51 protein-coding genes, 2 pseudogenes and 2 other annotated features (1 of these 55 cut by a window edge) are annotated in these 57671 nt (G+C 36.9%); of the genes and pseudogenes, 46 read left to right on the top strand and 7 right to left on the bottom strand.

What is annotated here, in order from left to right:
• The 3 genes and pseudogenes from BLV40_RS04780 to BLV40_RS04765 form a co-directional block, all read left to right on the top strand.
• A pseudogene (locus BLV40_RS04780) lies at positions 1-427 on the top strand (phage integrase SAM-like domain-containing protein); its annotated part reaches 185 nt to the left of the window's first position; the annotation flags it as partial.
• Between the two features lie 113 nt (positions 428-540).
• Positions 541-1077: pseudogene (locus tag BLV40_RS29730) on the top strand (hypothetical protein).
• A 33-nt stretch (positions 1078-1110) separates the two neighbouring features.
• Positions 1111-1311, top strand: a complete 201-nt coding sequence (locus BLV40_RS04765; protein WP_090687702.1) for an SPX domain-containing protein — start codon at positions 1111-1113, stop codon at positions 1309-1311.
• A 494-nt stretch (positions 1312-1805) separates the two neighbouring features.
• Here BLV40_RS04765 and BLV40_RS04760 read toward each other — a convergent pair whose 3' ends face one another.
• The 3 genes from BLV40_RS04760 to BLV40_RS04750 all read right to left on the bottom strand — a co-directional run bounded on the left by BLV40_RS04760 (position 1806) and on the right by BLV40_RS04750 (position 5316).
• A complete protein-coding gene (locus BLV40_RS04760; RefSeq protein WP_026593543.1) occupies positions 1806-3194 on the bottom strand; it encodes an MFS transporter in 1389 nt (462 codons plus the stop codon).
• A 634-nt stretch (positions 3195-3828) separates the two neighbouring features.
• Positions 3829-4569 (bottom strand): GntR family transcriptional regulator, encoded by a 741-nt coding sequence (locus BLV40_RS04755; protein ID WP_026593542.1) that lies wholly within the window; start codon positions 4567-4569, stop codon positions 3829-3831.
• A gap of 132 nt (positions 4570-4701) precedes the next feature.
• A complete protein-coding gene (locus BLV40_RS04750; protein ID WP_026593541.1) occupies positions 4702-5316 on the bottom strand; it encodes a PH domain-containing protein in 615 nt (204 codons plus the stop codon).
• A gap of 325 nt (positions 5317-5641) precedes the next feature.
• On the opposite strand from BLV40_RS04750, the gene BLV40_RS04740 reads away from it, so the two are divergent.
• The 15 genes from BLV40_RS04740 (at position 5642) to ysxE (ending at position 24594) form a co-directional block, all read left to right on the top strand.
• The gene (locus tag BLV40_RS04740) at positions 5642-5890 is read left to right on the top strand and encodes a hypothetical protein (protein WP_026593540.1); all 249 of its coding nucleotides are present in this window, start codon (positions 5642-5644) and stop codon (positions 5888-5890) included.
• Positions 5891-6084: 194 nt separating this feature from the next.
• Positions 6085-7083: a hypothetical protein gene (locus tag BLV40_RS04735; RefSeq protein WP_026593539.1), complete on the top strand. Its 999-nt coding sequence runs from the start codon at positions 6085-6087 to the stop codon at positions 7081-7083.
• A gap of 335 nt (positions 7084-7418) precedes the next feature.
• Positions 7419-8702 (top strand): trigger factor, encoded by a 1284-nt coding sequence (tig, locus tag BLV40_RS04730; RefSeq protein WP_026593538.1) that lies wholly within the window; start codon positions 7419-7421, stop codon positions 8700-8702.
• A 270-nt stretch (positions 8703-8972) separates the two neighbouring features.
• Entirely contained in the window at positions 8973-10232 is a 1260-nt protein-coding gene (gene clpX, locus BLV40_RS04725) for an ATP-dependent protease ATP-binding subunit ClpX (RefSeq protein WP_026593537.1), read from the top strand.
• A gap of 106 nt (positions 10233-10338) precedes the next feature.
• The gene (lonB, locus tag BLV40_RS04720) at positions 10339-12009 is read left to right on the top strand and encodes an ATP-dependent protease LonB (protein ID WP_026593536.1); all 1671 of its coding nucleotides are present in this window, start codon (positions 10339-10341) and stop codon (positions 12007-12009) included.
• A 227-nt stretch (positions 12010-12236) separates the two neighbouring features.
• Positions 12237-14567: an endopeptidase La gene (lon, locus tag BLV40_RS04715; RefSeq protein WP_026593535.1), complete on the top strand. Its 2331-nt coding sequence runs from the start codon at positions 12237-12239 to the stop codon at positions 14565-14567.
• Positions 14564-15160 (top strand): ribosome biogenesis GTP-binding protein YsxC, encoded by a 597-nt coding sequence (ysxC, locus tag BLV40_RS04710; RefSeq protein ID WP_026593534.1) that lies wholly within the window; start codon positions 14564-14566, stop codon positions 15158-15160. The genes lon and ysxC overlap by 4 nt, the downstream gene beginning before the upstream one ends.
• A 690-nt stretch (positions 15161-15850) precedes the next feature.
• Positions 15851-17188 carry a glutamyl-tRNA reductase gene (gene hemA / locus BLV40_RS04700; RefSeq protein WP_026593533.1) on the top strand — a complete coding sequence of 446 codons (1338 nt, stop codon included), beginning with the start codon at positions 15851-15853 and terminating at the stop codon, positions 17186-17188.
• Positions 17189-17204: 16 nt separating this feature from the next.
• Entirely contained in the window at positions 17205-18038 is an 834-nt protein-coding gene (locus tag BLV40_RS04695) for a cytochrome c biogenesis protein (RefSeq protein WP_090687697.1), read from the top strand.
• 15 nt (positions 18039-18053) lie between these two features.
• Positions 18054-18983, top strand: coding sequence for a hydroxymethylbilane synthase (hemC, locus tag BLV40_RS04690; protein WP_090687694.1), 930 nt, complete (start codon positions 18054-18056; stop codon positions 18981-18983).
• A 2-nt stretch (positions 18984-18985) separates the two neighbouring features.
• Positions 18986-19744, top strand: coding sequence for a uroporphyrinogen-III synthase (gene hemD / locus BLV40_RS04685; protein ID WP_090687691.1), 759 nt, complete (start codon positions 18986-18988; stop codon positions 19742-19744).
• Positions 19745-19774: 30 nt separating this feature from the next.
• Positions 19775-20764, top strand: a complete 990-nt coding sequence (hemB, locus tag BLV40_RS04680) for a porphobilinogen synthase (protein WP_026593529.1) — start codon at positions 19775-19777, stop codon at positions 20762-20764.
• Positions 20764-22053 carry a glutamate-1-semialdehyde 2,1-aminomutase gene (gene hemL, locus BLV40_RS04675; protein WP_026593528.1) on the top strand — a complete coding sequence of 430 codons (1290 nt, stop codon included), beginning with the start codon at positions 20764-20766 and terminating at the stop codon, positions 22051-22053. Before hemB ends, hemL begins: the two co-directional genes overlap by 1 nt.
• 168 nt (positions 22054-22221) lie before the next feature.
• Positions 22222-23244, top strand: a complete 1023-nt coding sequence (gene spoVID, locus BLV40_RS04670; protein ID WP_026593527.1) for a stage VI sporulation protein D — start codon at positions 22222-22224, stop codon at positions 23242-23244.
• A gap of 324 nt (positions 23245-23568) precedes the next feature.
• The gene (ysxE, locus tag BLV40_RS04665) at positions 23569-24594 is read left to right on the top strand and encodes a spore coat protein YsxE (protein ID WP_090687688.1); all 1026 of its coding nucleotides are present in this window, start codon (positions 23569-23571) and stop codon (positions 24592-24594) included.
• A gap of 26 nt (positions 24595-24620) precedes the next feature.
• Here ysxE and BLV40_RS04660 read toward each other — a convergent pair whose 3' ends face one another.
• Complete coding sequence (locus BLV40_RS04660; protein WP_081811105.1) at positions 24621-24815, bottom strand: hypothetical protein; 195 nt, start codon at positions 24813-24815, stop codon at positions 24621-24623.
• 278 nt (positions 24816-25093) lie between these two features.
• Positions 25094-25325 (top strand) — a binding site (T-box leader).
• Between the two features lie 38 nt (positions 25326-25363).
• Between BLV40_RS04660 and BLV40_RS04655 the strand changes: the two genes are divergently transcribed.
• The 24 genes from BLV40_RS04655 to pheA all read left to right on the top strand — a co-directional run bounded on the left by BLV40_RS04655 (position 25364) and on the right by pheA (position 50196).
• Positions 25364-28009 (top strand): valine--tRNA ligase, encoded by a 2646-nt coding sequence (locus BLV40_RS04655; RefSeq protein ID WP_090687686.1) that lies wholly within the window; start codon positions 25364-25366, stop codon positions 28007-28009.
• A 114-nt stretch (positions 28010-28123) separates the two neighbouring features.
• A complete protein-coding gene (locus BLV40_RS04650) occupies positions 28124-29425 on the top strand; it encodes a bifunctional folylpolyglutamate synthase/dihydrofolate synthase (protein ID WP_090687683.1) in 1302 nt (433 codons plus the stop codon).
• Between the two features lie 164 nt (positions 29426-29589).
• Positions 29590-30549 (top strand): stage II sporulation protein B, encoded by a 960-nt coding sequence (locus BLV40_RS04645; RefSeq protein ID WP_090687681.1) that lies wholly within the window; start codon positions 29590-29592, stop codon positions 30547-30549.
• 223 nt (positions 30550-30772) lie between these two features.
• On the top strand, positions 30773-31348 hold the full coding sequence (locus BLV40_RS04640) for a Maf family protein (RefSeq protein ID WP_026593522.1): 576 nt from the start codon (positions 30773-30775) through the stop codon (positions 31346-31348).
• 47 nt (positions 31349-31395) lie between these two features.
• Positions 31396-32073, top strand: coding sequence for a RadC family protein (gene radC / locus BLV40_RS04635; protein WP_090687678.1), 678 nt, complete (start codon positions 31396-31398; stop codon positions 32071-32073).
• Positions 32074-32231: 158 nt separating this feature from the next.
• Positions 32232-33248, top strand: coding sequence for a cell shape-determining protein MreB (gene mreB / locus BLV40_RS04630; RefSeq protein ID WP_026593520.1), 1017 nt, complete (start codon positions 32232-32234; stop codon positions 33246-33248).
• A gap of 41 nt (positions 33249-33289) precedes the next feature.
• The gene (gene mreC, locus BLV40_RS04625; protein WP_026593519.1) at positions 33290-34144 is read left to right on the top strand and encodes a rod shape-determining protein MreC; all 855 of its coding nucleotides are present in this window, start codon (positions 33290-33292) and stop codon (positions 34142-34144) included.
• Between the two features lie 12 nt (positions 34145-34156).
• Positions 34157-34699, top strand: a complete 543-nt coding sequence (gene mreD, locus BLV40_RS04620) for a rod shape-determining protein MreD (RefSeq protein ID WP_090687675.1) — start codon at positions 34157-34159, stop codon at positions 34697-34699.
• 35 nt (positions 34700-34734) lie between these two features.
• Positions 34735-35418, top strand: coding sequence for a septum site-determining protein MinC (minC, locus tag BLV40_RS04615; RefSeq protein ID WP_090687673.1), 684 nt, complete (start codon positions 34735-34737; stop codon positions 35416-35418).
• Positions 35419-35420: 2 nt separating this feature from the next.
• Positions 35421-36218: a septum site-determining protein MinD gene (gene minD, locus BLV40_RS04610; RefSeq protein ID WP_026593516.1), complete on the top strand. Its 798-nt coding sequence runs from the start codon at positions 35421-35423 to the stop codon at positions 36216-36218.
• 170 nt (positions 36219-36388) lie between these two features.
• The gene (locus BLV40_RS04605; protein ID WP_026593515.1) at positions 36389-37132 is read left to right on the top strand and encodes a M23 family metallopeptidase; all 744 of its coding nucleotides are present in this window, start codon (positions 36389-36391) and stop codon (positions 37130-37132) included.
• On the top strand, positions 37125-37985 hold the full coding sequence (locus tag BLV40_RS04600; RefSeq protein ID WP_090687670.1) for a M50 family metallopeptidase: 861 nt from the start codon (positions 37125-37127) through the stop codon (positions 37983-37985). Before BLV40_RS04605 ends, BLV40_RS04600 begins: the two co-directional genes overlap by 8 nt.
• Before the next feature lie 67 nt (positions 37986-38052).
• Complete coding sequence (locus BLV40_RS04595) at positions 38053-39441, top strand: Rne/Rng family ribonuclease (RefSeq protein ID WP_090687667.1); 1389 nt, start codon at positions 38053-38055, stop codon at positions 39439-39441.
• 77 nt (positions 39442-39518) lie between these two features.
• Positions 39519-39596: a sequence feature (ribosomal protein L21 leader region), on the top strand.
• A 14-nt stretch (positions 39597-39610) separates the two neighbouring features.
• Positions 39611-39919 (top strand): 50S ribosomal protein L21, encoded by a 309-nt coding sequence (gene rplU / locus BLV40_RS04590; RefSeq protein ID WP_000270908.1) that lies wholly within the window; start codon positions 39611-39613, stop codon positions 39917-39919.
• An 11-nt stretch (positions 39920-39930) separates the two neighbouring features.
• A complete protein-coding gene (locus tag BLV40_RS04585) occupies positions 39931-40275 on the top strand; it encodes a ribosomal-processing cysteine protease Prp (RefSeq protein WP_090687665.1) in 345 nt (114 codons plus the stop codon).
• A 3-nt stretch (positions 40276-40278) separates the two neighbouring features.
• Entirely contained in the window at positions 40279-40569 is a 291-nt protein-coding gene (gene rpmA, locus BLV40_RS04580) for a 50S ribosomal protein L27 (protein WP_017150650.1), read from the top strand.
• A 64-nt stretch (positions 40570-40633) separates the two neighbouring features.
• A complete protein-coding gene (locus BLV40_RS04575) occupies positions 40634-41182 on the top strand; it encodes a sporulation initiation phosphotransferase B (RefSeq protein WP_090687663.1) in 549 nt (182 codons plus the stop codon).
• Entirely contained in the window at positions 41182-42468 is a 1287-nt protein-coding gene (gene obgE / locus BLV40_RS04570) for a GTPase ObgE (protein WP_026593510.1), read from the top strand. Before BLV40_RS04575 ends, obgE begins: the two co-directional genes overlap by 1 nt.
• A gap of 280 nt (positions 42469-42748) precedes the next feature.
• Complete coding sequence (locus tag BLV40_RS04565) at positions 42749-43456, top strand: response regulator transcription factor (protein WP_026593509.1); 708 nt, start codon at positions 42749-42751, stop codon at positions 43454-43456.
• On the top strand, positions 43446-44528 hold the full coding sequence (locus tag BLV40_RS04560) for a HAMP domain-containing histidine kinase (RefSeq protein WP_139265464.1): 1083 nt from the start codon (positions 43446-43448) through the stop codon (positions 44526-44528). Before BLV40_RS04565 ends, BLV40_RS04560 begins: the two co-directional genes overlap by 11 nt.
• A 93-nt stretch (positions 44529-44621) precedes the next feature.
• The gene (locus BLV40_RS04555; protein ID WP_026593507.1) at positions 44622-45398 is read left to right on the top strand and encodes an ABC transporter ATP-binding protein; all 777 of its coding nucleotides are present in this window, start codon (positions 44622-44624) and stop codon (positions 45396-45398) included.
• Positions 45373-47286, top strand: a complete 1914-nt coding sequence (locus tag BLV40_RS04550) for an ABC transporter permease (protein WP_090687657.1) — start codon at positions 45373-45375, stop codon at positions 47284-47286. Before BLV40_RS04555 ends, BLV40_RS04550 begins: the two co-directional genes overlap by 26 nt.
• Before the next feature lie 49 nt (positions 47287-47335).
• A complete protein-coding gene (locus tag BLV40_RS04545; RefSeq protein WP_090687654.1) occupies positions 47336-49246 on the top strand; it encodes an ABC transporter permease in 1911 nt (636 codons plus the stop codon).
• Positions 49247-49344: 98 nt separating this feature from the next.
• Complete coding sequence (gene pheA / locus BLV40_RS04540) at positions 49345-50196, top strand: prephenate dehydratase (protein WP_090687652.1); 852 nt, start codon at positions 49345-49347, stop codon at positions 50194-50196.
• A 38-nt stretch (positions 50197-50234) separates the two neighbouring features.
• Here pheA and BLV40_RS04535 read toward each other — a convergent pair whose 3' ends face one another.
• From BLV40_RS04535 to BLV40_RS04525, 3 genes are all read right to left on the bottom strand, one after another.
• Positions 50235-50882 carry an MOSC domain-containing protein gene (locus BLV40_RS04535; RefSeq protein ID WP_026593503.1) on the bottom strand — a complete coding sequence of 216 codons (648 nt, stop codon included), beginning with the start codon at positions 50880-50882 and terminating at the stop codon, positions 50235-50237.
• A gap of 87 nt (positions 50883-50969) precedes the next feature.
• A complete protein-coding gene (locus tag BLV40_RS04530; RefSeq protein ID WP_026593502.1) occupies positions 50970-51512 on the bottom strand; it encodes a transcription repressor NadR in 543 nt (180 codons plus the stop codon).
• Complete coding sequence (locus BLV40_RS04525; protein ID WP_090687649.1) at positions 51512-52654, bottom strand: IscS subfamily cysteine desulfurase; 1143 nt, start codon at positions 52652-52654, stop codon at positions 51512-51514. Before BLV40_RS04525 ends, BLV40_RS04530 begins: the two co-directional genes overlap by 1 nt.
• A 174-nt stretch (positions 52655-52828) precedes the next feature.
• On the opposite strand from BLV40_RS04525, the gene nadB reads away from it, so the two are divergent.
• The 4 genes from nadB to safA all read left to right on the top strand — a co-directional run.
• Entirely contained in the window at positions 52829-54355 is a 1527-nt protein-coding gene (gene nadB, locus BLV40_RS04520; protein WP_090687646.1) for an L-aspartate oxidase, read from the top strand.
• A gap of 19 nt (positions 54356-54374) precedes the next feature.
• Complete coding sequence (gene nadC, locus BLV40_RS04515; RefSeq protein ID WP_026593499.1) at positions 54375-55208, top strand: carboxylating nicotinate-nucleotide diphosphorylase; 834 nt, start codon at positions 54375-54377, stop codon at positions 55206-55208.
• 29 nt (positions 55209-55237) lie between these two features.
• Entirely contained in the window at positions 55238-56344 is a 1107-nt protein-coding gene (gene nadA / locus BLV40_RS04510; protein ID WP_026593498.1) for a quinolinate synthase NadA, read from the top strand.
• Between the two features lie 203 nt (positions 56345-56547).
• The coding region (safA, locus tag BLV40_RS29070; protein ID WP_244525340.1) for a SafA/ExsA family spore coat assembly protein at positions 56548-57671 on the top strand (1124 nt) is incomplete at its 3' end.

Genomic DNA, 57671 nt, shown 5'->3' with positions numbered 1-57671 from the left:
GATAAATGACTACTATTTACACGTTAATCACTTTACGAAGATAACAGATACGCAATACTTAGAAGAATTAAACGTTAATCATATTTACGAGTGGTTATCGTCTATGAACGTTAGTAATCAAACGAAATTAACTCGTTTGAAGTGTCTAAAGGCATTTCTAGGACGTTGCCACGATAACGGGTGGATTGATATTAACTTTTGGCGCAATGTGAAGATAAAGGTGGATACGCCTGTTAAAGAAGGTGCTACAGACCGTGAAATTAATATCTTGTTATCGGTACTCGATTTAACACGATTTTTAGATTTACGAGATGCTACCGCTATCTTACTTATGTATCAGACAGGAATACGTGTCGGCACATTGGCGCAATTAGAACATAAACACGTTGATTTAGAAACGAAAGTATTAAGTGTTGACGGCGGTATGACTGCTTATGAAGCTCGAAGAGGATGTGACGAAGATATGGCGATTTTTGGCGTGGCTTAATAGCTTCGTACTTTTTATTCATCTATTTATGAAGATAGAGAGGGAGAACTAAAATGACAAAGAAAAAAATGAAGCAATGTACATACTGTAGAAAGATGAAATCAACTGCGGGCGGTTTCCACAAAGAGGCGAAATCATCCGACGGGCTGCAATCACGATGCAAGCCATGTAACGTAAAGGCACGCACAACTGGCGAATATACCGTGACGGAATTTATCGAGATAGACGGTAAGGAAATCGAAGTAAAGCAATGTAAATCCTGCGCAGAAAAGTTCCCGCTAGATAGCTATTATCGAAATGGGCGTGGGGGATTTAAGCCGATTTGCAAGTGATGCTATGAAGATAAATACGATAGAGCTAGAGCCGTAAAACAAACGTTAGATAAATCACATACAAACAAAATGCAGCGGCAAGGAATCGCATCGTTTAGCGTAACTGCCGTCGGCTCATTCACATTCGAAGAAAATAACGTTTCTAGTGCGATTAAGCAGCTATTATCGGAACTTATCCCCGACAGTGTGTTATAATTAATAGAAGCGGAAAACGAGAATCTCCAATTGACTGGACGTGTGATTGGTTGGACAGTTTAAGAAGGTTGTATAAAAAAGGGAGATGGCGCAAAGATGGCGAGATCAAATGAGAATGATTTAACGGAGAAATTGGCAGAAGGTAACCGAAAATATGGTGACGGCAACTTTACAGTACAGAATATCGGCGATGAAACTAACCCGAATTGGACTGTCGTAAAAAATGTGAGGAAGGGATCGGCAGGTATTCGCGAAGAGAAAGATATATTAAGACTGCGATCAAAATATATAAAATAGTGCGGAAAGGTACGCCGAGATTCGCATTTTAAGACGATTATTTTTTATTCCGTGGATAAGGGATTCATCTAAATGCGTCAGAAATTTCGCTAGGGAATTGATAGAACAAAAAGGCATTCAACATTGACATAGAACTACTATATAGCGTATAATATTAATTAACAAAAACGGTCAGTTGACCGCCCAAATGAACGTTCAGCAAACGATGAAAGAATCGTTTATATATCGTAGGTAATTGACGGGTCGGGAGTTCGAATCTCTCCTGGGACGTCTTTTAAAACCGTTAAGTTCATTATGGACTTAACGGTTTTGTGTTTTTAGGTAATAATAAAACGATTCTACCTTTGAAGAAATCAACTTCCTAAATATAATTTAGGGAGTTTTTTTGCGACTAAAAAAAGAAGTGTTTTGAGATTTTATTTAATAAAAAAGAACCCTAAAATTTTGGTCTTAGGGTTCTCACATGAAATAATTATTTTAAGGTTATTATAAATCTATTTTGTCGCTTTTCGGCCCACTAATACCCAGTACAGAGATAAACTGAAAAGGGTAATGAGTACGAGGATAAATAGGATATTACTAAACATGGAAGCATCCGAATTATTTATAATCCCTAGGAAATTTTTTCTCAATGCAGAATGGTCCATCATTGCGGCTGTATAGGCAATTCCGATTGACATAGCGACATTAAGTGTTAAATTATAAAATCCGATTGCTGTTCCTGTTTTTTCTTTTTCAATCGTACAAATGCAAGAATCAAGTAATGGTGCATACATGAATGCAAATGAACTAGAGAAAAGAACCATAGATATTACGAATACAATAACAGAAGTTTTTATAAAGAATCCGCCTAATAGCAAGCTGATCATAATGCTAACCATAGCGATTGTAATACATTGCTTGCTTCCCATAACCTTCGCAATTTTTCCAGAAAGAGCCCCGACTATCGTAGCTGCTATATAGCCAGGAATCAATAATAGTGAAATGGTATCTAGCTTCAAACCATACATCTTTTCAAGCAAGAATGGAAATAAGAAAATATATGCTAACTGTACAGAGTAAATGATAAAAGCAACGCCAAGCAATGAGATAAACTGTTTATTTTGAAAGAAGGATATACCGATAAAAGCCTTTGAGTTCTTGCTGATATAAGTAAGGAACAAGGCAATTGCAACAATAAACAAGAGAAGGTACATCCAATTGAAATCGGTAATATATAGTAGTAGGGATGCTGAAATCGTTCCTACTAGAAATAATCCTAATACATCTACATGACTGTTTGTCGCTTCCTCCTTAGGAAGATATTTTAAAATAAAAGGAAGAGTGAAAAGTGTTACTAAAGAAATTAAAAATAGAGTTGTCCAGTGGAAGTATGTTGAAACATAACCTCCAGTTAATGCCCCGATAAGCTGTGAAAGAGCAAAACTACTTGTACTTAATCCTAAAAATTTCTTTTGTTCATCTGCAGGTAAATGCTTTGTAACAAATATTACATATAACGTTTCAGCTGATGCTAAACCGGCAGTTTGGATAATACGTGAGATAACAACTAGTATAAACGAGTGTTGCAAAATATATCCCATAGCGGAACCAACGCAGATTAAAATGATCCCAACAGTAAAAAGTTTTCTAAAACTAACAGAATCCGCTAAAGCAGCGTAAACGACTGCCCCAATTCCAATCACAAGACCAGCTAATGTTGCCTGCCAGCTAACGGTTGTCGCTGAAATGTGAAAATCCTTTGCCATATCAACAGAAATAATCTTAAATGAATTGTCAATTACTAAACATAATAGAAATAACAGTAAGGTAAAAGGTACTGCTTTTTTAGCGCTAAATTCCTGCGTTTTTTTCGTGCTTACATCTGCACTTATTGTAGACATAGTTATATTCCTCTCTTCTTGTTATTTAGGGAATGGTCTTCCTGGGTCATGATTGTTTGGCCTTTAACTACCAATTAATTCTTTTGTAAAAAGATGGTTTCAGTAATTTCTAAACCATTTGTTTCATATGCGGGGGTTCCTTGTGCACAGTTGTACCCATTTTTGTTCGTTTCTTCTTATGATGCTTAAAAGGAAACGTTCTCATAAACAACCAAAAGCATCTTTCTTTTTGATTGTGTTTTCATGATGATGCATAATAATTTTTTGAACTATATAATATTGTCTGTTTATCTAAAAACTTGTATGCGTCTTAATAATGAAAAGGATACCTGTCCTTTTTACGAAGTTAATAAGGAAACGTTTTCATGAACAACCAAAAAATATTTCACTCAGTGATTACGCTTTCATGATTGTGCATGATAACTCTGTTGAATATACAATATTATCTAGTTGTCTAAAAACTTGTACGCATCTGAACAATGAAAAGGATATCATACCTTTTCTTTGTTCACAACCTATCTTTCTTTTGGAATTTGTCTTTTTTGTTACAAAAAAAGCGATGTATTTCGTATGAAATACATCGCTTCCAAATTAAATATAGAACTTTATAAGAGATGATGAATTATTCATTCGGTTATTTAGATGTTTTAATCCTAATTTGACTGAATTCTATTGGTATATAGTATTTATTATAAACCACAGGGTATTTATCGCTGATATATACACTTTCTAAAATTAAATCAAATTCCTCCCCGTGGAAAATTTGATATTTTAATGATGGGGTATTGGCGGAATTAGAACGTTTAATTTCAATGGTAGAGGAATTAGCAAGTTCATATACTTTCTCCTCCAACATTTCCAATACTTGCTTCTCGTTATGTAAGTCAAGGTTTAATTTTGAAACGGCTTCTATTGGCATCATGGTGAAAGCAAATGCTACTATCTTATCGTGATTTTTATACCATCGTTCCAATGCAACCACCGCGGTCATCTCTTGATTTAATACTTGCATTGCATAGTCCGTTACTAGGTCAATTCGGAAATTAAGTTCGATAGCATCTATTTTTTCTGCATAGCATTTATATAAGGGATTCCCCAACTTCTCCAAGCCATCGCTACTTTCATTATGATGAAATTTTGTAATGAAATTTCCTTTTCCATGGATATTTTTAACCAATCCATCTTCCTGTAAAAGTGCTAACGCGTGTCTTAATGTCATTCTGCTTACACCAAAGATTTTAGCCAATTCAGGTTCTGTTGGAAGTTGACTGTCTAAAGGAAATGTTCCATCCATAATTAATTTATATAATTGGTCATACACAGTGACGAATAGTGGTTTTTTTTGTTTATTGAGTTCGTGAAGTTTATTGTCCATGTTTTTATACCTCTATAGTTTTTCCAGTTTATGACTATAAAGTCCGTTTCGTCTCGTTTATGGTAGATTATTTTCATTTTCTATATTCAACGACCTTTTAGGACGGCTTCTTCGCTTTTATTTGTTTTCCAATTAGTTGTTAATAAATTTTTCAAACACAAACCCATAATCTTTCACGTTATATTGTTTTTTCGTGTCAACAAGCCAGTTGAAGGCAATTTGATTCATTTCTTTAAATTGCTCTGCTAAATTAAGTTGGGCGTTTGTAATACGGCTAAATGTGTTCGAAGCCATGTCTAAGCTTTTTTGAGCGTATTGTAATGTAATATCATTTTCATAGGAAATTTCCTCGATTTTGTGAAGTGCTTTATATAAGTCTTTAAGCTCTTCGATGTGCTTTTTATGAACATCAATTGAGTAATATTCATCTCCCATATGAAATTTAATTTCTACATCTAAATCAATGGTACCAGCAGTTTCTAACGTTACATTTCTAATTTGATATTTGCTATAGCTAAAGCGTCGTAGTGTGCGTTTTTTACTCGTTGCACTCGTGCCATCTAAGTGAATTAACCCTTTGTTTGTAAAACAATACTCATCTGATTTTGATTTAATGAGAAAATAAATCTTTTCACCATCTTCATGCATAACATAATCGTCGGCATCGACTTTATCGTAATCTTTCGGTGTAATCACAGAACCTACATCGCTTAATCCGAGAACATCAGCAGCTACTTTTTTGAACATAGGTATCATCCCCTTCAGTTTTTGAATTCTGAATTGCATGAAATTATTTTAACATGATTGAAAGAGGAGCGTTTAAGTTTTATTTTGTAATCTTACAATTCTGTAAGGTAAGTGTAAGGAAGTTCGATGGTAACAATTGGTCAGTTCTTTATAATAGAGGTAACAAAGATGAAACGAGGAGGAAGAAAACATGAAAGGATTAATTGTAACAGCTTTAACGGTAGCTTTTGGGTTTGTTGCATATGAGAAGTTAACAGATGTAATTGATGTTGTAAAACATTTAATGGCATAGAGAGAATGGTTATGAGAGGGAAAGGGTAGATGAATGGAATGGTTATTCGGAATTATAGGTATCTGTAGTGTTATACTATTGTTATTTGTTCCTAGCGGAATACTGAGTTCTACTACAAGTTTATTTTTTATGTGTGTACTTATCTGCATTATGCTTATTATTATGTTTCTTATGAAACAAAGTAAGCCGATCTTCTTTTTTAGTATGATTGTTGTTACAATTATTGTTCTCCAAATGATTACTCTTTTCTTATATCCTACAATTATAAAAGCTTTCCATTAATGCGAAAATCCTCTGCGTCATTTGCTGAGGTTTTTTTATATAATAAAGATTTTCTAGTGTAAATTTTTTATTTTAATCATAAAAGTTAAATATTTTTATATTTCAAACAAATATGTTTGGAAAGTTGTTTTCTTAACAGTCATTTGTTATATTTACTTTGAAGAGATTTAAAATCTAAAAAAAGAGGCGGACGTATGGATAAAAAAGAAAATACGGTCGTATTGTTTCCACAGTTGTCAGAGCGTTATATTGACCAAGGGTTTATGGCGCTGCGGGAGCGGAAGTTCGAGGATGCATTGCGCTGTTTTGAAATATTACGTCAGTATAATGGAGAAACAGAACAAACAGAATTAGCTTCGGTTATTTGTTTATTAGAATTAAAGCGAATGGAAGATTCAAAAGAGCGATGTGAGAAGTTGCTTGAAACAGGAACAGTTTTGTTTGGGGATATTCTTGAAACATACGTGACAATTTTAGTTCAAACAAATGATTATGTAGGTGTAATTGAAACTGTTGAAGAAGTTTTGCAGAAGAAAGAATTGACCGTAGAGCAAAGAGAGAAATTAGCACAGCTTGCCCAGTTTGCGGAAAGTATGCTAAACGGCGATGAAACAACACTGATAGAATCCGATTTTGATCTGGAAGAATTTTCGGAGAATCTATTTGTGGAAAGTTTTGGGCAGCAATTGCAGGTAATTAATGCTCTTTCAATTAAGAACCTCGAAAAAGCTTTGCCAGCTTTACAGAAATTTCTTATTGATAGCACGCGACATCCGTATTTAAAAACTTCTATTATATACAAAATGGTGGAAAAGCGTATAGAAGAAGAAATAGAAGTAGAGAAATTTGGCGAAAAAATAATGGTTATCCCAGCTCATTTGGGTCATAATGATGAGTGTTCGAAGCGGGTTATACATATATTATCTAATCGATTAGAAAATGATCATCCAGATATATTTGAGGCAATTATTACATATTGGAGAGAGATGCAAACTAGTATTTTCCCGTTTCCATTACTAATGGATAAGCACGAAGTGTGGGCAGCTGTTCTAGAGCGGATCGGGAGAAAACGTTTCGGATTGATCATCGATGAAGAGGCCCTTATGGCAGCGTATAATATTACTGTTGAAGAGTTTCATATTGCTTATCAATGGTTTTTACGCGTGGAGAGGGAAGGGCATTTACCCGTATAATTATGAAAAAGAATCGTTCAGTTATTGAAACGAGAATATTCTATGTTATAATGTAAGGGTTGCAAAAGGCAGAGTTCTGCCTGTTTGTAAGAGAAGAGGAGTGCAATTCTCTTACTTAATATGTTTCATATTATTCTCGAACAAAATATACCGTGTTTGTCTTATAGACAAATAATAGATTGAGATCTCGCATGTCTTAAGGCTTATTGCTAGAAGATTAGAAAGCCTGAATAAATTGGCTTTCATGCTTTTTGTTGTTTCTAAAAAAGAAATAATAGGAAACTCAATCTGTAGAGGTATGTGCATACATTATTATAGTTGGAGGGAAAGAATAAATGGCTGCAAAATGGGAAAAATTAGAAGGTAACGTTGGCGTTTTAACAATTGAAGTTGATGCTAAAGAAGTAAACAACTCTATCGACGCTGCGTTCAAAAAAGTAGTAAAAACAATTAACGTACCTGGTTTCCGTAAAGGAAAAATGCCTCGTCCGTTATTCGAACAACGCTTTGGTGTGGAATCTTTATACCAAGATGCTTTAGATATTATCTTACCAAAAGCATACGGTGAAGCAATCGATGAAACTGGTATCTTCCCAGTTGCTCATCCTGAAATCGACATCGAGAAGTTCGAGAAAAATGAAAACTTAATCTTCACTGCAAAAGTTACTGTTAAACCTGAAGTAAAATTAGGTGAATACAAAGGACTAGCAGTAGAAAAAGTTGAAACAACTGTAACTGACGAAGATGTAGAGAACGAATTAAAATCTTTACAAGAGCGTCAAGCTGAGCTTGTTGTTAAAGAAGAAGGTACTGCTGAAAACGGCGATACAGCTGTAATCGACTTTGAAGGTTTCGTTGATGGCGAAGCATTCGAAGGCGGAAAAGGCGAGAACTACTCTCTAGCAATCGGTTCTGGTACATTCATCCCTGGTTTTGAAGAGCAATTAATTGGTCTAAAAGCTGGCGAGTCAAAAGACGTTGAAGTATCATTCCCAGAAGAGTACCATGCAGAAGAACTTGCTGGTAAACCAGCAACATTTAAAGTAACAGTTCATGAAATTAAAGCAAAAGAACTTCCTGCTTTAAATGATGAGTTCGCTAAAGATGCAGACGAAGAAGTTGCAACTCTTGATGAGTTAAAAGCAAAACTTCGCACAAACTTAGAAGAAGGCAAAAAGCACGAAGCTGAGCACAAAGTTCGTGACGAAGTAGTAGAAAAAGCTGCTGCTAACGCTGAAATCGAAATTCCAGAAGCTATGATTGAAACTGAGTTAGATCGTATGGTTCGTGAATTCGAGCAACGCTTAAGCCAACAAGGTATGAACCTTGAGCTTTACTACCAATTCACAGGTACTGATGCTGACAAGTTAAAAGAGCAAATGAAAGAAGATGCACAAAAACGTGTAAGAATCAACCTTGTTCTTGAAGCTATCATTGAAGCTGAAAAAATCGAAGTTACTGAAGAAGAAGTAACTGCAGAAGTTGAAAAAATGGCTGCAATGTACAACATGCCAGTTGACGCTATCACACAAGCTCTTGGAAGCTTAGATGCTTTATCTGAAGACCTTAAAGTTCGTAAAGCTGTAGACTTCTTAGTAGACAACAGCAAAGCTGCATAATAAAATAACAAGGCGCGATTTTTTGATCGTGCCTTGTTTTGTAAATATAGCTATAAATATATTTACAAAACTTTTCGATGAAGAAGGAAATGATCCTTCTAAAGTCGAATATACATATTTCAAAAGTTTTAAAAAATTTTTATTTGTACATAACTAGTCATATTATTTGTATTTCTCGCCACGTAGTGACATAATATGTATTTACATACGATACATTTATCGTGTACATACGAGGGCAAGAGATTAGCACTTTGTAAGGGGTGTGAAAATATGTTTAAATTTAATGATGAAAAAGGACAATTAAAATGTTCTTTCTGTGGTAAAACACAAACGCAAGTCCGAAAGCTTGTTGCTGGTCCAGGTGTTTACATTTGTGATGAATGTATTGAGCTTTGTACAGAGATTGTGCAAGAGGAGCTTGCGAAGGACGAAGAAGTAGAATTCAAAGATGTACCGAAACCGGTAGAGATTCGTGAAATCTTAGATGAGTATGTCATCGGACAAGATAATGCGAAGAAAGCATTAGCGGTAGCGGTATATAATCATTACAAACGCATCAATTCTAACAGCAAAATTGATGATGTAGAATTAGCGAAGAGTAATATCGCCCTTATCGGGCCAACGGGTAGTGGTAAAACATTACTAGCTCAAACGTTAGCGCGTATTTTAAATGTTCCATTTGCAATCGCAGATGCAACATCTCTAACAGAAGCTGGATATGTAGGTGAAGATGTAGAAAACATTTTACTAAAACTTATCCAAGCAGCTGATTACGATGTGGAGAAAGCGGAAAAAGGAATCATTTATATTGATGAGATTGATAAAGTGGCACGTAAGTCAGAAAATCCATCAATTACACGTGATGTATCTGGTGAAGGGGTACAGCAGGCACTTCTGAAAATTTTAGAAGGTACTGTAGCAAGTGTACCGCCTCAAGGTGGCCGTAAACATCCGCATCAAGAGTTTATTCAAATTGATACAACGAATATCTTATTCATTTGTGGTGGTGCGTTTGATGGCATTGAGCCAATTATTAAACGTCGCCTTGGTGAAAAAGTAATTGGATTTGGTTCAGAGAAGAAAAATGCTGATGTAAATGAAAAGCATGTTTTATCTCACGTATTACCAGAAGACCTTTTACGCTTTGGTTTAATTCCAGAATTTATTGGTCGTCTGCCAGTTATTGCGAACCTAGAACCACTTGATGAAGGTGCTCTTGTTGATATTTTAACAAAACCGAAAAATGCGCTTGTAAAACAGTTCCAAAAATTATTGGAGCTTGACGATGTTGAGTTGGAATTTGAAGAAGGAGCACTGATTGAAATTGCGAAAAAAGCAATTGAACGTAAAACAGGTGCCCGTGGACTTCGCTCTATTATTGAAGGCTTAATGCTAGATGTAATGTTCGAGCTTCCATCTCGTAAAGATATCGAGAAGTGTATTCTTACAAAAGAAACAGTAGTGGACAATGCACCGCCAAAATTGGTGTTACAAGACGGTACTGTACTTGATACAAAGACATCTGCATAGTGAAAAAGAGAAACAGCAATTTTTATAATTGCTGTTTCTTATTATGTTTAGCACCTTTCCTCCCAGGAAATACTAAATGGTAAAACATAGCGGGAGGAAATGAATTATGAGCTGGACAAATATATTCTTACTTGTTCAACTTGTTTTTGGTGTAATTGTCGGATTGTATTTTTGGCATTTGCTCAAAAACCAGCGAACACAAAAAGTTTCAATTGATCGAGAATCGAAAAAAGAATTAGAACAACTTCGCAAGATGCGCGAGATTTCTTTGACAGAACCGCTTGCTGAAAAAGTACGTCCTACGTCTTTTTTAGATATTGTTGGGCAAGAGGATGGGATTAAATCATTAAAGGCAGCACTTTGTGGACCAAACCCACAACATGTCATTATATATGGACCTCCTGGAGTCGGAAAAACAGCGGCAGCACGTCTGGTGTTAGAAGAAGCAAAGAAAAACCAAAAATCTCCATTCCGTATGAATGCAACATTTATTGAACTGGATGCAACAACCGCTCGATTTGATGAACGTGGCATTGCTGATCCGTTAATAGGATCAGTGCATGATCCCATTTATCAAGGTGCAGGTGCAATGGGACAAGCGGGAATTCCTCAGCCGAAAAAAGGTGCTGTAACAGATGCGCATGGCGGCATTTTATTTATTGACGAAATTGGTGAATTGCATCCAATCCAGATGAATAAAATGTTAAAAGTATTGGAAGATCGCAAAGTGTTTTTGGAAAGTGCATACTATAGTGAAGAAAATTCAATGATTCCAACATACATACATGATATTTTTCAAAAAGGATTACCAGCAGATTTTCGCTTAGTTGGAGCAACGACTCGTTCTCCGGAAGACATTCCTCCTGCCATTCGTTCTCGTTGTTTAGAGGTTTTCTTCCGTGAACTTGATACGGAAGAAATTCAAAAAGTAGCAAAGAATGCGGCTGAAAAAGTAAAGATGGAAATTGGAGAGCAAGGTATTGAACTGATCGGAATGTATGCAAGAAATGGAAGAGAGGCCATTAATCTTGTACAAATTTCTGCAGGGATGGCAATAAATGAGGGACGCTCATTTATTAAAGATGAGGATATTGAATGGGTCGTTCATTCTAGTCAGCTTACTCCGAAATATGAAAAGCATATTTATCCAATTCCGAAGATTGGTCTTGTAAATGGTCTTGCAGTATATGGACCGAATACAGGGGCACTATTAGAAATCGAAGTAACGGCAATTCCAGCTACGGACAAAGGTACGATAAATGTTACAGGAATTGTGGAAGAAGAAAGCATTGGTAATCAAACGAAATCAATTCGTCGTAAAAGTATGGCGAAAGGCTCAGTTGACAATGTTTTAACAGTTCTTCGTTCTCTCGACTTGTTACCAGAAGGGTACGATATACATATTAATTTCCCTGGTGGTGTTCCAATTGATGGGCCGTCGGCAGGAATTGCAATGGCAACAGGGGTATATTCAGCGCTTCATCAATTGTATGTGAATAATGAAATAGCGATGACTGGAGAAATAAGCATTCATGGAGAAGTCAAACCAGTAGGCGGCGTATATGCAAAAGTGAAAGCAGCGAAAAAGGCAGGAGCAAAAAAAGTTATCATTCCTGCTGAAAACATGCAGCCATTTCTATATACGATAAAGGGTATTGAGATTATTCCTGTTCGAAAACTAACAGAAGTTTTTGCGTTAACATTCGTTCAGGAAAAATTACATCGTGAAATCGATGTGCATCGCAAGCTAGATGAAGGTGATGTGCAATCGATGTAAAATGAAATAGGATTCTAAGAAGTGATTTCTTTTTGGATAAATGCGAAATAGAACATATAATATTTGCCAGACTTCGTTTAAGTTTGTATGCTTAAGCGAGGTCCCTTTTTTCTTTTATGGAAAGGAAAAACAGGAGATTTGCAATTGCAAGGAATCTCTGTAATTGCATCAAGGTGTATTGTAATATAAAATAGTTGAACAGGAGTTTAATTTATTATGGAGGTGCTATGTCTAGTATGAATACGAACGAAAGAATTGTGCCCCTCCTACCATTAAGAGGCGTTCTCGTATATCCAACGATGGTTCTGCATCTTGATGTAGGACGTGATAAATCGATACAAGCACTAGAGCAGGCAGCAATGGATGAAAATATCATCTTTTTAGCAATGCAAAAAGAAATGAATATCGATGATCCAAAAGAAGATGACATATATAGTGTGGGTACAGTAGCGAAAGTAAAGCAGATGTTAAAGTTGCCAAACGGTACGCTTCGTGTCCTTGTAGAAGGTTTACATAGAGCAGAAATAGTAGAATTTATTGAAGAAGAAGATGTAGTAAAAGTTTCGATTCAAACAGTAACAGAAGAAGAAGAGGGCACTCTAGAGGAAAAAGCTCTTATGCGCACGTTGCTAGAACATTTCGAGCAATATATTAAAGTTTCGAAAAAAATATCGAATGAAACATTTGCAACAGTAGCAGATGTGGAAGAACCAGGTCGCTTAGCTGATTTAATTTCTTCTCATTTACCAATTAAGACAAAGCAAAAGCAAGATATTTTAGAAATTATATCAGTAAAAGAAAGATTACATACACTTATTTCCATTATTCAAGATGAACAAGAACTACTTAGTTTAGAAAAGAAAATTGGACAAAAAGTGAAACGTTCAATGGAGCGTACGCAAAAAGAATATTTCTTGCGTGAACAAATGAAGGCAATTCAAACCGAGCTTGGTGATAAAGAAGGTAAAGGTGGCGAAGTAGAAGAACTTCGTGAAAAAATCGAAGAGGCAGGAATGCCGGAAGAGACGAAAAAAGCCGCTTTAAAAGAATTAGATCGTTATGAAAAGTTACCAGCAAGTTCTGCAGAGAGCGGTGTTATTCGCAATTATCTAGATTGGTTATTAGCACTTCCGTGGACAGAAGCAACAGAAGATATGATTGACTTAGCACATTCTGAAACAATTTTAAATAGAGATCATTACGGTCTTGAGAAGGTGAAAGAGCGTGTGCTAGAGTATTTAGCTGTTCAAAAGCTAACCAATTCTTTAAAAGGACCAATTCTTTGCTTAGTTGGCCCTCCAGGTGTTGGAAAAACATCTTTAGCACGTTCTATTGCAACATCGTTAAATCGTAATTTTGTCCGTGTCTCTCTTGGTGGTGTTCGTGACGAATCTGAAATTCGTGGTCACCGTCGTACATACGTTGGAGCAATGCCGGGCCGTATTATTCAAGGGATGAAGAAAGCGAAAACAATCAATCCAGTCTTTTTATTAGATGAGATTGATAAGATGTCCAATGATTTCCGTGGTGATCCATCCGCTGCGTTACTTGAAGTATTAGATCCAGAACAAAACCACAACTTTAGCGATCATTATATTGAAGAGCCTTATGACTTATCTAAAGTAATGTTTGTTGCAACGGCAAATACACTTGCGAGCATTCCAGGCCCGCTTCTTGATCGTATGGAAATTATTTCGATTGCTGGTTATACAGAGATTGAAAAGGTGCATATTGCTCGTGAACATTTATTACCGAAGCAATTAACAGAACACGGTTTGCGAAAAGGAAATTTACAAATTCGTGATGAAGCACTTCTTGAAATTATTCGTTATTATACACGTGAAGCGGGTGTTCGTACGCTAGAGCGTCAAATTGCAAAGGTTTGTCGTAAAGCGGCAAAAATCATTGTTACAGAAGAGCGTAAACGTATTGTTGTAACGGAAAAAAATATTACAGACTTACTTGGGAAACATATATTCCGTTATGGGCAAGCTGAAACGAAAGACCAAGTTGGAATGGCAACTGGTTTAGCGTATACAGCCGCTGGCGGTGATACATTGGCAATTGAAGTATCTGTTTCACCAGGAAAAGGGAAATTAATTTTAACAGGGAAACTTGGGGATGTTATGAAAGAATCCGCACAGGCTGCATTTAGTTATATTCGCTCTCGTGCAGAAGAACTTCATATTGATCCAGATTTCCACGAAAAGAATGACATCCATATTCACGTTCCAGAAGGAGCAGTTCCGAAGGATGGTCCATCAGCAGGTATTACGATGGCAACAGCTCTAATTTCTGCACTAACAGGTGTACCTGTAAGTAAGGAAGTAGGGATGACCGGAGAAATTACGCTACGTGGTCGTGTATTACCAATTGGTGGTTTGAAAGAAAAAACATTAAGTGCTCACCGCGCGGGCTTAACAAAAATTATTTTGCCAGCCGAAAATGAAAAAGATTTAGATGATATTCCAGAAAGCGTAAAAGAAAACCTTACGTTTGTGCTTGTGTCTCATTTAGATGAAGTATTGGAGCATGCATTAGTAGGAGTGAAACAATGAAAGTAACAAAAGCAGATATTGTCATTAGTGCTGTTAAACCAGAACAATATCCAGATAGCGACTTACCGGAAATTGCATTAGCAGGTCGTTCTAATGTTGGGAAGTCTTCCTTCATTAATAAAATTTTAAATCGTAAAAAGTTAGTACGTATTTCTTCTAAACCAGGAAAAACGCAAACACTTAACTTTTTCTTAATTAATGAAATGATGCACTTTGTTGATGTGCCTGGTTATGGATATGCGAAAGTATCGAAATCAGAGCGAGCGGCATGGGGTAAAATGATCGAAACATACTTTACAACGCGTGAGCAATTAGATGCGGCTGTATTAGTAGTTGATTTACGTCATCCGCCAACAAACGATGATGTCATGATGTATGATTTCTTAAAGCATTATGAAATCCCAACGATTATTATCGCAACGAAAGCTGATAAAATTCCGAAAGGGAAATGGCAAAAGCATTTGAAAGTTGTAAAGGAAACTCTTGATGTCGAGGCTGGCGATGAAGTCGTTCTATTTTCTTCAGAAACAGGACTTGGAAAAGAAGAGGCGTGGAAAGCAATTCATAAATTTACAAAAACAAAAAACGTGTGACGATTTGTCGCACGTTTTTTTGTTTACTTATAGTACAGGTTCAAAAGGGAAGATATAGAGTGCGAAGAAATGCGAAAGCTATCTTTACCGGACTTTTTGGACATCCTCTTACAGTACGTTTAATGTGATTTCAAAATTTCCTCTAGTTGCTTTTGAATATGGGCATACGTCGTGTGCAATATGAAATAATTTGTTACATTTTGGAACAATCATACATATTTTTCTGTATGATGAAAGAAGATAAACAAAGATAGTTTTTCTATTTCCTATGGAATAGTTTCCATCACTTGATTCTGACAAATTTTTTTGGTAACGTACAAATAGAGTTGTTATTTTATAATGATTATAAAGTAAGATGTACATACATTTTGATTTTCCAACATATAAGTTGCTACTATAAAGAGCAAAAGATGATCTTTACTTACTTGCTCTTTTGTTTTTACTTGGTATTAGAAAGAGGTTCTGATTACTTCTATGCATGGCCGGATGCTCTCACCCACCTAAAGGTTAGGTTTTTATGTCGGTTTTTCAATTTGTATTTATATAGTTAGCTGAGTAACGTATTTCTTACTAGATGTGAAAATCCGAAAAATAATTTGTCGATGTTCACACGATTGTCAGATTCATAACAGGAAAGTTGTATTATGATAGTAGATAAAGTGATAAAAAGGTTGAAGGGGGACATGCTGCGTGCATATTCTTGTTGTTGGTGTAAATTATCGAACAGCCCCTGTAGAATTTCGTGAGAAACTAACATTTCAGGCAGCAGAGTTAGAGCAGGCAATGACAACATTACAAAATCAAAAGAGCGTGTTAGAAAACGTCATTGTATCAACGTGTAACCGCACAGAAATCTATGCTGTCGTCGATCAATTACACACGGGACGATATTACATTAAGAAATTTTTAGCTGATTGGTTTCAGCTTGAGATAGAAGAAATTTCACCATACTTGTCTATTTTTGAACAAGATGGTGCGATTGAACATTTATTCCGTGTAACGTGCGGATTAGATTCTATGGTAGTTGGTGAAACGCAAATTTTAGGTCAAATTCGAAATAGCTTCTTAGAGGCACAAGAGGTAAAAGCAACAGGGACAGTTTTTAATGAATTGTTTAAACAAGTCATTACATTAGCAAAGCGCGCTCATTCAGAAACAACAATTGGTGAAAGTGCAATGTCTGTTAGTTATGCAGCTGTTGAGCTTGGAAAGAAAATTTTTGGTGATTTAACAGATTGTCACGTGCTAATTCTTGGTGCTGGAAAAATGGGTGAACTTGCACTACAAAATTTATACGGAAGCGGGGCTCATAAGGTAACGGTAATGAACCGCACACTTACGAAAGCGGAAACAATGGCCGAGAAGTATATGGGACATGCGAAGCCGTTAAGTGAATTGCAGTGTGCATTATTGGAAGCGGACATTTTAATTAGTTCAACTGGGGCGTCTGACTATGTAATCACGAAAGAAATGATGACACGGGTGGAGCGTATGCGCTCAGGTCGTCCACTATTTATGGTTGATATTGCAGTACCTCGTGATATTGATCCCGCAATTGATGAGTTAGAAGGTTCGTTCTTATACGATATTGATGACCTGCAAGGTGTAGTAGAAGCGAATCGTGCTGAGCGTTTAAAAGAGGCGGAAAAAATTCAACTTATGATTGAAGAGGAAATCGTTATATTTAAGGCATGGTTAAATACACTTGGTGTTGTTCCGTTAATATCAGCTCTTCGTGATAAAGCACTAGCAATTCAAAGTGAGACGATGCAAAGTCTTGAAAGAAAAATTCCAACGCTTAGTGATCGTGAGAGAAAAGTGATTAGTAAGCATACAAAAAGTATTATTAACCAAATGTTGAAAGATCCAATTTTAGTAGCAAAAGAGTTGGCTACTGAAGAAGAGGCTGCAGAAAAGCTTGCTTTATTTGCAAAGATTTTTGATTTAGAGGTACAAGAAGAGACTGCGAAACATATAGAAGAGCCGGAACAAAAACGAGTGTGGACAGCATCCGTTCCATCTTTATAACTGGAAGGATGATCGGATGGGCTTTTTAAATAACAGTATTATTTATCATATTGCAATTATTTTATATGCTTGTAGCATTAGTTTATATTTTATAGATTATTTCCAAAGTAACCGAAAGGCGAATCGAATTGCTTTTTGGTTACTTGCGATTGTATGGGTATTACAGTCTATTTTCATGTTACTTCGGGCCACGGAATCAGAGACGAATCCGATTTTAACATTATTGTCAGGAATTTATTTTTACGTGTGGTTATTAATTACAATGTCACTCGTAATCAATCGATTTATGCGCATTGACTTTTTAGTTTTTTTTACAAATGTCATTGCTTTTGGCGTAAGCGCTTTTTCTATTTTCACCCCGCTCGGAAAAATGTCGCCGGTACTTGCGCATCAATTAGTTTCAGAGCTTGTATACGTACATGTAGGAATGGCGATTATTTCTTATGCGGCGTTTACAGTGTCGTTTATTTTTTCCATTATGTACTTATTGCAATATCGATTGTTAAAACAGAAAAAATGGAATGCGAGATTAAGGCGGTTGGGAAATTTACGGAAGCTTGAGTCGATGTCATATGGATTAAATTTATTTTCTGTTCCGTTTTTTCTATTAGCTATTTTGCTTGGATGTATATGGGGATATACCAAACTAGATAATTTTCATTGGTATGACACGAAAGTAATCGGGTCTTTTGTTGTTTTATTTGCATATTGCATGGGTTTATATTTACGAGGATCAGACATATTGCAAGGTAAGAAGATTATAAGTTGGAACATTGGAGCCTTTCTTGTTATGTTAATCAATATTTTTCTATTAAGCAGTTTATCCAATTTCCACTTTTGGTATTTATAATGAGGAGAGAAAATTATGCGCAAAATTATTGTAGGTTCAAGAAAGAGTAAGCTAGCATTGACGCAAACAAATTGGTTTATTGATCAGTTAAAAGCGCTTGGTTTGCCATATGAATTTGAAGTGAAAGAAATTGTTACAAAAGGCGACGTTATTTTAGATGTGACGCTTTCCAAAGTAGGTGGGAAAGGTTTATTTGTAAAAGAAATTGAACATGCACTGCTTACAAAAGAAATCGATATGGCTGTACATAGTATGAAGGATATGCCAGCTGTACTTCCGGATGGATTAACAATTGGATGTATACCAAAGCGTGTAGATCCGCGTGATGCGTTCATTTCAAAAAATGGGGAATCATTTGAGGATTTAGCAGAAGGTGCGATTCTTGGGACAAGTAGTTTACGACGAAGTGCACAGCTACTAGCTGCTAGACCAGACTTACAAGTAAAGTGGATTCGTGGAAATATTGATACGAGATTACGTAAATTAAAAGAAGAAGACTATGATGCAATCATCTTAGCGACAGCTGGTTTAGAGAGAATGGGCTGGGCAGATGATGTTATTACAGAGCACTTAGATGAAAAGGTATGCGTGCCAGCCGTTGGACAAGGTGCATTAGCAATTGAATGCCGTGGGGATGATCAAGATTTATTACGATTATTATCACATATCAATGACTCTGTCACAGAGCGAACAGTCGCAGCAGAGCGAGTATTTCTTCATAAACTTGAAGGCGGTTGCCAAGTACCAATTGCTGGTTATGCAACACTTGGGGAGAGAGATGAAATTGAATTAACAGCGCTTGTCGGTTCTATGGATGGTTCCATTTTGTTAAAAGAAATTGTCACAGGTGTGGATCCGGAGCAAGTTGGTTTAGAGGCAGCGAATTGTTTAATTGAGCAAGGAGCAAAAGAACTCATTCTCGCTGCAAATAAGGAGCAACATTAATCATGGATGCCCTTGCTGGAAAAACAGTACTAATTACGCGTGCCCAGCATCAAGCAAAACAAATGAGTGAAGCGGTGAACAAACAGGGCGGAATTCCATTGGAAATTCCGCTTTTGCATATAGAAGGCGTATCTCAGCAGGAATTTCAAAATGTATCTCAACAGCTTAACACATATAACTGGGTTATTTTTACGAGTAAAAATGGTGTGGAATTTTTTTTAGATGGTTTGTATAAGAGAATTCCCTCTACTGTTCGCATTGCTGCAGTAGGCGTGAAAACAGGGCTAGAATTAAAAAAGCGAGGTTATGAGGTTCATTTTGTCCCAACGGATTTTGTTGCGGAAGCTTTCGCTAAAGAATTTGTAAGAGAGTTAAATGGGACAGAACGTATTTTATTTCCAAAAGGGAATTTAGCTAGAGATATTATTCCAAATAAGCTGCGTAAACTTGGTGTGTTTTTAGAAGAGTTTGTTGTGTATGAAACGAAAGCGAATCATGAGAAGCGACAAGATCTCATCGCCAATCTAGAATCAGGTAAGATAGATATTGTTACATTTACGAGTCCTTCTACCGTTACTAGCTTTGTGAAATTACTTGAAGGCACAAACTGGAGAGAATGGATAAAAAAATGTACAATTGCTTGTATAGGACCAATAACAGCGCAAGAGGCAAGTCGTTATTTCTCTGATGTAATTGTTCCGAAAGAATATACAGTAGAAGCGTTAATACAATGCATTTCAACATATAATCAAAATGCATAATTTAAATAAAAGAATGGGAGATAGAAATCTATGAATTCTTTACAGTTTAATCGTCACCGTCGTTTAAGACAAAGCGGAAATATGCGTGCACTTGTACGTGAAACATTTTTACATACAGAAGATTTTATTTATCCTATTTTCGTACTAGAGGGAGAGAATGTTCGTAACGAAGTTCCTTCTATGCCAGATGTATATCAAATTTCTTTAGATCTTCTGCAAGCTGAAATGCAAGAAGTGGTAGATTTAGGTATTCGATCTGTTATCGTATTTGGCTTGCCTGCTGAAAAAGATGAAGTTGGATCTTCTGCATTTTGTGAGCACGGTATTGTACAACGTGCAATTAAACAAATTAAAGAACAGTTCCCAGAGTTAGTAGTAGTTGCAGATACATGTTTATGTCAATATACAAGTCATGGACATTGCGGTGTTATTGAGGATGGAATCATTTTAAATGATGCATCGCTAGAAGTTCTTGCGAAAACAGCGGTAAGTCAAGCGAAGGCAGGAGCGGATATTATTGCCCCATCTAACATGATGGATGGATTTGTAACGGCGATTCGCCATGCGTTAGATGAGAACGGTTTTTCACACGTGCCGGTTATGTCATATGCTGTGAAATACTCATCTGCATTTTACGGTCCATTCCGCGATGCAGCACATGGTGCACCACAATTTGGCGATCGTAAAACGTATCAAATGGATCCAGCAAACCGTATGGAAGCATTCCGTGAAGCGGAATCAGATGTAATGGAAGGAGCAGATTTCTTAATTGTAAAACCAGCTCTTTCTTACTTAGATATTATTCGCGATGTAAAGAACAATTTCAATTTACCAATTGTTGCTTATAATGTGAGCGGAGAATATTCGATGATTAAAGCAGCAGCGCAAAATGGTTGGATTAATGAAAAAGACATTGTACTTGAGAAATTGTTAAGCATGAAACGTGCAGGGGCAGACTTAATCATTACGTATCATGCAAAAGATGCAGCACGATGGTTACAAGAAGGAGGCGCACAATAATGAAAAAGTTTGATAAGTCGATTGAAGCATTTGAAACAGCACAAAATTTAATGCCTGGTGGTGTGAATAGTCCGGTTCGTGCATTTAAATCCGTTGGTATGAATCCGCTCTTTATGGAGCGCGGGAAAGGTTCTAAAGTGTACGATATCGATGGGAATGAATATATCGACTACGTATTATCATGGGGACCACTGATTCATGGGCATGCCAATGATCGTGTTGTAGAATCATTAAAGGCTGTTGCGGAAAAAGGAACAAGCTTTGGTGCGCCAACAGAAATTGAAAATAAATTAGCGCAGCTTGTAATTGAGCGTGTGCCGTCTATTGAAATTGTACGTATGGTAAACTCTGGAACAGAAGCGACAATGAGTGCGCTTCGTCTAGCACGTGGTTATACAGGGCGTAATAAAATTTTGAAATTTATCGGTTGTTATCATGGACATGGCGATTCCCTATTGATTAAAGCTGGTTCTGGTGTTGCGACGCTTGGTTTACCAGATAGCCCTGGTGTACCTGAAGGTGTAGCACAAAATACAATTACAGTAGCTTATAACGATTTAGAGAGCGTAAAATATGCTTTCGACCAATTCGGTGACGACATTGCTTGTGTGATCGTCGAGCCGGTCGCTGGAAATATGGGTGTTGTGCCACCTCAGCCAGGATTTTTAGAAGGACTTCGTGAAGTAACAGAGAAAAATGGTGCTTTGCTTATCTTTGATGAAGTAATGACAGGGTTCCGTGTTGCTTATAACTGCGGACAAGGGTATTACGGTGTAACGCCTGACTTAACTTGTTTAGGAAAAGTAATCGGCGGTGGTCTGCCAGTAGGAGCATATGGTGGTAAAGCGGAAATTATGCGTGAAGTTGCACCGAGCGGACCAATTTATCAAGCAGGTACATTATCCGGTAATCCTTTAGCGATGACTGCAGGTTATGAAACGTTAGTACAATTAACGCCAGAGTGTTATCAAGAGTTTGAACGTAAAGCTGAAATGCTAGAAAATGGTCTGCGTAAAGCGGCTGAAAAACACGGTATTCCGCACCATATCAACCGTGCCGGTTCTATGATTGGTATATTCTTTACGAATAAACCAGTTATTAACTACGATGCGGCAAAAACTTCAAACTTAGAGTTCTTTGCAGCTTACTATCGTGAAATGGTAGAGCAAGGTGTATTCTTACCACCTTCTCAATTTGAGGGCTTATTCTTATCAACAGCACATAGTGATGCTGATATTGAAGCAACGATTGCAGCGGCAGAAATTGCAATGTCAAAATTAAAAGCATAAAGTAAAAAGGTTGTCAGGGATCATATCCTGGCAACCTTTTTTATATATAGCTGAAAATTATGGGGATATTGTTGGAAAGCTGATATATGAAAAAAATCAATCAGAATCCCATGTATGCAGTTCGATTTTTTTTACTCATAAAATGACTCTCATGCACATAAATCTGTAATGACATACAGTTTGGGAGGGGGAAAAAAAGTGACAACAAATCATTCGTTACGTTTTTCATTGAAAGAATCGGTTTGGTTCCAAAAAGGACAGGAAGTCGAAGAACTTTTGTCAATTTCGTTAGATCCAGACGTTGAGATAGAAGAGCTTGAATACGAAGTGATTGTGAGAGGGCAATTAGATTTAACAGGGGAATATGTTGCAAGGAAAGATGAGGTTGAGTTTTCATTAAGAGACGTATCTCCAGCGAAATCCATTGATTATGTAGAAATGAGAGAAGATGGTGTCAACGAACTTGTACACTCTTTTCCGTTAGAAATTTCGATTCCGCGAAACCGAGTGAAACAAGTTGAAGAATTGTATGTTTCCATTGAGGAATTTGATTATGAATTAAAAGAAAATGGTTGCTTGCAACTATTAGCAGATATATCGATTTCTGGTTTATGCGAGGACGAGAGAATGCAGTATGAAGTACAAGAGGAAGAAATGGAGAATGTGGAAGTTGGTAGAGCTGAGGAAACAAAAGTGGTGGATGAGGATAAAGGATCAGTGGAGGAAGTAGTAGTTCATACAGAATCAGACGGATGGGAAGATTATGCATTTGAGCCGTTTCAATTAGAGGAGCGCAAAGAACAAGAATTAGAAGAGGAAGAACATCTACTAGAAGGACATGAAGAAGAAAGGGAAGAAGTGAAAGAAACTACCCCACAGTTTGAATTGTTCGGCCGGAAGGATTTTAAGAAAAAACAAGCAGAGAAATTACAAGAAGAGCAAGAGGAAGCATCCTACTCGCAACGAGATGAAAATGCATTATACTTAACAAAATTATTTACGAAAGAGCCGGAAGAAGAGTTTACGAAATTACGTATGTATTTTGTGCAAGAAGGGGATACAATTGAATCGGTCGCGGAGCGATATGAAACGACTGTCCAGCATTTACATCGCGTGAACCAAACAGATGATGTGTATTTAACTACAGGACAAATTATATATATACCTGTGCCAAAAGCAAAGACAAAGTGAGTGAAGAGGATTCTTCACTCACCTCTTTTCTTTCGTCCTAGTTTATCCTGCTATGAGCGGGCAGTAAGATCCTCACCTCAAGATTTAGATGGAAATGAGGAAGATAGCGTGAGGGTCCCCAGCAGGAGGATGAATCCCCACTTATCTTCACCTTTTGTTCTCACGTGGTATGGGGCGAAAAAAGGAACTGACGGCTTCTAATGCTTTCTTCCACTTAAAGATTAGGCTTTATGTCGGTTTTTCAATCTGCATTTCTATAGAAATCGGTTATTCCAGTTAAAAGGAATTTTATTTTACGTTTTTGAATGAGAAAGGATCATTCGTATGGATATAGAATTACGGGATCGTTATGCACCGATCGTACAGCGGTATCAATTAGATGTCCAACATATGGAAGAGCACGGAAGTATCATAAAAATTTATACGAATCAAGGGCCATATGCATTAAAAAAATTACCATCTCATCGATTGAAGCGAAATCATTTAATGTATCATATTCAATATTTGCGTGAAAAGGGATTTACACATTATGCACCCATTTACCATGCAATAGATGGGAATCACATTTTGAACGATGAAACATATAGTTATTATTTAATGCCCTGGCTGGAGCGAGCTGAAGGAAGTGGAGAGGACAATGATCAATATCACAAAATGTTTCAGACGTTAGCGCTGCTTCACCAAAGGACGGTAAAAGAAGAATCATATACGGAAGAAACGTTAGAGAAGCATTATAAAAATGTCTCTGAGCGTTGGGAGGAAGATGGGGATTTCTTAGAGAAATTTCTTGTAGAATCTGAGGCGAAATGGTATATGTCTCCGTTTGAACTACAGTATTGTACGTATTTTCATCACGTGATGAGAGCACGTGAATTTGCAACGAAACAGCTTTCAGAGTGGCATGAAGTGATGAAAGAGAAAGAAAAAACACGAGTTTCTTTTATCCATGGTAATGTATCAATGAAGCATTTTTTATTCGATTATGAACGAAATGGTTATTTTATTAGTTTGGAAAAATCTCAGTTTGCGACACCAGTTCAAGATCTTGTCCGTTTTTATTCCCGCTCACTGAACACATACCCAATGGCGAGAAACGATCGTTTTGAATGGTATCAGGTGTATCAAAAGAATTTTCCGTTTACGAAAGAAGAGCAACTTCTTATGTTTGCTTATCTAACATATCCTTCTCCATTTATTCGGCAAATTCAATCTTATACAAGCAAACAGCAGAGTCGTAGTGAAAAGCAAGAACTTCAAGGTGTGAAAATGTTACAACAAGCGCATTGGCTTGTAAGTAATATAGAATATTTTATTTCACAATTACAAGCAGCGCAGCAAGGGAATGAGTAACAGCCGTAGTCTCAAGTATCTTGAGGCTACGGCTGAAAATGCAAGCGAATCGTAGCTACAACAAAGATGATAAGGATGATAAAGTCTAAAAAGGTAGGAAGTAGTAAAGTGCGAATTCCTTGGAAAATAGTAAGTGGAATTGCAAAATCAGCGAATATGGTTTGCAAATTTCTAACCCATGAAGGGGCTGAAAAATTATAGGTGCGTTTGTAACGTCGCATAATCATTCCTCCGTATAGAAAGGCTATTGCCGTACATGAATCTTAAAAGATGAAGGGGTAATATTACAGTATGCGGGGTAAATACCTAAGGTGCTTGTGCTGCAGACTTTCATATATATTACAGAAAAAATAGTTAAGCTGATTGATGATTATAGGTTGTTTTTATCAAATAGGAAAGTATAGCATCTATCCATTGTAGAAAAATGCTGAAAAATATTTTTATCTTGACGAATATGGTTTCGTTTTTTACACTATTGTATATAATAAATAACAATTATATAAATGCGTTGAAGGGGAAGAGTATAACATTAAACGTCTGCAGAGAGGAGAATTATTAGCTGTGAGATTCTCTAGATAGTCATGTTAGAAGGTAGCCCTGGAGCATCTTTTCTGAACGGATTCATTCTCATTAGGAAAAGACGGATCTGTCCGTTATCAAATTAAGAGTATAAGCAAATTTTGAATTTGTTTGTAAATAAAGGTGGTACCACGATGTCCCTCGTCCTTTTTGGATGAGGGACATTTTTTATTCTTAAGGAGGGAAAATAATGTCAAACACGGAAAAGAATTTACCAACTAAATATGATCATATGTCCGTTGAAGAAGGCCGCTATAAATGGTGGCTTGATGGCCAATATTTCGAAGCAAAAGGAGATGCGGAAAAACAGCCGTATACAATTGTAATTCCACCTCCAAACGTAACAGGTAAGCTACACTTAGGTCATGCTTGGGATACAACACTTCAAGATATTTTAACACGTACGAAGCGTATGCAAGGTTACGATGTATTATGGCTTCCTGGTATGGACCATGCGGGCATCGCAACGCAAGCAAAAGTAGAAGCGAAACTTCGTGAAGAAGGTATTTCACGTTACGATCTTGGCCGTGAGAAATTCCTTGAAAAGGCATGGGAATGGAAAGAAGAGTATGCTTCTCACATTCGTCAGCAATGGGGAAAAGTTGGTTTAGGATTAGATTATACGCGTGAGCGCTTCACATTAGATAAAGGTTTATCTGATGCGGTTAATAAAGTATTCGTTCAATTATACGAAAAAGGTTTAATTTACCGCGGTGAGTATATCATTAACTGGGACCCAGCAACACGCACAGCTCTTTCTGATATAGAAGTAATTCATAAAGAGGTTCAAGGTGCATTCTACCATATGAACTATCCGTTAACAGACGGTTCTGGTCATATTCGTCTTGCAACAACTCGTCCAGAAACAATGCTTGGTGATACAGCAGTAGCAGTTCATCCGGAAGATGATCGTTACAAACATTTAATCGGAAAAACAGTTACACTTCCAATTGTAGGCCGTGAGATTCCGATTATTGCTGATGAGTACGTAGAAAAAGATTTCGGAACAGGTGTTGTGAAAATTACTCCAGCTCATGATCCGAATGACTTTGAAGTAGGTAACCGCCATGACTTACCACGCATTCTTGTAATGAACGAAGATGGTACAATGAATGAAAAAGCTGGTAAATATAACGGTATGGATCGTTTTGAATGCCGTAAAGAGTTAGTAAAAGACTTGCAAGAAGCTGGCGTATTAGTAGAAATCGAGCCTCATATGCATGCGGTAGGTCATAGTGAGCGTAGCGGAGCAGTTGTTGAGCCTTACTTATCAACACAATGGTTCGTAAAAATGGCACCACTTGCAGAAAAGGCTGTTGCTCTGCAACAAAAAGAAGGAGAAAAAGTAACGTTCGTACCAGATCGTTTCGAGAACACATACTTACGCTGGATGGAAAACATTCATGACTGGTGTATTTCTCGTCAATTATGGTGGGGACATCGCATTCCAGCTTGGTATCATAAAGAAACTGGTGAAGTATACGTAGGTACAGAAGCACCAGCAGATATCGAAAACTGGAATCAAGATAACGACGTACTTGATACATGGTTTAGCTCAGCGTTATGGCCATTCTCAACACTTGGTTGGCCAAATGAAAATGATGAAGACTTCAAACGCTACTATTCTACAGATGCGCTTGTAACGGGTTATGATATTATTTTCTTCTGGGTATCTCGTATGATTTTCCAAGGTTTAGAGTTTACAGGAGAGCGTCCATTTAAGGATGTATTAATTCATGGTTTAGTTCGTGATGAGCAAGGGCGTAAGATGAGTAAATCCCTAGGTAACGGTATTGATCCAATGGATGTTATCGATAAGTACGGTGCAGATGCAATGCGTTTCTTCTTATCGACGGGAAGTGCACCAGGACAAGATTTACGCTTTAGCATGGAGAAAGTAGAATCTACTTGGAACTTTATTAATAAAATTTGGAATGCATCTCGTTTCGTATTAATGAACATGGATGATATGCAATATGAAGATATCGATTTAACTGGTGAAAAATCTGTTGCAGATAAGTGGATTTTAACTCGCTTAAATGAAACGATTGAAAGTGTAACACGTAACATGGATAAATATGAATTCGGTGAAGCTGGCCGTGCGTTATACAACTTCATTTGGGATGATTTCTGTGACTGGTACATTGAAATGGCAAAACTACCATTATACGGTGAAGATGAAGCAGCGAAGAAAACAACTCGTTCTATTTTAGCTTATGTACTAGACCAAACGATGCGTCTATTACACCCATTCATGCCGTTCGTAACAGAGAAAATCTGGCAACACTTACCGCATGAAGGTGAATCTATTACAGTAGCTGCATGGCCAACAGTTCGCGAAGATTTACAAGATGAAGAAGCGGCAGCTGAAATGCATCTTCTAGTTGATATCATTCGCTCTGTTCGTAACATCCGTGCAGAAGTAAATACGCCAATGAGTAAAAAAGTTCAAATGCAGATTAAAGCAAAAGACGAAACAGTTTTAGCTCAGCTTACGAAAAACAGTTCTTACATCGAGCGTTTCTGTAATCCAAGTGAATTAACGATTAAGACGGATTTACAAGCACCAGAAAAAGCAATGACTGCAATCGTATCAGGTGCAGAGTTGTTCTTACCGTTAGCTGATTTAATCAATCTTGATGAAGAGAAAGCACGCCTTGAAAAAGAACTTGAGAAGTTCGATAAAGAGGTAGAACGTGTACAGAAGAAACTTGCAAATCAAGGTTTCGTAGCAAAAGCTCCAGCAGCAGTTATTGAAGGAGAGCGTGCGAAAGAGCAAGATTACTTAGAAAAACGCGAAGCAGTTCGCCAACGTCTAGCTGATCTTCAAAAATAAAAGTTTTTCCAAAGAGACTCACTATATTGGTGAGTCTCTTTTATTTGCGTATAATAGAGTTAAGGTGATTTCTTGCCTTGGTTCTTTTTTGGATTTGAAAGGGGAATGGCACAAGTGGTACATACATACGAAGAAGCAATAGGTTGGATTCATAGCCGATTAAAGTTTGGTATTAAACCAGGATTAGAGAGAATGCAGTGGATGTTAGAAGAGCTTGGAAATCCAGAGCGTCATATAAAATGTGTTCATCTTGCAGGAACAAATGGAAAAGGTTCAACTTTAACATATATGCGTTATATGTTGGAGGCAGAAAAATATAAAGTTGGGACATTTACGTCTCCATATATTGAAACATTTAATGAACGAATTAGTGTGAATGGGACATCAATTGCAGATAAAGAAATTACTGAGCTTGTAAACATGGTAAAACCAATTGTTGAAAAGTTAGATGAAACAAATTTAGGAGAAGCAACAGAGTTTGAAATTATTACGGTCATGGCAATCTGCTATTTCGGTAAAATAAACTTCTGTGATATCGTCTTGTTTGAAACAGGGCTTGGAGGTCGTTTTGATTCTACAAATGTTATTCATCCAGTACTAACGATGATTACAAATGTCGGTCATGATCATATGCATATTTTAGGTAATACGCTAGGAGAAATTGCATATGAAAAAGCAGGGATTATTAAATCAGGTGTTCCTGTTATTACGGGCGCACAGGATGAAGAAGTACTTGGGGTTATTCAGAAGGTTGCCAAAGAAAAAAATGCAAACCTTTATGAAATCGGAAAGCAATTTACAGCAGCGCATCAGCGTTCTGATGAAGATGGAGAGCTCTTTGATTTCTCTTGTCCGTTCTCTTCTTTTGAGGAAGTTCGGATTTCAATGAAAGGGCGTCATCAAGTAGGAAATGCGGCATTGGCGCTGATGGGAGTTATGTACCTTAAAACATATCTATCATTCTTAATGGGGGAAGAGCATATTCGCGAAGGATTAAGTGAAGCATATTGGATTGGTCGATTTGAACGACTACAAAGTAAACCTGACGTAATTATAGATGGTGCACATAATCCCGAAGGAATTGCAAGTCTTGTAAAAACAGTTGAGGCTCATTATAGCGATAGAAATGTCATTGTTTTATTTACGGCTCTTGGTGATAAGCAGCTGAATAACATGGTAGGACAATTAGAAACAATTGCAGATGAAATGATTTTTACAACATTCACATTTGATCGTGCGATTTCTGCTAAGGAGCTTGCTTCTTATTCAAGTAAGGAAACAAAACAAGTTTTTGAGAATTGGAAAGAAGCTATTGATACGAAATTGAATGCTCTTCAAGAAAAGGATGTTTTCATCATAACGGGCTCTCTTTACTTCATTTCAGAAGTTCGAAAATACATTTGTGAAAGAAACTAGGGTAGCGGCTACCCTAGTTTTTTTGTTCTACAAATGAAGTCAAATGCATACATATAGGATAACTATATGGGACAATTTGACGAACCTCTCCGACAAATATCTCGTTTTTTTGTGAAGTGAATATGTTATGATGCGGACAATGATAAGAGGTGAGGTGTGAGGGTATGGACAAGCAATCACGAACAATCTCGGTTAAAGTAAATGGAACGGAAGCAGAGTATGAAGAAAAGAAGAAGGAAAAAGATGAGTTTGATTGGATAGTAGTAGAGAGTGAAACACCGAAAAATGTAGTGCCGTTTCAAAAAAATAAGTTGCCATCTATCAGACAGCACCGGAAGAAATGGAATAATGCTTTTATTGTTATAGTTGCTACCGCGATCATTATTGGCACAGTGTTAGGGATGGGAATGCTTCACTTGTTAACGGGGCAAGGTACAGTTCGGGAAACTACGGTGACAAGTGGAGAAAAGAATCATGAAGCAGAGCGAAATGAAGTAACGGCTGAAGAGAAAAAAGCAGAAAAACCGAAAGAGGTAAATGCAGGTGCTTTAGAACCGATCACCTTATATTTCGTGCAAGGAGGTCTCTATTCTTCTGAAGAAAAAGGACAGGCAGCTACTCAGGAGTGGAAAGATAATGGGGGCGTAGCAGCGATTAAACCGATGGATGATAAATATTCACTTGTAGTTGGAATTTCTAGTGACGAGCAATCCGCAGAGAAATTGATTGAACAATATAAGAAAGATGGTATATCAGTTTTGAAAAAGAAATGGGAAATTACAGACCGGGCATTGCTGAAAAATGATAAAGAATCGGGTCCATTGTTAAGTAAGTTGCAGTCCTTATACATTCATTTTGTAAAATACTCGACTAGTATACAACCTGGAAGTAAAAGTAATCCGAAAGAAATAGAAGTGATTGAAAAGGAATGGAAGGCAATTGAAAAAGAGGGGAAATCAATTAAGCGTGAGGATGTAAAAAAAATATATACGTATGCATCAGTAGCTATGCAAACAATAAAAGAAGGGCAAACTAATAAAGAAGCAGTAGCTAAATTGAATCAAGTTATCATTGATGGTTTGCTTTCTTATGAAAAAGTGGTTTCGCACAAAGCAAAAGAGTAAGATAATAAAATGAGAAGAAAGAAGTGCCGAGACTTCTTTCTTTTCTTTTGGATTGTATTTTAGATCAAAGTGCTTTTTTTGTGTACAGAATATAGTCGTATACAAAGGGAAGAGTCAATTTCCTGAAAAGAAAATGATATTTTTTTCAATTTGTGGGAAAGATATTCATTTGATACGATTAAGTTATATTTTTCTGTTACGTGCAAGAAAGAAAGGAGAAAATATGAAAAAACTTATTCTAGCTTCTGGCTCACCACGCCGGAAGGAATTACTTGAACTAGCGGATGTACCATTTGAAATTGTTGTGAGTGAAATAGAAGAAACAATCGGTGCGTATTCGTCACCTTCAGATATCGTGATGTCGCTTGCTTTGCAAAAAGCTTCTGCTGTAGCAGAAAATCATGAGGATGGTATAGTGTTAGGAGCAGACACGATTGTTACATATGAGTCACGTATTCTTGGAAAGCCTTCCGATGAGGCGGAGGCAAAGGAAATGTTGCAATTACTGTCAGGGAAAACACATGAAGTATATACAGGTGTTGCGCTCATTTCAAAAGAAAAAACGGTAACTTTCTATGAACGTACGGAAGTTACATTTTGGGAACTAACAGAAGAAGAGATTGATACGTATATTGGGACGAAAGAACCACTTGATAAGGCAGGAAGTTACGGTATTCAAGGGAAAGGTTCCATCTTTGTTCATCATATTCAAGGAGACTACTACAGTGTAGTGGGTTTACCAATTGCGCGTCTTATTCGTGAATTAAAACAGTTCGATAGTGATGCATCCCATGCTTAAAATTGCATGGGGTTTTCTTTGCGAAAAATTGAAAAAGGAGTGAACATATGAACGGTATTCGTGATGTTTTGAAAGAAGAACAACCACGGGAGCGTTTATTAGCAGAAGGAGCAAGTAATTTATCGAATCGGGAACTTCTTGCAGTATTACTTAGAACGGGTTCTAAAGAAGAATCTGTTCTAACATTAGCGGATCAAATTTTATATCATTTTGACGGATTAAGAATGTTGAAAGATGCTACAATGGAAGAGATGACAAGCATTCATGGAGTAGGAGTAGCAAAGGCGTCTCAGTTAATCGCTGCTTTTGAATTAGGAAGAAGAATGGTACGTTTAGAGTACCAAAACAGATATAGTATTCGGAGTCCAGAAGATTGTGCTAGTTATATGATGGAAGAGATGCGTTTTTTACAACAAGAGCACTTTGTTTGTTTATACTTAAATACGAAAAATCAAATCGTGCACCGTCAGACTGTGTTTATTGGAAGTCTAAGTGCCTCAATTGTGCACCCCCGTGAGGTGTTCAAAGAAGCTTTTCGCCGTGCAGCAGCCTCTATTATATGTCTGCATAACCATCCTTCAGGAGACCCTACGCCGAGTCGTGAAGATATTGAAGTAACAAAGCGATTGGTGGAATGTGGGAGAATTATTGGAATTGAAGTCCTTGATCACATTATTATAGGTGACCATAAATTCGTGAGTTTAAAAGAAAAAGGTCATATTTAAGACTATTCTTTTTACTTATTTTGTTTTATAATGTGATTTATGAGTTTTTTGTAGGCATTCGCTTACAATAAAGGATAGAAAATATAAAAACGTACTGTTTTATTATAAATATAAAGTAAGAAAATGAGTCCGTGAAATGAGAAAGGAAGATAGATAATATGTTTGGATTTGGTGGTTTTACTCGTGATCTTGGAATTGATTTAGGAACAGCGAACACTCTTGTATATGTAAAAGGAAAAGGTGTAGTTTTACGTGAACCTTCAGTTGTAGCTTTACAAACGGATACAAAACAAATCGTTGCAGTTGGTGGCGATGCGAAACAAATGATTGGTCGTACACCAGGAAACGTAGTAGCTCTTCGTCCAATGAAAGATGGTGTAATTGCTGACTATGAAACAACAGCAACAATGATGAAATACTATATCCAACAAGCGCAAAAATCAAATGGATTTTTCTCTCGTAAGCCATATGTAATGGTATGTGTGCCATCTGGTATTACTGCTGTAGAAAGACGTGCAGTAATCGATGCAACTCGCCAAGCGGGTGCGCGCGATGCATATCCAATTGAGGAGCCATTTGCAGCGGCGATCGGTGCAAACTTACCTGTTTGGGAACCAACTGGTAGTATGGTTGTTGATATCGGTGGTGGTACAACAGAAGTTGCAATTATTTCTTTAGGCGGAATTGTAACAAGTCAATCAGTTCGTGTTGCTGGTGATGACATGGATGATTCTATTATTCAATACATTAAGAAGAACTACAATTTAATGATCGGGGAAAGAACAGCAGAGGCATTAAAAATGGAAATCGGATCTGCTGGCGAGCCAGAAGGTGTTGAACCAATGGAAATCCGTGGTCGTGATTTAGTAAGTGGTTTACCAAAAACAGTATTAATTAAACCTGAAGAGATTGCAGATGCATTAAAAGACACAGTAGAAGCAATTGTTGAATCAGTAAAAAATACATTAGAAAAAACGCCACCTGAATTAGCTGCGGATATTATGGACCGTGGAATTGTATTAACTGGAGGCGGTGCATTACTTCGTAACTTGGACAAAGTAATTAGTGAAGAAACGAAAATGCCAGTTCTTGTTGCAGAAAATCCACTTGACTGTGTAGCGATTGGAACAGGTAAAGCTTTAGATAATATCGACCTTTTCAAAACAGCTCGATAATATTCCTGAATAAAAATCAATGAAATTAAGAGGGTGTGAACGTGCCACAGTTTTTCTTAAACAAAAGATTAATTGTTTTGCTAGTTAGTATTATTCTTCTCGTGGCATTGATTGGAATCTCATTGAAAGAACGAAAAAATCTAACATGGCCAGAGCAGTTTGTAAAAGATACTGTCGGTGTTGTAGAGCGTGTATTCCAAAAGCCAGCGAACTATGTTGCCGGATTCTTTGAGAATGTAGAAGATGTAAAGCGCACGTATGAAGAAAATAAAACACTAAAAGAAAAATTAGATAAGTATGCGGAATTATCCGTGAAAGTAAAAGATTTGGAAAAAGATAATGCGAAACTTCGTGAAGTGATTGATAAAAAAGATTCTCTTCGTGACTATAAGCCAATTCAAGCTACAGTGATTGCACGAAATCCAGACAAGTGGTATGACTTGATTTCAATTGATAGAGGTGCGCAGCAAGGAATTCAGAAGGATATGGCTGTTATGACTTCAAAAGGGTTAGTCGGAAGAGTGAAGAGTGTGTCTCAATTCACATCAACTGTGGAGTTATTGAGCTCACTGAATCGAACAAATCGTATTTCTGCTGTAGTAGAAGGGCAAGAGCGTATTTTTGGATTAATTGAAGGATACGACAAGGAAAAACAAACTCTTGTTTTCACAAAGATTCCATCTGATGTAAAGGTAGAAAAAGATCAAACAGTTGTAACATCAGGATTAAGTGATATTTTCCCGAAAGGACTTGTAATTGGGAAAATTGTAGATGTTGCACCAGATGAATATGGATTAACACAAACAGCTTATGTAAAACCTGCTGCGGATTTAAATGATGTGGACCATGTTATGGTTACAAAACGAGTTATGCCCTCAGCAGCGTTAGAACAGTAAGGGGGAGAAGATATGGCTATTTTAAAAAGAGCAATTCTTCCTCTGCTGCTTCTTTTTGTTTTTTTATTCGAAAATATGTTTTCTACTGTAGTTCCAACAGCATTGTTTTGGAAAGACAGTATAGCAGCGCCACATTTCTTTATGATTGTCTTATGCTTTATTACTGTGTATTATAGTCCTCTTCAAGGTATTTACTACGGACTATTATTCGGTTTTTTATTTGATACTGTATATACGGAACTTGTAGGGGTATACATATTTGCTTATCCAATCTTAGCATATCTCGTTTATAGTACGATGAGAGTATTACAATTGAACTTATTTATTGTTTCTTTTATTGTATTAACGGGTATTGCAGCATTAGAGTATTATGTATATGGATTTTTAACTTTGCTAGGACGTATTCATGTACCAGCGCATATCTTTTTCTCAGATCGTCTCCTTGCTACTTTATTGTTAAATGGAATTTTCTTATTGCTAGTTTGTTTCCCACTGAGACGATATCTTTTACGTCTTTCAAAAGCGATGGAAGAAAAAGAAAAAAGGATTTTCTGATTTTATGTCGAATTGAATCGTTGGGGTGAACTTTAGTGGAAAAAAAGCAACAGAATGTAACGATAAAAGGGACAAAAGATGGACTGACATTACATTTAGATGATTGCTGTTCATTTTCTGAATTACTGCAAGAACTGGACGAAAAACTTTCCACCCACTATTACGATGGTGATGGACGGTCATTAATCGAAGTACATGTTAAAGTTGGCAATCGCTATTTGACAGAGGTACAGCAAGAAGAACTTCGCACTTTGATTCGAAATAAAAAAAATCTTGTTGTAGATTCAATTGAGAGCGATGTTATAACAAAAGCTGAAGCAAAAGCATGGAAAGAAGAAACAGAAATTGTCCCTGTTTCCAAAATTGTTCGCTCAGGTCAAGTATTGCATGTAGAAGGAAACCTATTATTAATTGGGGATGTCAATCCAGGCGGAACGGTTATCGCTGGAGGAAATATTTTTGTCGTTGGATCATTACGAGGAATTGCGCATGCTGGATATTATGGGGATACAGATGCTGTGATTGCAGCATCTGTTATGAATCCAATGCAACTTCGAATTAGTGATGTGACAATGCGGGCTCCGGAAGAGAAAGAAGACGGAGCAGAGGCGGCAGAATGTGCGTATATTGATGAGAACAATCACATTGTTGTCGATCGCCTGCAACTTCTCACTCATCTTAGACCTAATTTAACAAAGTTAGAAAGGGGAATTGTATAGCTGTGGGAGAGGCAATAGTAATTACATCTGGAAAAGGCGGAGTAGGAAAAACTACAACGTCTGCAAACATTGGTACAGCCTTAGCATTATCCGGAAAAAAAGTATGTTTAATTGATACGGATATTGGTCTAAGAAACTTAGACGTAGTAATGGGGCTAGAAAATCGTATTGTATTTGATCTTGTTGATGTCGTCGAAGGTCGTTGTCGTTTACCTCAGGCTCTGATTAAAGATAAGCGCTTTGATGAGCTTTATTTATTACCTGCAGCACAAACGAGCGATAAGTCAGCGGTAACTCCTGAACAAATGGATGAGTTAATACAACTATTACGTCAAGATTATGATTACATATTAATTGATTGTCCTGCTGGTATTGAGCAGGGATTCAAAAATGCGGTGGCAGGTGCAGATAAAGCAATTGTTGTAACGACACCTGAAGTATCTTCTATGCGTGATGCAGATCGTATTATTGGGCTTTTAGAAAAAGAAGATATTGAACCACCAAAACTTGTTATTAACCGTGTGCGTAGCCATATGTTACATGAGCAGGATATGTTAGATGTAGATGAAATTGTACGTACACTTTCGATTGAGCTACTTGGAGTTGTCGAGGATGATGATGAAGTTATTCGTGCTACAAATACAGGTGAGCCTGTAGCGTTGCAGCCGAGTGGGAAAGCATCATTAGCTTATCGGAATATTGCAAGGCGTTTGCTAGGTGAATCTGTACCTTTACAAGCGTTTGAACAAGAGAAGTTATCTGTTTTTACAAAAGTAAAGAATTTCTTTGGAATTCGTTAAGAGCACTTCGCATATATGCGAAGTGCTTTTCTTTTTTCTTCTCATGAATATCTTCCTTCTAGGGCTCATACATATGTACAAACTGTATAAAGTTTGGTAAATAGAGCACTTTTTGATTATTAGCGTTTCACTTCTGATGCAAAAATGAGGTAAAAAAGGAAGGGGACAGAATGAGGAATAGACGGGTAGAAGATATTAAAAAACGGATTGCGAAGAGAAGGGAAGAGAAAGAGAGGCTCGAGGAAGAACGATATTTTTCTGAAGAGAACTTGGATGAGGAAACAATTTTGATTGAAGAGGGTGAAAAAGAGGTGTATCCTTTTTTTCGAAAGGAAGTATTTTTATTTAAATTTTTATTAGCGACGATTCTTGTTCTCTCGGTAGCTATATTATTTAAAAATGCACCAGCTTCTTTGGATGGAGCAAGAACGGTTGTAAAACAAGTTATGCAAGAAGAATTTCAGTTTGCTACTGTATCAAAATGGTACGAAGATCAATTTGGAAAACCACTTGCTTTTCTACCTGCGAATGAAAAGAAGCAACCAGTGCAGCAAAAAGATTATGCAGTTCCAGCTTCGGGGAAAGTCATGCAAAAATTTCAAAAAGATGGCCAAGGTGTATTTGTGCAAACAGCTGTGAATACAGCTGTTGAATCTGTAAATGAAGGAGTTGTCATTTTCGCCGGTAAGAAAGAGGGATTTGGGAATATAGTTGAGATCCAACATGCAGATGGCACGGAATCATGGTATGGAAATTTAGGGGAGACATCTGTAAAATTATATGATTATGTTGAAAAGAAACAAAAGATTGGAACAGTTGAGAGTAATGCGGATAACAAAAATGGCAAATTCTATTTTGCGATCAAAAAGAATGAAAAATTTATTGATCCGATTCAGGTGATTTCATTTGAATAAATATAGTGAAGTATTGTCAAAAATTACAGTGCATCCGTTGTTTTGGGGAATTATAGCGATTGGAGTTTTGACGGCGCGTTTTAAAGAATTACTACTTTTATTTTGTATCGTTTTGATTCATGAACTTGGGCACGCCTTCGCAGCAGCTTATTATAAATGGAGAATCAAGCAAATACAACTTTTACCGTTTGGCGGGGTGGCGGAGCTTGAGGAACATGGGAATAAGCCATTAAAGGAAGAATTAATCGTTGTAATAGCGGGACCTATTCAACATGTATGGATGATTGGGCTAGCTTACGTCTTAGTTAGGATGGGATGGTTTAGCGAGGAACTGTATCATTATTTTGTATGGAACAATTTAATTATTTTAGGGTTTAATTTACTTCCAATTTGGCCACTAGATGGTGGGAAAGTATTGTTTAATGTTTTGTCGCGCCAATTCCCTTATTTACAAGCGCATGAGAAAATGATGAAAATATCATGTGTTTTTTTTAGTGTGATATTAGGATGGCAACTCCTTTGGAATAGCAATAGTATTATGATGTGGATGCTTCTTTTATTTTTAGCGATTTCTCTATATCAAGAATGGAAGCAACGGCGTTATGCGTTTATACGTTTTTTATTAGAACGTTATTATGGAAACAAGCGTGATATTGAAAAAATCGCTCCCATTGAGGTGCGAACGGAGGATCAATTATACACGATTTTCACAAAGTTCCGGAGAGGGTATAAGCACTCGATTATTGTTCATGGAAAATATAAGGAACATTATACATTAGACGAAAATGAATTGCTTTATGCTTATTTTACCGAAAAACGAACAACCTCATCTGTAGAAGAGTTAATCGGTTAGTGTTGACGAGGACACTAACCTTTTATATTGTAAGAAGAAAAGAAAATGAAAAAGTGAGGAAAGTATTTTGAAAACGTTATACATCAACTACACTGGTTCGGAAAAACGAGTTGCTGTAGAGGAAAAACAAGAGATTGTCGAACTTTTATGGCAACGAAATCAAGAGCAAGAGATTGTTGGGCATATTTATTTAGGACGTGTAGTGCGAACGATTGCCGGGATGAATGCAGCCTTCGTAAATATTGGTTTAGAAAAACATGCATATCTCTCCTATGACGATGTGCCATCATCATACCGAGTACATGAAGGACAAGCTCTGCTCGTACAAGTGGTAAAAGAAGCAATTGATGCAAAAGGCCCAAAATTAACAGCGAATGTAGAATTTACCGGGAAATATGTCGTTTATATGCCTTATGATGAGATGCGTGCTGTTTCCCGGAAAATAAAAAATAATAAAAAACGACAACAATTGCTTGAAATTCAATTAGAAGGAAGCGGGGGATATATTTTTCGCTCAGCTTGTGATAAAGGTGCAATAGATGAAGTGCAGATTGAAATGCAACATTTTCAAGATCTGTTTAAGGAATTAAAAAGAAAAGAAGATCATGGAAGGGCACCAGCATTACTCCATCGCCCAGCAACGTTTTTAGACCGTTTATTTAAAGAAAATCCGATTGAAACAATTGAAAAAGTAATTGTAGATACACGTAGTATAGTACTGGAATTGCAAGAGAAAGTAGGGAAAGAGAAGGTTTTGTTTTACAATGAAAAAACTTCTATGTTCAGTCACTATGGTGTAGAACGTGAAATTGAAAAAGCACTACAAAAAATAGTGTGGCTATCAAATGGTTCTTATTTAATTATTGAACAAATGGAGACAATGACGGTAATTGATGTGAACACTGGTAAATTTACTGGAAAGCAGAATTTGCAAGATACGGTATTACGGACGAATGAAATAGCTGCGCAAGAAATTGCTCGCCAATTAAGGCTGCGTGATATTGGTGGTATGATTTTAATTGATTTTATTAATATGAAAAAACAAGAAGATAGGGAAAAAGTAAGAGAGAAACTCATTTCTTCACTTCAAAGGGATCGTACATATACACGTGTTCTCGGATTTACAGAGCTCGGTATTTTAGAAATGACACGTAAGCGTAAGAAACACTCCCTGCGTGATGTATTACTAGAAGATTGTTCGCAGTGCAAAACGACAGGGCATGTTATTTCCGATGAAACTATTGCATACGAGCTGGAAAGAGAGCTTATTACATATAGTAGTGTAGAGGATGAAGCTGTGTTAATTGCAGCAAGAGCAGGAGTACAAAAAATATTTTTACAAAAAGAATTACAAAAAAATATACCGTTTCAAATTTATTTCAAGGATGAAGAAGTGGAGAAATATGCAATCGTTCGGTTTGGAACGAAGCAAGAAATTATGGAGCGAAAAAAATAGTTAGCAGAACATTTATTGACAATCGTCTATGTTTCATGATAACATCTCTATGTTATAGTTTATAGCACCTAAACTGCTATATGCTACAACCGCACAAGACAGGTTCTCAAAAGACATTCTATGTCTACCTCGTTTTGGCGAGTCTTAGTAATTATGAGGAGGTGCAAGTATGTACGCAATTATCGAAACAGGTGGAAAACAAATCAAAGTTGAAGCTGGTCAAGAAATCTACATTGAAAAATTAGATGTTGAAGCTGGTGAAACTGTTACTTTTGACAAAGTTCTTTTCGTTGGTGGCGAAAACGTGAAAGTTGGTAGCCCAGTTGTAGAAGGTGCAACAGTTACTGCGAAAGTTGAAAAACACGGTCGTGCTAAGAAAATCATCGTTTTCAAATACAAAGCGAAAAAGAACAATCGTAAGAAACAAGGTCATCGTCAACCTTACACTAAGCTAGTTGTTGAAGCAATCAACGCTTAATTCTGGTTAAGATGATTAAGATTACGATAAGTCGCACGAAATTAGGAAGTATCCAATCATTTAAAATGACTGGGCATGCCGATTATGCGCCGCACGGACAAGATCTTGTTTGTGCCGGAACAACAGCGGTTGTGTTCGGATCTATAAATGCAGTGGAAGTACTTTGTAATGTGCAGGCAACTATTGAACTCGGAAGTGATGGCGGATTCTTAACGTATGAATTGCCTAATGATTTAGACGCTCATACAATGGAAAAAGCACAAACACTTTTAGAAGGATTAGTTGTTTCGCTTAAGACGATCGAACTTGATTACGGAAAGTATATCCGTTTAATAGAAAAAGTGCAGGAGGTGTAACGTATGTTAAGATTAGATCTTCAGTTTTTCGCATCTAAGAAAGGTGTAGGTAGTACAAAGAACGGTCGTGACTCTCAGTCAAAACGTCTTGGTGCTAAACGCGCAGATGGTCAAATGGTTTCAGGTGGTTCAATTCTTTACCGTCAACGCGGTACAAAAATTTATCCAGGTGTTAACGTTGGTCGTGGTGGCGATGACACTTTATACGCGAAAGTTGACGGCGTAGTACGCTTCGAGCGTCTTGGCCGTGACCGCAAACAAGTGAGCGTATATCCTGTTGCTCAAGAAGCATAAGAAACTCACGGAAAACTCTAACCTGGGTGCAGGTTAGAGTTTTTCTATATTAAGGGGTATCTGAATGAAAGAAAAATGGACAATTATAGATGCGTTGCGTCATTCAAGACATGATTGGCTCAATCGTATGCAGATGATTAAAGGAAACCTTTCACTTGGAAGAGTGGAAGAGATTCATGGGCTCATCGATCGTTTTGTCCAAGAAGCGAGACAAGAATCCTATCTGATGGAGCTATCGATGCCTCTATTTTCAGAGTGGATTTTAACATATAATTGGAAACAGCAACCGTGCTTATTGGAGTACGAAGTATTAGGAGAACTACATAACTTATCTCATGTCGATGAGGCTGTATGTACATGGACGAATCAATTTTTCTCAATACTTCAGCATAGTTTAGACGTTTATGTTGAAAATTATGTTTGTATCACAATTGAATGTAACGCGAAGAATGCTCGTTTCTTTTTTGATTTTCGTGGTAAGCTAACGAATGTAGACGAACTACAAACGTGGCTTACGAACCAAAACAATAAATGGTATTCCATTTCTTATACAGTGCGAGATGATGAAGTCTCGGTTATATTACAACCAATTGAAAAAAGTGTGGTGAAATAATGTTTGTAGATCAGGTCAAGATATATGTAAAAGGCGGCGACGGTGGAAACGGAATGGTTGCGTATCGTCGTGAGAAGTATGTTCCGAAGGGTGGCCCAGCAGGTGGCGATGGCGGTAAAGGTGCAGACGTTGTTTTCGTTGTTGACGAAGGCTTACGTACATTAATGGATTTCCGTTACCAACGTCATTTCAAAGCTGATCGCGGTCAACACGGGATGAGCAAAGGTCAACATGGTCGTAAAGCTGACGATTTAATCGTAAAAGTTCCACCAGGAACAGTTGTAAAAGATGAAAAAACGGGTCAAATTCTTGCGGATTTAGTAACGCATGAGCAATCGGCAGTTATCGCAAGAGGCGGTCGTGGTGGCCGTGGTAACTCACGCTTTGCCACTCCAACGAACCCAGCGCCAGAAATCGCTGAGAACGGGGAACCAGGTCAAGAACGTGATGTAATCTTAGAATTAAAAGTATTAGCGGATGTTGGACTTGTTGGATTCCCAAGCGTAGGTAAATCAACATTATTATCCGTTGTATCATCAGCACGTCCGAAAATTGCAGAATATCACTTTACAACAATCGTTCCAAATCTTGGTGTTGTTGAAACTGGTGATAACCGCAGCTTCGTTATGGCTGACCTTCCTGGATTAATCGAAGGAGCACATGAGGGCGTTGGACTTGGACATCAATTTTTACGTCATATTGAACGTACACGTGTTATCGTGCATGTGATTGATATGTCTGGTTTAGAAGGCCGTGATCCATATGAGGATTATGTAACAATCAATGCTGAATTAAAAGAGTACAATCTGCGTTTAACAGAGCGTCCACAAGTTGTTGTTGCAAACAAAATGGATATGCCAGATGCAGAAGAAAACTTACAAGCATTTAAAGAGAAAGTAGGAGACGAAGTTCAAATCTTCCCAATCTCTGCAGTAACAAAACAAGGTGTTCGTGATCTATTATTTGAAGTAGCAAACTTAGTGGAAACAACACCAGAATTCCCAGTACATGATGTTGTAGACGAATCTGAAGCAAGTGTAATGTACAAATTTGAAACTGAAGGTGTTAAATTTGAAATTACACGTGAAAGCGACGGTACGTTTGTTATCTCTGGTTACGATATTGAGAAAACATTCAAGATGACGGACTTCTCACGTGATGAATCTGTGCGTCGCTTTGCTCGTCAAATGCGCGGAATGGGTATTGATGAAGCCCTTCGTGCACGTGGTGCAAAAGACGGTGACATTGTAAAAATTCTTGAATATGAGTTTGAATTTATCGATTAAGACTGCCAAAATACGGCAGTCTTTTTTATAATGGAGAAAGGAGTGTAAATAAAGCTATAGAAATAAAGATTGGAAAACTTTGTGTGGTAGGAAGAGTCCGGTTGAGCGTGGAAGTGGTTAGAGCCTTTTTTCCCATACCATGTGAAGACAGAAGGAGGCTTCTTTTGTTTTCATTGTCTTTGTATGTTGGAAAATCAAAATGAATATATGTTCGTTTTAAAATTCGGAAGAATGTAAGAAATGGTCACTCCGTAGTAAGAAACAAGGGGAGAGGGAGTATATGTATAAAATATTAATTGTAGAAGATGACGAAAAAATTGCAGAAATATTAGAGGAACATTTAGGAAGATATGGATATCAAACATTCAGGGTGACTGATTTACGTCACATAAAAGATGAGTTTGTAAAAGTAAATCCTCATCTAGTGTTACTTGATATTAATTTGCCATACTTTGATGGCTTCTATTGGTGCCGTCAAATTCGTACAATATCGAATGCACCCATTATTTTCGTCTCTGCAAGAACAGGGGAAATGGATCAAGTGATGGCGATTGAGAATGGCGGGGATGACTATATTACAAAGCCGTTTCATTTAGACATTGTAATGGCAAAGGTGAAGAGTGCATTGCGCCGAGGATATGGGGAGTATGCTTCTACGGCAGAAAGCGATTGTTTAGGCGTGAATGGATTGTTATTATTTCCATCACAGCACACAGTAGAGTGGAAAGGTCAACAAACTGAACTTACAAAAAATGAATTTTACTTATTAGAATGTTTAATGAAACAGGCTAATCAATACGTCACGCGTGAAGAGTTATTAGAGGCGCTATGGGATGAAGTAGCTTTTGTTGATGATAATACATTAACTGTGAACGTAAAACGCGTAAGGAAAAAATTAGAGGAGCTTGGTATTAAAAATGCAATTGTAACAAAACGTGGGTATGGTTATGCGCTTCTTACAGAGTGGGGAGAAGAGCATGAAGCTTAAAAGTTACTTCATAGATCGATTTTCTTTAATCCTTTCTTATATTGTAAGTCTTTGCTTATTCGGGCTTGTGTTACAGTTACAAAGTCTTTTAGAAAAGAGATCACTTGACTTGGGAACATGGGTATATGGACTTTTATTAGGAACAGTCGTGTTTATCGTATACCTCATTTACGATTATCGAAAGAGAAGTGTATTTTTTAAAAGGATAGAACAATATATTGCTGGAGGACATACGTTACATGATTCTTTACTCATTGACGATTCTTATACGTCAGAGCAAGAAATGATCGTAGAAGCGTTCACATTGCTGAGACAGCAATATATGGATGAAATTCATAAGCAGCATGCAAAAGAGCAGCAGCAAATGATCTTTATGAATCAATGGATTCACCAAATGAAAACACCGGTTTCAGTTATTGAATTATTGCTGCAGAAATATGGTAAAGAACATCGGGAAGCTAGAGAAACGGTTGAAAGTATTCGCGAAGAAAATAACCGCATTTTAAATGGCTTAGATTTAGCATTACATATGGCAAGGTTAGAGCAGTTTGCGAAAGATTACAAAGTAGAAGTAGTGAACGTAATAGATGTTGTTCGAGATATTATTAACCAAAATCGAAAATCGTTTATTCAATCTTCTGTATATCCGAAACTAATGTTTGAAGAAGATACGTGTATGGTTGCATCTGATAGAAAATGGCTTAGCATTGCCATAGGTCAAATTGTTATGAATGCAATTAAGTACACAAAAATCTCACAAGTAGAGAAAAAGGAAATTCAGTTTCAAATTGAAGAGAGGGATCACAAAGTTTTATTACATATTCGTGATAATGGAATTGGTATCCCAAAGCAAGATGTAAAGCGTATATTCGATCCGTTTTTTACGGGGATAAATGGTCGTAAAACGAGAGAAGCAACAGGGATGGGATTATATATTACAAAGGAGATTTGTGATAATCTTCATCACGGAATTTACGTGCAATCGACCGAAGGGGAAAGCACAACATTCACATTTCAATTTGCAAAAGACGAAGAATATCATGTGTTGATGAGAAAAATGACAAAATTGTAAGATAACAAATGTTTTTGTAAGGGAAATCACTCGTTTCTTTTTCTCAATTTTTTTATAGTAAATGTAAGAAGAAAACACATAGGGGGATTAGAAATGAGTGTTCTTGAAGTAAAAGGGTTAACGAAGGTGTATCAATCAAAAGGTTCAGTGGCAACGACTGCTTTACATGATATAAATTTTAAAATTGAAGAAGGCGAATTTGTAGGGATTATGGGTCCCTCAGGAAGTGGGAAAACAACGCTTTTAAATTTATTAGCGACAATTGATAAACAAACTTCAGGTCATGTATATGTAAACGGTGAAGAAATTAGTCAAATGCGAGCTGCAAAATTAGCAGAATTTCGTCGTACACATTTAGGATTCATCTTCCAAGATTTCAACTTACTTGATACGTTATCTATTAAAGAAAATATCATTTTACCACTTGTAATGGCAAACCGTCCTGTAAAAGAAATTGACGCAAAGGTGCTAGAGATTGCGAAATTTTTAAATATCGAAGGAGTTTTAAATAAAAAGGTATATGAAGTATCGGGTGGACAACAGCAACGTGCGGCAGCTGCACGAGCAATCATTCACGATCCAACATTAATTTTAGCGGATGAGCCAACTGGGAACTTAGATTCTAAGTCTGCAAAATCTTTAATGGGTGCTCTACAAGATTTACATGAGCAAAAGAAAGTGACAATTGCAATGGTAACACACGATCCGGTAGCGGCTAGCTATTGCGAACGTATTTTATTTATACGTGATGGAGAAATTTTCTCAGAAATACATAAAGGAAAAACGAAGCAAACCTTTTTCCAAGAAATTTTAGACGTACTTGCGATGCTAGGAGGGGAATATCATGAACTTTCGCCAGCTCGCGCTTAATAATGTAAAAGGAAATTGGCGTAATTATAAAGCCTTTCTTATTAGCAGTTGTTTATCAATTGTAGTATTTTTTATGTATGCTTCTTTCATTTATCATCCAGATGTCGTAAACGGTAATATTAGCATGAGGACGATGATTACAAAAGGATTAGAATCTATGAATTATATCGTGGTTATCTTCTCAGCACTCTTTATTTTATATGCTAATTCAACGTTTTTACGTGCAAGAAAAAAAGAGTTCGGTTTATTAACATTAATAGGTGGAACGAAGGCTCAACTTGGCCGAATGATTATACTAGAGCAAATGATGTTAGGTTGTATTGCAATTGTAGTAGGTATTGGTCTTGGAATGCTTTGTTCAAAACTTTTCTTCCAAGCATTAGGTGTATTATTAAAAATTGATAAAACACTTCCGCTCGTATGGAATGGAAAAGCAGTTCTTATTACAGCTGGCGTATACTTTATTCTCTTTTTAGTCTTAGCATTGTTTAGTGTTTGGACGGTAGGACGCTTACAAATTATTGATTTATTAAGAGAAGCGAGAAAGCAAAAAGTAGAACCGTTTGCATTCACATGGTTATGTGTAGTTGGGGTATTATGTATTATTGTCGCATATGTCCTTTGTTTCCAAGTGACGCTTATGAATTTTCTTATGTACTTCTTGCCGATTGTAGGATTAACAGTTGGAGGGACATATTTACTATTTACACAAGGAAGTACAGTTGTATTAAAAGCATTACAAAGACGAAAAAAATCATTCTATACATATCCAAATATGTTTGTGCTTAGCAATCTTATTTATAAAATGAAAGATAATGCTCGTTTTCTTTTCGTTATTTCTATTATTACGGCTGTTGTTTCTTCAGCGGTTGGGACGCTTTACGTATTCTTTCAAGATATGAGTTATAAAACAGTAGCAGGTACTCCTCATGCTATTTCATATATAGAAAAGGGAGTAAATACGCATAACGTCATAAGTGAAGAAAAAACGCAAGAGTTAATAAAAAAACATGGATTTGAAGAAGCGCGAAAAGTAACATATGTAAAACTTCCTGCAAAACAAAAAATAGTAATGTTTAATGGTGAGCATGAGATGCCTTTAGGTATTATCACAGAAAAAGAATATAATGCAGAAGCGCGTAAGCAAAAGAAAGAGGAAGTTCATAATGCACCAGGAAGTGCAACGATGGTTTTACTTGATATGATGAATGATTTTGTGAAGATAGATCGTACAAAGCCATTTGAGTTTACACTGAACGGACAAAAGCAGTCTATCAAGCTAAATGATCCAATTTCGCAGTCTGTTTTTAATGATGAAGGGTATCTTATCGTCAATGATCAAGACTTTGTGAAATATGCAGAGAGTGTATCAGATGAAGAAAAGACGAAATATTACGGATATTATATTGAAGATTGGAAAGAAACAGAAGATCTTGTACTAGACTTAAAAAAAGAAATTGCACAAGAACAACAAGAGAATTTCCACAATTCCATTCTTACGTATAAAGCGATAAAAGAGCAAGGTGCAATTACAATGTTCATTGGTTTCTTCGTAGCGGTACTATTCTTCTTCTTTGCTTGCAGTATGACGTACTTTAAATGGTTTAACGATAAGGAACAAGATCGTATCCAATTTAAATCATTAAAGAGAATTGGTATGACAGATAAAGAAATTCGTAAAATCGCACTTCGCCAAATGGGAGCTATTTTCTTTATCCCGATTCTTATAGGGGCTATTCATAGCGGGTTTGCTCTTCATACATTAGGGAAGATGCTTTATTTAGATTTATGGAAATCAGGTGCAATTGTCATTGGAGCGTATATTGTAGCTTCAGCAATTTATTTTGCAATTGCACAAAGAGGATATTTAAAACATGTAAAAAGCTAGGGAACCCTCTAGCTTTTTACGTGTGTAACAGGTTACAGGGGGAAAGTAGATGAACATCAGGCAACTAGCGATACAAAATGTAAGGGGAAATTGGCGAAATTATAAAGTATTTTTCTTGAGCAGTTGTTTTGCGATATTTGCTTCTTATGCATATATGTCCGTAATTGTCCATCCTTACATGCAAGAGACGATGTGGTATCAAAATGTGCGATTGGGGCTCATTGTATGCAACGTTATTATTGTCTCTTTTTTTATTTTATTTATTTTGTATTCTACTTCTATATTTATAGAAGCGCGCAAAAAAGAATTAGGATTATATATGTTAATGGGAGCGACGAAGTCTAAGGTAATAGGAATGATAATGACCGAACAAATGTTGATTGGGATTTTTGCTAATATTTTCGGTATTGGACTTGGCATGATATTTTTAAAACTCTTTTTTATGGTATTTAGTATGCTCCTTCGTCTTCCGAAAGAGTTAACTCTTATTTTTGATGCGAAAGCGATTTTTATAACGCTTAGTATATATACTATCGTCTTTTTCGTTCTATCATTTATAAGTGCTTTACGTATATGGAATATAAAGGTTATTCGACTATTAAAAGAGTTTAGAGCAGATAAAAGAGAAGCGAAAAGTTCAAAATGGCTGTGTTTATTTGGATTTTCCTGTTTAGTGATTGGCTATAGTTTAGCTTTCCAAACGACGATGTTAACGATGGGATTATACTTTATTCCAGTTGTCATATTAACCTCTGTTGGAACGTACTTTTCATTTACACACGGTGTTACACAAATATTAGAAATGATAAAGCGAAATAAAAAAATAATGTATACGTATCCGTATTTGTTTATAGTAAATCAGCTATCACATCGAATGAAAGAAAATGGTCGTTTCTTCTTCCTTTTATCTATGGCAACGACGGTTGTTGTTACAGTCACGGGTACGGTGTTCTTATATTTTTCGGGCATGGAAGATATGTGGCGAGACGGAGGAGCACAATCGTTTTCATATGTAGAAAAAGGTATCCATTCTCATGAAGTTTTTGAAAAAGATGCGGTAGAAAATCTATTACATAAGCATGGGTATGATGAATTTCAATATACAAGCTTTGTAGGATTGCAAACAACGTTTCAATCTCGAAACGAAAGTATAGAAGCCACCCTTATAAGAGCGAGTGAATACAATAAAGAGGCAAAAAAGCAAGAGCAGAAAGCATATAATCCAAAAAAGGGAACGGTTACGCTAGTTTATTATAATGAATATAATGGACCCGCTTTATATAATAAAAAAGAAATTCAACTACATGTATTTGGACAATCGTATCAATATGCGTTTAACGGTCAAAAGGAAGGAGCGCAATTCAATTATCATAATTCACAAATAAATGGTACATTTTTTGTTATGAATGATGAAGACTTTAATCATATAGAAGCGACGATTCCTGATGTAGAAAAAATCGTCTACCGAGGTTACACCTTAAATAATATTGAAGATACAAAGAAATTCAACGAAGATTTACGTAAATATATAAAGCAAGATAAGAGTAGCGTATTTCGAAACAATATGGAACTATATGTGAATATGAAAGAGGTAGGTGAATTTACGTTATTTATTGGCTCATTTATTAGTATATTATTCTTTCTTACTTCATGTAGCATTGTATATTTTAAATGGTTTCATAATATTTCATCGGATCGTAAGCAATATGAAGCCCTCTCTAAACTCGGAATGACAAAGCAAGAAGTGTGGGAAATTTCTCGTTGGCAATTAAGTATGTTATTCTTTGCGCCTATTGTAGTAGGGAGTATACATAGCGCAGTTGCATTATATACGTTTCATAATACAGTCTTTATGGAAGGATCATTTAGGAAAGTATGCTTGTTCATTATGTTTTATATTGCCGCATGCATCATTTATTTCTTCTTTGCTCAAAGAGAATATAGAAAACATATAGACTAGCTGATGCTAGTCTTTTTTTAATATTCGAAATTTATATAGAAGAATATAAATAATTATGGTATAACAGTAAGAAAAACGAAGAAGAGGGGAAAACGACGATGATTCGAGTTGGATATTTAGGACCGGAAGCAACATTTACAAATATGGCGGTGAGTCGTTTTTTTCCGGAAGCAGAGCATGTACCATATCGTACAATTCCTGATTGTATAGATGCAGCAGCAAATAAAAATGTAGATTTTGCAGTTGTACCGTTAGAAAATGCGATTGAAGGTTCTGTTAATATTACTGTTGATTATCTTGTGCATGAACAACCGCTTTTTATTGTAGGGGAAATTACAGTTCCTATTCAGCAACATTTACTTGTGCATCCAGATTATGAAGAGATGTGGAAAGAAGTGTATGCTGTACATTCTCATCCACATGCGATTGCGCAATGTCATAAGTTTTTAAATGAAGAATTAAAAGGTGTAACGGTTCGAGATATGACTTCCACAAGTGCAGCTGCGCAATATGTAAAAGAACATTCGGAAGAAAGGATCGCTGCAATTGCAAATGAAGCAGCAGCGGAAAAATATGGGTTATCAATTGTTCAGCGTAATATTCATACGCATAAAAACAATCATACGCGTTTCCTAGTATTACATAAAAAGAAGCAAGCGTTATTGCCGAGAAATGGTGAGAACCGCGGAGAGAAAACGACGATTATGATAACGTTACCTGCTGATTATGCCGGAGCACTTTATCAAGTATTATCAGCTTTTGCATGGAGAAAATTAAATCTATCAAAAATTGAATCCCGCCCGATGAAAACAGGCCTTGGAAATTACTTTTTCTTAATAGATGTAGATAAAGCATATGACGACGTATTATTGCCAGGTGTGACGATGGAGCTTGAAGCGCTCGGTTTTGCTGTAACGGTGCTTGGGAGTTATTCGTCTTATTGGTTATAGTAAAACAAAAATAAATCCCATCGCATATGTGGTGGGATTTATTTTAATTTTGCTAAGCGATCTGTTAGTTGCTCACGCCAAACTTCTGCTAATTCTGGAACAGCAATAATTTTTTCCATTGCTTCTTTGTCTTTCCGTCTATGAAAATATACTTCGTTAGAAAATAGAATGGAAACTTGATTTGGATGGCGCTCTAATAGTTTTATTTGTGAGTCTTGACGAACAATACCTTCTTGAAGAACGCGACATAAATATCCAGTATAACCCGTTTCTACAATGCGCGGTAAAATGCCGGGAATGCCGAGCCTTTTTGAAATGGTACTACACGGTACTCTAGCTTGTGTAACTTGAATGATTGCCTCACCTAATTGATAGATATCCCCGATACAAACATCACGTTCTAACATATTTAGGACAGTAATATTTTCGCCAAATGTAGAAGCTGGAAGCGATGTTTGAAATTCTTGTTCCCAAAGTGCGTAATGCTCATAGGGATAAACGCAAACGGCGCGATCAGGTCCGCCGTGATGTCGTAAATCAGCTACATCATCACCACGGAAGCCATCTTTTGAAAGAAACGATTCTTCAGTAAGCTCTTTACAAATCCCTGTTACCATTTCTTTATCTTCGTTATATTTCATTTGTTTCGGTTTGCCAATGCTAAAGTGAACGAGTTCAATTCCCATATTTGCTCTCCTTTACAATTGATTTCAATATTATATCATTTTGTAAATTAAAGCACAGAGAATGTTGAAAAAACTCTGTGCGTTACATTAATAAACGAGAAATCCAGCTCGGTCTAGCGCATCACAAGCTGCATCTAATTTCTCTTGGGAATCTGCTTCAATTGTATGTAAGTGAACACCATCAGTTAGTTGAGAGAGATAGGAAGCATTTGTATCTTCAATCTTTTGCAAATATTGCTCCACATCAAAACGGTTGCTCACCATAATAGAAGCTGTTAAGTCGCCGTATACAGGATGTTCTACTTTTACATCTTTAATCGTAACGCCGTGATCGACCAGCGTTGTTAGTTCTTGGCGGACTTCCTCTGGTTTATGTTGGCAGACGATGACACGTTCAAAAGTCTGCTGCTTCGTCTGTGGCTTTAAATATAAGTATCCTTGTGCAGTTGCGATAATTGGTTCATTTCGTGCTTTCAGTAAAGAGATATCTTGCACAATGACCTGTCTACTGACATTTGTTTTTTTAGATAATTCACTCCCAGATAATGGTTCATTCGCAGCAAGGAGCCATTGCAGGATGAGCTGCCTTCTTTCTTCACCTAAAATTTTTTTTTGGTCATTTTGTTTCATTATAATTTAACACCTCTATAAAATTGATTTCCAATTGTGAGTAGTGCATGAATGGTTGTGTCAATATTTTCTTTTGTTGTGTGGCGTCCAAATGAAAAACGGACGTATTGTTTTGCCTCTTCATACGTTTTTCCAATTGCAAGCATTGTTTTTGAAGGCTCTTGTTTGCCGACTTGGCAAGCGCTTCCTGTTGAAATCGCGATGCCATGACGGTTACATTCTAACATTGTGTACTGACCTTCGATTCCTTTTATTGTAACCCCAATGATATGAGGTAAACAAGAAGTAGAATGGCCTTCTACTTGAATTTCAAGAGGTAGAGGCTGTAATTGCTCGATAAAATAGGAGCGCAATTGCCTGAAACGAGTTTGTTCTTCTTCATGATTATCTAATATATGCTCTGCTGCTGTCAGAAAAGAAGCAATGCCAGGAACATTGACAGTACCGGGACGAAATCCTTTTTCATGAGATGTTCCAGGAAAAACTTCCTCCCAACGGACTTGTGGATTTATATAGCAAGCTCCTACACCTTTTGGTCCATAAATTTTATGCGCGGAAATAGAAAGGCTATCAATTTGCATCACTGTCACATCAATTGGGAGTTTACCAAATGTTTGAACACAATCTGTATGGAATAAAATATTACGCTTTTTGAGTATTTCTCCAATTTCTGAGATTGGTTGAATTGTTCCAATCTCAGAATTCCCGTGTTGAATACTTGCTAAAACTGTATCCTCTGTAATTGCCTCTTCTAATGCTCTTAGATCGATAAGCCCATATGAATCAACAGGGATTTCGGTAATTGTGTAACCTTGCTGCGCTAAAAATTGAAAATAGCTGCGAATCGATGCGTGCTCCATTGGTGTTGTAAGTATATGTTTACCACTTTTTGTGTTTAAGAGTGATTGGATTGCAAGATAATTAGATTCAGAACCACCGCTTGTGAAAAATACACCTTGTTCTTTTCCACCAATCATTTGTGCCAATGATGCCCTGCAAACTTGTAGTAAAGACGAAGCTGTTCCTCCGATATCGTGTAAGCTTTGTTCATTACCGAAGTATTGCTCTGCTGCTTTTGTGTATGTTTCAATCGCTTCTTTGCTCATTGGTGTTGTAGCTGCATAGTCAAGGTATATCATAATGTATAGTCCTCTCTATAATGGAGTTATATTCGTTTTTATTTTAAAGTTCCGTGAAAAATTCGTTAAACTCCTTGGTGAAAATACCACTTTCTAAAAAACTCTTGTCATTATTTTAAATCTATGTAAATATAGGTGTCAAGACAGTTGAAAAGTGTAAACTAGGAGGCAATAATTATGCCAAGGGCAGATGTCTTAATTATCGGAAGTGGTGTCGCGGCACTTAGTGTTGCGAAAGAGATTTGTCACGAAAAGAATGTGATGATTATCACAAAGAAAACAGGACGAAATAACAATACGCATTTAGCGCAGGGCGGAATTGCAGCAGCTGTAGCTACCTATGATAATGCGAGTGATCATTATGAAGATACGATAGCAGCTGGTTGTGGTTATAACAATGACGAAGCAGTTCGATATTTAGTTGAAGAAGGGCCAAAAGAGATTCATAAGCTCATTGCAAATGGGATGAAATTTGATGGTGATAAAAAAGGACCTCACCTTGGAAAAGAGGGCGCGCATCGAAAACGACGTATTTTACATGCTGGGGGAGATGCGACAGGAAAAAACTTATTAGAGCATTTGATTCAAGAAGTAGTTCCTTACGTTACAGTAGTGGAGCGAGAAATGGTGCTCGATTTAATTATAGAAAATAATACATGTAGGGGTGTGTTGACCCGAGATAGCGAAGGAAATATACATCGTTACTATGCTGAACGAATTGTATTAGCTACAGGCGGTGTTGGCGGCGTGTACGCATTTACGTCTAACGATGAAACGATTACAGGCGACGGACTAGCAATCGTGTATCGAGCTGGTGGAGAACTTGTTGATTTAGAGTTTATTCAATTTCATCCAACGATGCTCTATGTAGACGGGCGTTGCTGCGGACTTGTTTCAGAAGCGGTACGAGGTGAAGGCGCTGTTCTGTTAAACGAAAAAGGACAGCGTTTTATGTTGAACGTACATCCACAACACGATCTTGCACCGCGTGACGTAGTAGCACGTGCGATTCATGAACAGCTTCTTGCAGGTGAAAGTGTACACCTGGATATTTCGTCTATTCAAAACTTTGAAGAGCGTTTTCCTACTGTATCGGCATTATGCAAAAAGAATGGTATAGATGTAAAACAAAATAGAATTCCAGTTGTTCCAGGCGCTCATTTTCATATGGGTGGTGTGAAAACCAATTGTGATGGAGAAACATCTATTTCGCATTTATATGCTGTAGGTGAAGTAGCTTGTAACGGTGTGCACGGTGCAAATCGTTTAGCGAGTAATTCATTGTTAGAAGGTCTTGTGTTCGGGAAACGAATTGGAAAGCATATTTTAGCCCATCCAGTACAAGGACGAGAAGGCAGTTGTGAAAGAATACATGGAATATCTCAAGTTTCTCAGTTACCTATGAAGAAAGAGATACAAAAATATATGATGACGTACGTGGGGATTGTCAGAACAGAAAAGAGTTTATTGTATGCAAAACAATGGTTGGAGCAGTATCGTGTACAAAGTGTTCAAACGCAATATGAAGTTCTTACAAATGAAGATATAACAATTATGAATATGCTAACGGTCTGCCAGCTCATTACAGAAGCGGCACTGCAAAGAAAAGAGAGCATCGGTGGTCATTATCGTGGTGATTACCCAAGTCGAAATAAATTCACGAAAGAAATTATTCATGCTAACAAAAAATTACAACTTGTGTAATGAGGGGAAGAGGGATTGTATGAACGTGTTAAAGGTAAGAAAGGCATTAGAAAGTTTTTTTCTAGAAGACATTGGGGAAAGAGATGTAACATCTCAGCTTATTTTTCCTGAAAATTTAAAGGCAAAGGGAACGTTCCTTGCGAAAGATACAGGGGTATTCGCAGGGAGAGTAGTAATTGAACAAGGGTTTCGATTATTAGATGAAAGTATCCAAATTACATTTCATAAAAACGACGGAGATTTGGTAGGAAAAGGGGAGATTTTAGCAAGTGTAGAAGGGCCAATTGCATCTCTGTTAACAGCAGAGCGTGTAATTTTAAATATTATTCAACGCATGAGCGGCATAGCGACGATGACGCAAAGAGCGGTTCGAGCGCTAGAAAGTAATCATACACGTATTTGTGATACGAGAAAAACGATGCCAGGGCTTCGCATGTTTGATAAGTATGCGGTTGTTTGCGGAGGTGGGTATAACCATCGCTTCGGATTATATGATGGTGTCATGATTAAAGATAACCATATTGCTTTTGCTGGATCTATTACAAAAGCCGTTACATCTGTGAAAGAAAAGCTTGGACATATGGTGAAGGTTGAAGTGGAGACAGAAACGAAAGAACAAGTGCATGAAGCTGTAGCTGCTGGAGCAGATATTATTATGTTCGATAATCGCACACCAGAAGAAGTTCATGAGTTCTCGAAAATTGTTCCAAGTGTAATTGTGACAGAAGCATCGGGCGGTATTACAATTGAAAATTTATCAAAATACGGTAAAACAGGGGTAGATTACATTTCACTTGGAGTATTAACACATTCTGCGGGAGCGTTAGATATTAGCTTTAATATTGAAGTTTAAGGCGATAGGGTTAGAGGGGGAGATTATTTATGAGTATTTTAGAGAAGGTTCAGCCAATTGAAGCGATGTTACCAGAGCGTTATCAAACGATGTCAGTACAAGAGATGGAAGAGCGTGTCCGTGAAATTAAAGAAAAATTAGGGGAATCGTTATTTATTCCAGGGCATCATTATCAAAAAGATGAAGTCGTTCAATTTTCGGATGCTGCGGGAGATTCATTGCAACTTGCGCAAGTGGCTGCTAGCAATAAAGCGGCAAAATATATTGTATTTTGCGGTGTACATTTTATGGCTGAAACAGCAGATATGTTAACGACAGATGAACAGGTTGTTATTTTACCAGATATGCGTGCCGGCTGTTCCATGGCGGACATGGCGGATATTGAACAAACAGAACGAGCTTGGAAAGAACTGACAAAGTTATTTGGAGATACGATGATTCCATTGACCTATGTCAATTCTACAGCAGCTATTAAAGCATTTTGTGGTCGGAATGGTGGTGCAACAGTAACGTCTTCCAATGCTAAAAAAATGGTGTCTTGGGCATTTACTCAAAAAGAGCGTTTAGTCTTTTTGCCAGACCAACATTTAGGAAGAAATACAGCATATGACCTCGGTATACCATTAGATAAAATGGCGGTTTGGAATCCACATACAGATTCATTAGAATACGATGGAGAGATTGAGGACATACAAGTGATTTTATGGAAAGGTCATTGTTCTGTTCACCAAAATTTCACTGTTAAAAATATTGAAAGTGTGCGGAAAAATCATCCCGATATGAGTATTATTGTCCATCCAGAATGCTGTTATGAGGTGGTAGTGGCTTCTGACTATGCAGGATCAACAAAATATATTATCGATATGATTGAACAAGCACCATCTGGTAGCAAATGGGCGATTGGTACAGAGATGAACTTAGTAAACCGAATTATTCATAGGCATCCGGATAAAGAAATTATTTCATTAAATCCTTTTATGTGTCCTTGTTTAACGATGAATCGTATTGATTTACCACATTTATTATGGGCGTTAGAAATGATAGAGCACGGAGAAGAAGTCAATGTGATTCAAGTAGATAAGCAGGTGACAAAAGAAGCAGTCCTTGCCTTAAATCGTATGTTAGAGCGTGTGTAAAAGCGGCGGATTTCCGTCGTTTTTTTATTAAACATAATTAGCTAATTGTAGTCATACATTGTGTTGAGGGAATCATTGTATTTTTTATATTTGTGCAATAGTGTGTACGACTAGATGGTAAGAGCAAGAGGGTTAAACCATAGAGGATAGTCTCATTGTATATTACTTTTGCTCATAGATAAGTAATACAGGAGGGGGAAAATTTGAAAATTCATATCGTGCAAAAAGGGGATACCCTTTGGAAAATTTCGAAAAAGTACGGAGTAGATTTTGAAACGTTAAAAAAGGCGAATACACAGCTCAGTAATCCAGATCTGATTATGCCAGGTATGAAAATAAAAGTGCCATCTAGCAGTGTGCATGTGAAAAAAAATATGGGTGCTGGCTCAGCTCCTCCAAAAGAATATGTAAAAGAGGTACAACAAAAAGAATTTGCAGCGACACCTACGCCGCTTGGAATAGAAGATGAGGAAGAAGCACTATATCAATCTGCGCCAATTACACAGCAACCAGCTATGCAGCAAACACAAAAAGAAATGCAAGTAAAGCCGCTAAAAGAAATGCCAATACAAAAAGAAAAACCAATTCAGAAAGAAATGCCAATACAAAAAGAAATGCCAATACAAAAAGAAAAACCAATTCAGAAAGAAATGCCAATACAAAAAGAAAAACCAATTCAGAAAGAAGTACCTATTCAAAAGCCGCCTGTCGTTGAAAAACCGGCTGTAATTGAAAAGCCACAAGTTGTAGAAAAGATAGAGAAACCCGCGGGAAAAGTAAGCACAAAGTTTTCAGTGAATATATTGCCGCAGCCGCCACAACCACCAATCAAACCTAAAAAAGATTATAAAATTTCAGATGTAATAAAAAAAGGAAGCGAGTTAATCGCTCCACAAATTCATAAGATGAAGTCTAACAATATCGTGTCACCACAAACGAAAAAAGAAAATGTAAGTAATATAATATCGCCGCAAACGAAAAAAGAAAATGTAAGTAATATAATATCGCCGCAAGTGCAAAAGGAAAATGTAGGCAATATAGTATCACCGCAAGTGCAAAAGGAAAATGTAGGCAATATAGTATCGCCGCATGTAACAAAAGAAAATCTTGTTATTCCACAAGTAACACCACCAAATATTACGATGCCAATAATGGATAATAATCAAATGCCAAATATAATGCCAGCGATGGAAAACAATCAAATGCCAAATATAATGCCAGCGATGGAAAACAATCAAATGCCAAATACAATGCCAGCGATGGAAAACAACCCAATGCCGAATATAATGCCAATGATGGAAAACAACCCAATGCCGAATATAATGCC

Origin of the sequence: Bacillus sp. 166amftsu (genome assembly GCF_900107445.1) — a bacterium.
GTDB lineage: Bacteria > Bacillota > Bacilli > Bacillales > Bacillaceae_G > Bacillus_A > Bacillus_A arachidis.
The sequence above is the reverse complement of the archived record's forward strand: the minus strand, read 5'-3'. Positions and strand labels throughout refer to the sequence as shown.

Bases quoted from the DNA above. Each gene is read 5' to 3' on its own strand.
- BLV40_RS04765 (WP_090687702.1), top strand. From the start codon at position 1,111: ATGGCGAGATCAAATGAGAATGATTTAACGGAGAAATTGGCAGAAGGT.
- BLV40_RS04760 (WP_026593543.1), bottom strand. From the start codon at position 3,194: ATGTCTACAATAAGTGCAGATGTAAGCACGAAAAAAACGCAGGAATTT.
- BLV40_RS04755 (WP_026593542.1), bottom strand. From the start codon at position 4,569: ATGGACAATAAACTTCACGAACTCAATAAACAAAAAAAACCACTATTC.
- BLV40_RS04750 (WP_026593541.1), bottom strand. From the start codon at position 5,316: ATGTTCAAAAAAGTAGCTGCTGATGTTCTCGGATTAAGCGATGTAGGT.
- BLV40_RS04740 (WP_026593540.1), top strand. From the start codon at position 5,642: ATGGAATGGTTATTCGGAATTATAGGTATCTGTAGTGTTATACTATTG.
- BLV40_RS04735 (WP_026593539.1), top strand. From the start codon at position 6,085: ATGGATAAAAAAGAAAATACGGTCGTATTGTTTCCACAGTTGTCAGAG.
- tig (WP_026593538.1), top strand. From the start codon at position 7,419: ATGGCTGCAAAATGGGAAAAATTAGAAGGTAACGTTGGCGTTTTAACA.
- clpX (WP_026593537.1), top strand. From the start codon at position 8,973: ATGTTTAAATTTAATGATGAAAAAGGACAATTAAAATGTTCTTTCTGT.
- lonB (WP_026593536.1), top strand. From the start codon at position 10,339: ATGAGCTGGACAAATATATTCTTACTTGTTCAACTTGTTTTTGGTGTA.
- lon (WP_026593535.1), top strand. From the start codon at position 12,237: ATGTCTAGTATGAATACGAACGAAAGAATTGTGCCCCTCCTACCATTA.
- ysxC (WP_026593534.1), top strand. From the start codon at position 14,564: ATGAAAGTAACAAAAGCAGATATTGTCATTAGTGCTGTTAAACCAGAA.
- BLV40_RS04695 (WP_090687697.1), top strand. From the start codon at position 17,205: ATGGGCTTTTTAAATAACAGTATTATTTATCATATTGCAATTATTTTA.
- hemC (WP_090687694.1), top strand. From the start codon at position 18,054: ATGCGCAAAATTATTGTAGGTTCAAGAAAGAGTAAGCTAGCATTGACG.
- hemD (WP_090687691.1), top strand. From the start codon at position 18,986: ATGGATGCCCTTGCTGGAAAAACAGTACTAATTACGCGTGCCCAGCAT.
- hemB (WP_026593529.1), top strand. From the start codon at position 19,775: ATGAATTCTTTACAGTTTAATCGTCACCGTCGTTTAAGACAAAGCGGA.
- hemL (WP_026593528.1), top strand. From the start codon at position 20,764: ATGAAAAAGTTTGATAAGTCGATTGAAGCATTTGAAACAGCACAAAAT.
- spoVID (WP_026593527.1), top strand. From the start codon at position 22,222: ATGACATACAGTTTGGGAGGGGGAAAAAAAGTGACAACAAATCATTCG.
- ysxE (WP_090687688.1), top strand. From the start codon at position 23,569: ATGGATATAGAATTACGGGATCGTTATGCACCGATCGTACAGCGGTAT.
- BLV40_RS04660 (WP_081811105.1), bottom strand. From the start codon at position 24,815: ATGCGACGTTACAAACGCACCTATAATTTTTCAGCCCCTTCATGGGTT.
- BLV40_RS04655 (WP_090687686.1), top strand. From the start codon at position 25,364: ATGTCAAACACGGAAAAGAATTTACCAACTAAATATGATCATATGTCC.
- BLV40_RS04645 (WP_090687681.1), top strand. From the start codon at position 29,590: ATGGACAAGCAATCACGAACAATCTCGGTTAAAGTAAATGGAACGGAA.
- BLV40_RS04640 (WP_026593522.1), top strand. From the start codon at position 30,773: ATGAAAAAACTTATTCTAGCTTCTGGCTCACCACGCCGGAAGGAATTA.
- radC (WP_090687678.1), top strand. From the start codon at position 31,396: ATGAACGGTATTCGTGATGTTTTGAAAGAAGAACAACCACGGGAGCGT.
- mreB (WP_026593520.1), top strand. From the start codon at position 32,232: ATGTTTGGATTTGGTGGTTTTACTCGTGATCTTGGAATTGATTTAGGA.
- mreD (WP_090687675.1), top strand. From the start codon at position 34,157: ATGGCTATTTTAAAAAGAGCAATTCTTCCTCTGCTGCTTCTTTTTGTT.
- BLV40_RS04605 (WP_026593515.1), top strand. From the start codon at position 36,389: ATGAGGAATAGACGGGTAGAAGATATTAAAAAACGGATTGCGAAGAGA.
- rplU (WP_000270908.1), top strand. From the start codon at position 39,611: ATGTACGCAATTATCGAAACAGGTGGAAAACAAATCAAAGTTGAAGCT.
- BLV40_RS04585 (WP_090687665.1), top strand. From the start codon at position 39,931: ATGATTAAGATTACGATAAGTCGCACGAAATTAGGAAGTATCCAATCA.
- rpmA (WP_017150650.1), top strand. From the start codon at position 40,279: ATGTTAAGATTAGATCTTCAGTTTTTCGCATCTAAGAAAGGTGTAGGT.
- BLV40_RS04575 (WP_090687663.1), top strand. From the start codon at position 40,634: ATGAAAGAAAAATGGACAATTATAGATGCGTTGCGTCATTCAAGACAT.
- obgE (WP_026593510.1), top strand. From the start codon at position 41,182: ATGTTTGTAGATCAGGTCAAGATATATGTAAAAGGCGGCGACGGTGGA.
- BLV40_RS04565 (WP_026593509.1), top strand. From the start codon at position 42,749: ATGTATAAAATATTAATTGTAGAAGATGACGAAAAAATTGCAGAAATA.
- BLV40_RS04560 (WP_139265464.1), top strand. From the start codon at position 43,446: ATGAAGCTTAAAAGTTACTTCATAGATCGATTTTCTTTAATCCTTTCT.
- BLV40_RS04555 (WP_026593507.1), top strand. From the start codon at position 44,622: ATGAGTGTTCTTGAAGTAAAAGGGTTAACGAAGGTGTATCAATCAAAA.
- BLV40_RS04550 (WP_090687657.1), top strand. From the start codon at position 45,373: ATGAACTTTCGCCAGCTCGCGCTTAATAATGTAAAAGGAAATTGGCGT.
- BLV40_RS04545 (WP_090687654.1), top strand. From the start codon at position 47,336: ATGAACATCAGGCAACTAGCGATACAAAATGTAAGGGGAAATTGGCGA.
- pheA (WP_090687652.1), top strand. From the start codon at position 49,345: ATGATTCGAGTTGGATATTTAGGACCGGAAGCAACATTTACAAATATG.
- BLV40_RS04535 (WP_026593503.1), bottom strand. From the start codon at position 50,882: ATGGGAATTGAACTCGTTCACTTTAGCATTGGCAAACCGAAACAAATG.
- BLV40_RS04530 (WP_026593502.1), bottom strand. From the start codon at position 51,512: ATGAAACAAAATGACCAAAAAAAAATTTTAGGTGAAGAAAGAAGGCAG.
- nadB (WP_090687646.1), top strand. From the start codon at position 52,829: ATGCCAAGGGCAGATGTCTTAATTATCGGAAGTGGTGTCGCGGCACTT.
- nadC (WP_026593499.1), top strand. From the start codon at position 54,375: ATGAACGTGTTAAAGGTAAGAAAGGCATTAGAAAGTTTTTTTCTAGAA.
- nadA (WP_026593498.1), top strand. From the start codon at position 55,238: ATGAGTATTTTAGAGAAGGTTCAGCCAATTGAAGCGATGTTACCAGAG.